Origin of the sequence: Paraburkholderia sp. BL27I4N3 (assembly GCF_003386115.1) — a bacterium.
Taxonomy (GTDB): Bacteria; Pseudomonadota; Gammaproteobacteria; order Burkholderiales; family Burkholderiaceae; genus Paraburkholderia.
In genome coordinates this window covers 7,985,045-8,042,076 of sequence record NZ_QREJ01000001.1, presented here as the reverse complement: position 1 = coordinate 8,042,076, position 57,032 = coordinate 7,985,045, and the positions used below count along the sequence as shown (strand labels likewise).

50 protein-coding genes and 4 pseudogenes (2 of these 54 running past the window's edge) are annotated in these 57,032 nt (G+C 63.5%); 34 read left to right on the top strand and 20 right to left on the bottom strand.

Annotation, left to right across the window (positions count from 1 at the left end):
• Positions 1-189, top strand: the 3' end of a protein-coding gene (aroQ, locus tag B0G71_RS36485; RefSeq protein ID WP_116148066.1) for a type II 3-dehydroquinate dehydratase. Its footprint begins 252 nt before the window's first position; 189 of the gene's 441 nt are visible here — the last part of the coding sequence; its start codon lies beyond the left edge, outside the window; the stop codon is at positions 187-189.
• 60 nt (positions 190-249) lie between these two features.
• Here the strand turns inward: aroQ and B0G71_RS36480 are convergent, their stop codons facing one another.
• On the bottom strand, positions 250-1,338 hold the full coding sequence (locus B0G71_RS36480) for a hypothetical protein (RefSeq protein ID WP_116148065.1): 1,089 nt from the start codon (positions 1,336-1,338) through the stop codon (positions 250-252).
• Between the two features lie 193 nt (positions 1,339-1,531).
• Between B0G71_RS36480 and B0G71_RS36475 the strand changes: the two genes are divergently transcribed.
• The 4 genes from B0G71_RS36475 to B0G71_RS41600 all read left to right on the top strand — a co-directional run bounded on the left by B0G71_RS36475 (position 1,532) and on the right by B0G71_RS41600 (position 4,572).
• Positions 1,532-2,437: a LysR family transcriptional regulator gene (locus B0G71_RS36475; RefSeq protein ID WP_116148063.1), complete on the top strand. Its 906-nt coding sequence runs from the start codon at positions 1,532-1,534 to the stop codon at positions 2,435-2,437.
• 136 nt (positions 2,438-2,573) lie between these two features.
• Positions 2,574-3,245, top strand: coding sequence for an HAD family hydrolase (locus B0G71_RS36470; RefSeq protein WP_116148061.1), 672 nt, complete (start codon positions 2,574-2,576; stop codon positions 3,243-3,245).
• Positions 3,246-3,264: 19 nt separating this feature from the next.
• Positions 3,265-4,404 (top strand): DSD1 family PLP-dependent enzyme, encoded by a 1,140-nt coding sequence (locus B0G71_RS36465; protein ID WP_116149197.1) that lies wholly within the window; start codon positions 3,265-3,267, stop codon positions 4,402-4,404.
• Positions 4,405-4,422: 18 nt separating this feature from the next.
• On the top strand, positions 4,423-4,572 hold the full coding sequence (locus B0G71_RS41600; protein WP_181916888.1) for a hypothetical protein: 150 nt from the start codon (positions 4,423-4,425) through the stop codon (positions 4,570-4,572).
• Between the two features lie 69 nt (positions 4,573-4,641).
• Here the strand turns inward: B0G71_RS41600 and hpaR are convergent, their stop codons facing one another.
• Entirely contained in the window at positions 4,642-5,049 is a 408-nt protein-coding gene (hpaR, locus tag B0G71_RS36460) for a homoprotocatechuate degradation operon regulator HpaR (protein WP_116121883.1), read from the bottom strand.
• 180 nt (positions 5,050-5,229) lie between these two features.
• On the opposite strand from hpaR, the gene B0G71_RS36455 reads away from it, so the two are divergent.
• The 7 genes from B0G71_RS36455 to hpaI all read left to right on the top strand — a co-directional run bounded on the left by B0G71_RS36455 (position 5,230) and on the right by hpaI (position 11,256).
• Positions 5,230-6,003 carry a fumarylacetoacetate hydrolase family protein gene (locus B0G71_RS36455; RefSeq protein WP_116148060.1) on the top strand — a complete coding sequence of 258 codons (774 nt, stop codon included), beginning with the start codon at positions 5,230-5,232 and terminating at the stop codon, positions 6,001-6,003.
• The gene (locus B0G71_RS36450; protein WP_116148058.1) at positions 6,000-6,758 is read left to right on the top strand and encodes a fumarylacetoacetate hydrolase family protein; all 759 of its coding nucleotides are present in this window, start codon (positions 6,000-6,002) and stop codon (positions 6,756-6,758) included. The genes B0G71_RS36455 and B0G71_RS36450 overlap by 4 nt, the downstream gene beginning before the upstream one ends.
• Before the next feature lie 33 nt (positions 6,759-6,791).
• On the top strand, positions 6,792-8,249 hold the full coding sequence (gene hpaE, locus B0G71_RS36445) for a 5-carboxymethyl-2-hydroxymuconate semialdehyde dehydrogenase (RefSeq protein ID WP_116148056.1): 1,458 nt from the start codon (positions 6,792-6,794) through the stop codon (positions 8,247-8,249).
• A 71-nt stretch (positions 8,250-8,320) separates the two neighbouring features.
• Complete coding sequence (gene hpaD, locus B0G71_RS36440) at positions 8,321-9,184, top strand: 3,4-dihydroxyphenylacetate 2,3-dioxygenase (protein WP_116148055.1); 864 nt, start codon at positions 8,321-8,323, stop codon at positions 9,182-9,184.
• Positions 9,185-9,205: 21 nt separating this feature from the next.
• On the top strand, positions 9,206-9,616 hold the full coding sequence (locus B0G71_RS36435; protein WP_116148053.1) for a 5-carboxymethyl-2-hydroxymuconate Delta-isomerase: 411 nt from the start codon (positions 9,206-9,208) through the stop codon (positions 9,614-9,616).
• An 11-nt stretch (positions 9,617-9,627) separates the two neighbouring features.
• Positions 9,628-10,431, top strand: coding sequence for a 2-oxo-hept-4-ene-1,7-dioate hydratase (hpaH, locus tag B0G71_RS36430; protein ID WP_116148051.1), 804 nt, complete (start codon positions 9,628-9,630; stop codon positions 10,429-10,431).
• A gap of 21 nt (positions 10,432-10,452) precedes the next feature.
• The gene (hpaI, locus tag B0G71_RS36425; protein ID WP_116148050.1) at positions 10,453-11,256 is read left to right on the top strand and encodes a 4-hydroxy-2-oxoheptanedioate aldolase; all 804 of its coding nucleotides are present in this window, start codon (positions 10,453-10,455) and stop codon (positions 11,254-11,256) included.
• Positions 11,257-11,326: 70 nt separating this feature from the next.
• Here the strand turns inward: hpaI and B0G71_RS36420 are convergent, their stop codons facing one another.
• Together B0G71_RS36420 and B0G71_RS36415 are read right to left on the bottom strand one after the other, a co-directional pair.
• Complete coding sequence (locus tag B0G71_RS36420; RefSeq protein ID WP_116148048.1) at positions 11,327-13,660, bottom strand: bifunctional diguanylate cyclase/phosphodiesterase; 2,334 nt, start codon at positions 13,658-13,660, stop codon at positions 11,327-11,329.
• Between the two features lie 137 nt (positions 13,661-13,797).
• Positions 13,798-14,943 carry a GGDEF domain-containing protein gene (locus tag B0G71_RS36415; RefSeq protein WP_116149194.1) on the bottom strand — a complete coding sequence of 382 codons (1,146 nt, stop codon included), beginning with the start codon at positions 14,941-14,943 and terminating at the stop codon, positions 13,798-13,800.
• Between the two features lie 557 nt (positions 14,944-15,500).
• Between B0G71_RS36415 and bcsD the strand changes: the two genes are divergently transcribed.
• From bcsD to B0G71_RS36380, 7 genes are all read left to right on the top strand, one after another.
• Positions 15,501-15,956 (top strand): cellulose biosynthesis protein BcsD, encoded by a 456-nt coding sequence (gene bcsD, locus B0G71_RS36410; protein WP_116148046.1) that lies wholly within the window; start codon positions 15,501-15,503, stop codon positions 15,954-15,956.
• Between the two features lie 192 nt (positions 15,957-16,148).
• Positions 16,149-17,093 (top strand): cellulose biosynthesis protein BcsP, encoded by a 945-nt coding sequence (gene bcsP, locus B0G71_RS36405; RefSeq protein WP_116148044.1) that lies wholly within the window; start codon positions 16,149-16,151, stop codon positions 17,091-17,093.
• Positions 17,090-17,878 (top strand): cellulose biosynthesis protein BcsQ, encoded by a 789-nt coding sequence (bcsQ, locus tag B0G71_RS36400; protein ID WP_116121894.1) that lies wholly within the window; start codon positions 17,090-17,092, stop codon positions 17,876-17,878. Before bcsP ends, bcsQ begins: the two co-directional genes overlap by 4 nt.
• On the top strand, positions 17,875-20,079 hold the full coding sequence (gene bcsA, locus B0G71_RS36395) for a UDP-forming cellulose synthase catalytic subunit (protein ID WP_116148042.1): 2,205 nt from the start codon (positions 17,875-17,877) through the stop codon (positions 20,077-20,079). Before bcsQ ends, bcsA begins: the two co-directional genes overlap by 4 nt.
• A gap of 3 nt (positions 20,080-20,082) precedes the next feature.
• Positions 20,083-22,650 carry a cellulose biosynthesis cyclic di-GMP-binding regulatory protein BcsB gene (gene bcsB / locus B0G71_RS36390; RefSeq protein WP_116148040.1) on the top strand — a complete coding sequence of 856 codons (2,568 nt, stop codon included), beginning with the start codon at positions 20,083-20,085 and terminating at the stop codon, positions 22,648-22,650.
• Between the two features lie 10 nt (positions 22,651-22,660).
• Positions 22,661-23,842: a cellulose synthase complex periplasmic endoglucanase BcsZ gene (bcsZ, locus tag B0G71_RS36385; protein ID WP_116148038.1), complete on the top strand. Its 1,182-nt coding sequence runs from the start codon at positions 22,661-22,663 to the stop codon at positions 23,840-23,842.
• Positions 23,833-28,545, top strand: a complete 4,713-nt coding sequence (locus B0G71_RS36380) for a cellulose synthase subunit BcsC-related outer membrane protein (RefSeq protein ID WP_116148036.1) — start codon at positions 23,833-23,835, stop codon at positions 28,543-28,545. Before bcsZ ends, B0G71_RS36380 begins: the two co-directional genes overlap by 10 nt.
• 58 nt (positions 28,546-28,603) lie before the next feature.
• On the opposite strand, the gene B0G71_RS36375 is transcribed toward B0G71_RS36380, so the two are convergent.
• Complete coding sequence (locus B0G71_RS36375; protein WP_116148035.1) at positions 28,604-29,836, bottom strand: DUF2252 domain-containing protein; 1,233 nt, start codon at positions 29,834-29,836, stop codon at positions 28,604-28,606.
• Between the two features lie 328 nt (positions 29,837-30,164).
• Between B0G71_RS36375 and B0G71_RS36370 the strand changes: the two genes are divergently transcribed.
• Both B0G71_RS36370 and B0G71_RS36365 read left to right on the top strand, forming a co-directional pair.
• Positions 30,165-32,828, top strand: a complete 2,664-nt coding sequence (locus tag B0G71_RS36370; protein WP_116148033.1) for a response regulator — start codon at positions 30,165-30,167, stop codon at positions 32,826-32,828.
• Between the two features lie 33 nt (positions 32,829-32,861).
• On the top strand, positions 32,862-33,782 hold the full coding sequence (locus B0G71_RS36365; protein WP_116148031.1) for a DUF72 domain-containing protein: 921 nt from the start codon (positions 32,862-32,864) through the stop codon (positions 33,780-33,782).
• A 183-nt stretch (positions 33,783-33,965) separates the two neighbouring features.
• Here B0G71_RS36365 and B0G71_RS36360 read toward each other — a convergent pair whose 3' ends face one another.
• From B0G71_RS36360 to B0G71_RS36345, 4 genes are all read right to left on the bottom strand, one after another.
• Complete coding sequence (locus tag B0G71_RS36360) at positions 33,966-34,967, bottom strand: NADP-dependent oxidoreductase (RefSeq protein ID WP_116148029.1); 1,002 nt, start codon at positions 34,965-34,967, stop codon at positions 33,966-33,968.
• 47 nt (positions 34,968-35,014) lie between these two features.
• A complete protein-coding gene (locus B0G71_RS36355; protein WP_116148028.1) occupies positions 35,015-35,878 on the bottom strand; it encodes an alpha/beta fold hydrolase in 864 nt (287 codons plus the stop codon).
• Positions 35,879-36,103: 225 nt separating this feature from the next.
• A complete protein-coding gene (locus B0G71_RS36350) occupies positions 36,104-36,892 on the bottom strand; it encodes an SDR family oxidoreductase (RefSeq protein WP_116148026.1) in 789 nt (262 codons plus the stop codon).
• A 54-nt stretch (positions 36,893-36,946) separates the two neighbouring features.
• Complete coding sequence (locus B0G71_RS36345) at positions 36,947-38,029, bottom strand: alkene reductase (RefSeq protein WP_116148025.1); 1,083 nt, start codon at positions 38,027-38,029, stop codon at positions 36,947-36,949.
• Between the two features lie 132 nt (positions 38,030-38,161).
• On the opposite strand from B0G71_RS36345, the gene B0G71_RS36340 reads away from it, so the two are divergent.
• Positions 38,162-38,791 carry a TetR/AcrR family transcriptional regulator gene (locus B0G71_RS36340; RefSeq protein WP_116148023.1) on the top strand — a complete coding sequence of 210 codons (630 nt, stop codon included), beginning with the start codon at positions 38,162-38,164 and terminating at the stop codon, positions 38,789-38,791.
• Positions 38,792-39,196: 405 nt separating this feature from the next.
• Here the strand turns inward: B0G71_RS36340 and B0G71_RS36335 are convergent, their stop codons facing one another.
• Positions 39,197-39,646, bottom strand: coding sequence for an AraC family transcriptional regulator (locus tag B0G71_RS36335; RefSeq protein ID WP_258875736.1), 450 nt, complete (start codon positions 39,644-39,646; stop codon positions 39,197-39,199).
• Positions 39,647-39,820: 174 nt separating this feature from the next.
• Between B0G71_RS36335 and B0G71_RS42275 the strand changes: the two are divergent.
• From B0G71_RS42275 to B0G71_RS42265, 3 genes and pseudogenes are all read left to right on the top strand, one after another.
• Positions 39,821-39,925 (top strand): annotated as a pseudogene (locus B0G71_RS42275) (short-chain dehydrogenase/reductase); the annotation flags it as partial.
• A pseudogene (locus tag B0G71_RS42580) lies at positions 39,886-40,074 on the top strand (hypothetical protein); the annotation flags it as partial. The pseudogenes B0G71_RS42275 and B0G71_RS42580, both read left to right, overlap by 40 nt.
• A 15-nt stretch (positions 40,075-40,089) precedes the next feature.
• Entirely contained in the window at positions 40,090-40,389 is a 300-nt protein-coding gene (locus tag B0G71_RS42265; RefSeq protein ID WP_258875735.1) for a hypothetical protein, read from the top strand.
• Positions 40,390-40,743: 354 nt separating this feature from the next.
• On the opposite strand, the gene B0G71_RS36325 is transcribed toward B0G71_RS42265, so the two are convergent.
• Complete coding sequence (locus tag B0G71_RS36325) at positions 40,744-41,091, bottom strand: hypothetical protein (RefSeq protein ID WP_116138977.1); 348 nt, start codon at positions 41,089-41,091, stop codon at positions 40,744-40,746.
• A gap of 212 nt (positions 41,092-41,303) precedes the next feature.
• On the opposite strand from B0G71_RS36325, the gene istA reads away from it, so the two are divergent.
• The 4 genes from istA to B0G71_RS36305 all read left to right on the top strand — a co-directional run bounded on the left by istA (position 41,304) and on the right by B0G71_RS36305 (position 44,200).
• Positions 41,304-42,806: an IS21 family transposase gene (gene istA / locus B0G71_RS36320; protein WP_116138979.1), complete on the top strand. Its 1,503-nt coding sequence runs from the start codon at positions 41,304-41,306 to the stop codon at positions 42,804-42,806.
• Entirely contained in the window at positions 42,793-43,560 is a 768-nt protein-coding gene (gene istB, locus B0G71_RS36315; protein ID WP_116138981.1) for an IS21-like element helper ATPase IstB, read from the top strand. The genes istA and istB overlap by 14 nt, the downstream gene beginning before the upstream one ends.
• Positions 43,557-43,775 (top strand): hypothetical protein, encoded by a 219-nt coding sequence (locus tag B0G71_RS36310; protein ID WP_116138983.1) that lies wholly within the window; start codon positions 43,557-43,559, stop codon positions 43,773-43,775. The genes istB and B0G71_RS36310 overlap by 4 nt, the downstream gene beginning before the upstream one ends.
• Before the next feature lie 128 nt (positions 43,776-43,903).
• Complete coding sequence (locus B0G71_RS36305) at positions 43,904-44,200, top strand: YciI family protein (RefSeq protein ID WP_116148022.1); 297 nt, start codon at positions 43,904-43,906, stop codon at positions 44,198-44,200.
• Positions 44,201-44,325: 125 nt separating this feature from the next.
• Here B0G71_RS36305 and B0G71_RS36300 read toward each other — a convergent pair whose 3' ends face one another.
• Entirely contained in the window at positions 44,326-44,931 is a 606-nt protein-coding gene (locus B0G71_RS36300; RefSeq protein ID WP_116149190.1) for a TetR/AcrR family transcriptional regulator, read from the bottom strand.
• Positions 44,932-45,061: 130 nt separating this feature from the next.
• Between B0G71_RS36300 and B0G71_RS36295 the strand changes: the two genes are divergently transcribed.
• Both B0G71_RS36295 and B0G71_RS36290 read left to right on the top strand, forming a co-directional pair.
• On the top strand, positions 45,062-45,985 hold the full coding sequence (locus B0G71_RS36295) for an NAD-dependent epimerase/dehydratase family protein (RefSeq protein WP_116148020.1): 924 nt from the start codon (positions 45,062-45,064) through the stop codon (positions 45,983-45,985).
• A 2-nt stretch (positions 45,986-45,987) separates the two neighbouring features.
• Positions 45,988-46,332: a DoxX family protein gene (locus B0G71_RS36290; protein WP_116148019.1), complete on the top strand. Its 345-nt coding sequence runs from the start codon at positions 45,988-45,990 to the stop codon at positions 46,330-46,332.
• A gap of 329 nt (positions 46,333-46,661) precedes the next feature.
• On the opposite strand, the gene B0G71_RS36285 is transcribed toward B0G71_RS36290, so the two are convergent.
• Both B0G71_RS36285 and B0G71_RS36280 read right to left on the bottom strand, forming a co-directional pair.
• Entirely contained in the window at positions 46,662-47,189 is a 528-nt protein-coding gene (locus B0G71_RS36285; protein WP_116148017.1) for a hypothetical protein, read from the bottom strand.
• Between the two features lie 9 nt (positions 47,190-47,198).
• Positions 47,199-49,250 carry an alkyl/aryl-sulfatase gene (locus B0G71_RS36280; protein ID WP_116148016.1) on the bottom strand — a complete coding sequence of 684 codons (2,052 nt, stop codon included), beginning with the start codon at positions 49,248-49,250 and terminating at the stop codon, positions 47,199-47,201.
• Between the two features lie 753 nt (positions 49,251-50,003).
• On the opposite strand from B0G71_RS36280, the gene B0G71_RS36270 reads away from it, so the two are divergent.
• Positions 50,004-50,936, top strand: a complete 933-nt coding sequence (locus B0G71_RS36270) for a LysR family transcriptional regulator (RefSeq protein WP_116148014.1) — start codon at positions 50,004-50,006, stop codon at positions 50,934-50,936.
• A gap of 57 nt (positions 50,937-50,993) precedes the next feature.
• On the opposite strand, the pseudogene B0G71_RS41595 reads toward B0G71_RS36270, so the two are convergent.
• From B0G71_RS41595 to B0G71_RS36255, 3 genes and pseudogenes are all read right to left on the bottom strand, one after another.
• Positions 50,994-51,142: pseudogene (locus B0G71_RS41595) on the bottom strand (NAD-dependent epimerase/dehydratase family protein); the annotation flags it as partial.
• A gap of 90 nt (positions 51,143-51,232) precedes the next feature.
• Positions 51,233-51,904, bottom strand: a complete 672-nt coding sequence (locus tag B0G71_RS36260) for a peroxiredoxin-like family protein (protein ID WP_116148013.1) — start codon at positions 51,902-51,904, stop codon at positions 51,233-51,235.
• A 201-nt stretch (positions 51,905-52,105) separates the two neighbouring features.
• A complete protein-coding gene (locus B0G71_RS36255) occupies positions 52,106-52,672 on the bottom strand; it encodes a carboxymuconolactone decarboxylase family protein (RefSeq protein ID WP_116148011.1) in 567 nt (188 codons plus the stop codon).
• A 621-nt stretch (positions 52,673-53,293) separates the two neighbouring features.
• Between B0G71_RS36255 and B0G71_RS36250 the strand changes: the two genes are divergently transcribed.
• Entirely contained in the window at positions 53,294-53,626 is a 333-nt protein-coding gene (locus tag B0G71_RS36250) for a hypothetical protein (RefSeq protein ID WP_116148010.1), read from the top strand.
• Positions 53,627-54,183: 557 nt separating this feature from the next.
• Positions 54,184-54,450, top strand: a complete 267-nt coding sequence (locus B0G71_RS36245) for a hypothetical protein (RefSeq protein ID WP_116148008.1) — start codon at positions 54,184-54,186, stop codon at positions 54,448-54,450.
• 43 nt (positions 54,451-54,493) lie between these two features.
• Here the strand turns inward: B0G71_RS36245 and B0G71_RS36240 are convergent, their stop codons facing one another.
• The 3 genes and pseudogenes from B0G71_RS36240 to B0G71_RS36230 form a co-directional block, all read right to left on the bottom strand.
• Positions 54,494-55,849, bottom strand: coding sequence for an ATP-binding protein (locus tag B0G71_RS36240; RefSeq protein WP_116148007.1), 1,356 nt, complete (start codon positions 55,847-55,849; stop codon positions 54,494-54,496).
• A complete protein-coding gene (locus B0G71_RS36235) occupies positions 55,846-56,559 on the bottom strand; it encodes a response regulator (RefSeq protein ID WP_116148005.1) in 714 nt (237 codons plus the stop codon). Before B0G71_RS36235 ends, B0G71_RS36240 begins: the two co-directional genes overlap by 4 nt.
• A gap of 21 nt (positions 56,560-56,580) precedes the next feature.
• Positions 56,581-57,032: pseudogene (locus B0G71_RS36230) on the bottom strand (efflux RND transporter permease subunit); it runs 2,626 nt beyond the window's last position.

Here is a 57,032-nt window from a genome sequence, read left to right as displayed (position 1 = left end):
GGCATTCGCGATGCGCTGGCGATCCTGACGGTACCGGTGGTGGAGGTCCACATGTCGAACATCCACGCGCGCGAAGCATTCCGGCACGTGTCCGTGTTCGCGGAAGTCGTCAAAGGGCAGATTTGCGGCTTTGGTGTGGACAGTTATTTGCTGGGGTTGCGGGCGGCTGTATCGGCGGCGGCCACTTAAACAACGGGGCTTTGGCGTCGCCGCGTTCGGGGTGGTTCACCGTACGCGGCGAATGCTCCATCAGCGCCATGCGTCGGTCAGTTCGTTGGCCAGCACCATCTTTTCGCGGATCACTTCGACAAAGCCGGCATCCGCGCCACCCTGTGCCTTGAGGAATTTGAGCGCGGCGGAATGCACGGCACGCATCGCCCTTCCGTCGATGCCGCTCACGCGCACCGCACCGCGCCGCGTCTCATCCACCAGATCGCGTGCGCTGCCGAAGTCGGGCGATAAGCCGCTCTGCGCTTCGAACGCCGCGCGCAATCCCGCCGCATAGTCAGGCGATGTTCCGAGCCGGTCCATGTCGATCAGCAGATCGACGCCGCCCGCCATGCGCAACGCACACAGAATCCACAACGCAACGAACGCCCGATACGCGTTATTGCCTTCGGCCGTGCGCGCATACTGCTCGCAGGCCATTGCATAAGCGTCATCCGAAGCGGGTGCGGCGGGCGGCAAGCTCACGCCGCAAATCTCGATGGCCTGCCTGACTAGCGGGTCTGTCTGATTCAGCCCAAGCACTCGAAACGGCGCGGCCACGAAAAACGGATTGCTCCATTGCCGGCCAAGCAGCCACCCCGAAGCGAACTGCGACGCGGGATTTCGCAGCACACCCACATGCATGGCCTGCGGAAAAGCCTGTTTGAGCCACGGCAATCGGCCGGACGAGCGGCAAAACTTGAAGACCGGCACGCCGCCTTGTTCCGTGGTGCGCTCGCAAAGATTGCGTAAATAGGCCTGCAATGCGGGAAATTCCGCGTCCGGTGCGCTAGCGAAGCGATCGAGGCTGAACCCCCGGCGGTAACCGTCCACACCGCGAGCGCCGTCGCGCAAAAACGGGCGATATTCGTCGAAATACGGCGCGTCGAGCGGCGGGTGTCCCGACGTCAGCGTGGGGCGCGACGCGGACACATCGGCCAGACTCAGATCCGCGAGCACGTTGCTGAGCGGTTCATAAAAGGCGATCACGGTGTCGAGTTCACGCAATCGCGACCAGACCCACGTTCCCGCACTACGCCAGCCTGTATGCAGAAATACAGCCTGTTTCAAGGCGCTGTACCGCGCGGCATCGTTTGACGGGTCATGCGGCGACCCATAGGACAACGGCATGTGGACTTCTCTTCAATGAAAGGTAATCGGCGCAAGCGTCTACTTTAGCGGCTCGCGCCGCCGCCTGCGTGACAGAAGCATCACTTTACCTTGCAAGCGGCACCGCGTTCGCCGGCGCGCGTGTCAACCCGAACTGGAAACGCCAGTGCAAACACTTTAAGCTGCCAGTCTTTCGAACCAAAACGCCGCTCATATGAACGATTCGGCCGATATCCGCTTCCTGTTGACGCTGCGCGAAAGCGGCAGCCTGGTCGCCGCGGCGCGCAAGCTGGGGCTGTCGCCCTCGGCGGTCACGCAGCGTCTTCAGCAACTGGAAAAGAAACTGGGCGCGCAACTGGTGAACCGCACGGCACGCCGCCTGCAGTTCACGGACGAAGGCACGCTGCTGTGCGAACGCGGCGCCGACCTTGTCCAGCAGTTCGACGCGCTGTTCGAAGATCTGCAGATGCGCCGCGGCGGACTCGTCGGCACGCTGAAGATCAACGCGCCGCTGGGGTTCGGACGGCGGCATCTCGCACCCGCGATTGCCGATTTCCAGCAACGGAATCCGGATGTCGACGTCGCGCTCACGCTTTCCGACAAGCCGCTGACCGAGACGATGGATCGCTTCGATATCGTCGTGCACATCGGCGAGCTGCCGGTGTCGAATCTGATCGGCTACACGATTGCGCCGAATGCGCGCTTCGTCTGCGCGGCGCCCGCGCTGATCAAGCGAATCGGCACGCCGGAATCTCCGGATGAATTGAGCAAACTGCCCTGCATCGTGCTGCGCGAGAATAACGAAGATGTCTCGCTGTGGCAGTTCAGCAAAGGCCGCACGCGCCGCAGCGCGAGGGTGTCGGCTCATTTGAGTTGCAACGACGGTGACGTGATTCGCCAATGGGCATGCGAAGGACGCGGCGTGATCCTGCGCTCCGAATGGGACGTGGCCGAAGATATCGCGAAGGGCAAGCTGGTCCGTCTGCTGCCCGGCTGGAAAGCGCCGGATGCCGACGTCATGGCGCTTACGCATCAACGCGCGGGCCTGCCGGCACGCACTCGCCATTTCATGCAGTATCTGCAAAGCAGGTTCAGGCCGCAGCCGCCCTGGCGGCGATGAATGTTGAAACCCGCTCGTGCGCAGTCGCAAAACGAATCATTCAATTTGGCTGAATCTATGAGTTAGCTAATCTGAACGTCGCGCCGCCGGTGAAACTTTATAATCAGTTCACCGTCCGCTGCTGGTCAAATCGATCATGACTCTTGCCTCCGTGCCTGCCGCCTATCCCAAAGCCGTCCTGTTCGATCTGCTGACCGCCCTGCTCGATTCGTGGACCTCATGGAATCGCGCGGCCGGTTCCGAGCAGGCGGGCCGGACATGGCGCGCCGCGTATCTGCGGCTGACCTACGGCTGCGGCTCATACATTGCGTACGAGCAACTGGTGCGCGAAGCCGCCACCCAAGTCGGCCTGCCCGAATCCGCTGCGCTGGCGCTCGAAGCGGACTGGCCGATGCTCACGCCGTGGAGCGGCGCCCTCGACGCACTGCAAACGCTCGCACCGCATTGCAAGCTGGCGGTCGTCACCAACTGCTCCACGCGCCTCGGCACACAGGCGGCGCACCTTTTGCCGGTCCGCTGGGATGCGATCGTCACGGCCGAAGAGGCCGGCGTGTACAAACCGGACCCGCTGCCCTACCGCCTCGCGCTCGACAAACTCGGCGTGCAAGCTCACGAAGCGGCGTTCGTGGCCGGCTCCAGCTACGACATGTTCGGCACCGCCGCCATCGGCATGCGGACGTATTGGCACAACCGCGTCGGCCTGCCGCTCGTAGCCGGCGCGCAGCCGCCCGAGATCCAGTCGGCGACGCTGGACTCGCTCGTTCCGTGGCTCGCTCGCTTCGGCACTAGCCAGCATGACCACGCATAACCCCATTTCCGGTGAAAGCATGAAACTCGACCAGATTGAAACCCCCGCCGCGTTGATCGACATCGCACGGATGCAAAGGAACATCGCGCGAATGCAAGGGCGTATGAACACGCTCGGCGTCGCGTTTCGTCCGCACGTGAAGACCACCAAATGCATCGACGTGGTCCGCGCGCAGATCGCTGCCGGCGCGCGCGGCATCACGGTGTCCACATTGAAGGAAGCCGAGGCGTTCTTCGCCGCCGGTGTCGACGACATTCTTTACGCCGTCAGCATGGCCCCGTCGAAGCTGCCAAGAGCGCTCGCGCTGCGCCGCCAGGGCTGCAATCTGAGGCTCGTGGTCGACAATCCGACGGCCGCCTCGGCCATTGCCGCATTCGGCGATCAGCACGGCGAAACCTTCGAGGTGTGGATCGAAGTGGATACGGACGGGCACCGCTCAGGCATTACGCCGGAACAGGACACGCTGCTCGAAGTCGGCCGGATTCTGCACGACAACGGTGTCAAGGTGGGTGGCGTGATGACCCATGCCGGTTCGAGCTACGAGCTCGATACGCCCGAAGCACTCGCCGCGCTCGCTGAGCAGGAACGCGCCGGCTGCGTGCGCGCCGCGCAGCGGCTGCGCGAAGCCGGCATTGCTTGCCCGGCCGTCAGCGTCGGTTCGACGCCAACGGCCCTCGCTGCCACGCAGTTGGAGGGCGTCACGGAAGTGCGCGCCGGGGTGTACGTGCTGCTCGACCTCGTCATGCACAACGTCGGCGTGTGCGCGCTCGACGACATCGCGCTCAGCGTGCTCGCCACCGTGATCGGTCATCAGGCGGACAAGGGCTGGGCGATTCTCGACGCGGGCTGGATGGCGATGAGCCGGGATCGCGGCACGTCGAAGCAGTCGCACGATTTCGCGTACGGCCAGCCGTGCTTGCTGAACGGCACGCCGCTGCCCGGCTACGTGGTCAGCGGCGCCAATCAGGAGCACGGCATCCTCTCGCCGACAGCGGACAGCGCGCAGGCCCACGACGATGTCACGCAGCGCTTCCCGATCGGGATGAAACTGCGCATTCTGCCGAATCACGCGTGCGCTACCGGCGCGCAGTTTCCCGAGTATCACGCGGTGGCGCCGGACGGCGACAGCGTGGAGTGGCGGCGCTTTCAGGGCTGGTGAAGCAGGAGGCGCCAGCGCATGACACCTCTGTTGCGCAGCGCCGAGGGTGCGATCAAGCTCTACGGCGAGGGCCTCTCGCACAAGGCAGTCGCATATAGCATGACGATTTCGCCCACCACCGTGCTCGACTATCCGCGTTGCTTTTCGCGTACAAGGAGCGAGGTATGAACGACACCGCAGCGAACACCGCGACACCCGACTCGCGCCGCTGAGCCGCTGAGCCGCTGAGCCGCCACCTCACTCCTCCTCTTCCTCCAGCCCCGCCAGCAGATCGTCCACCGCGCGATACACGCGCTCGACGATCTCCGGCCCCACCTTGCGCTCCAACGCGCGGTAATGCGCTTCGAGATCCTTCGAAATCACGCGCACCAATTCCGCGCTGGTGTCCGTCAGCGACACCAACACGCGCCGCTGGTCTTCGGCGAACCGCTCCTTGGTCACCAGTTCCATGCTCTCCATGCGCGCGAGCACGCCGGCCATGCTCGGGCTCGAAATCGTGCAGATATCGGAGATGTGACGTGGTTCCATCGGGCCGTGCTCATTGAGCGCGCGAATCACGCGCCACTGCTGTTCGGTCAACCCATGCGCGGTAATCAGCGGACGAAACCGCTCCATCATTTTTTCTCTGGCGCGCAGCAACAGCATGGGCAGGTTGCGGTGCAAAACTCGGGTCGAGGCGGAAGCGGACATGTTGGAAGATGATTTAAAAGCAGCCGTCGAAGCTTAAGGGAAAACCCGCGATCAGCCGACAGGCTATTGACCATGGATGATATCAAGCGCAATACTACTAACATGTTAGTGTTTTTGCCGAGAGACAGCTAATTTATGTTTGCACTTGCCGATCATCTGCTGCATCCCGAAGGCGAGGCGCTGCCGCGCGACGTGGATGCGCGCGCCGCGGCCGCGCTGCTCGCTCGTGGCACGGCCTGCCGCGCGCCGGTTCGCGGCGCTGTCTATGGAACCTTGCTGAACGACTGCGCCGCGCTCGCCGCGCTGGGCGACGCGGTGCACGCCGCGCCGTATAAAGCGCCGCCGCAAGCGCCGGTGCTTTATCTGAAGCCGCGCAATACGCTCGCCGGACATCGCGCGCGAGTGGTCGTGCCGGACGACGCGTTGGGGGTGGAAGTCGGCGCGTCGCTCGGCGTCGTGATCGGCCGCACTGCAACACGGGTCAGCGTGGCCCAGGCGTTCGACTATATCGCCGGCTACACGCTGGTCGCCGATCTCAGCGTGCCGCATGCGAGCGTGTACCGGCCGTCGGTGCGATTCCGGGCGCGCGACGGCTTCTGCGTCGTCGGACCCGCCGTGGTTGCATCGCATCATGTTGCGACGCCGGATAATCTGGCGATCCGGGTTCAGCTCGGGTCACGGGACGCATTCACGGCGAGCACCGCGTCGTCGGTACGCAACGTCGCGCAATTGCTTGCGGACGTCACCGATTTCATGACGCTCAACGCGGGCGACGTCATCACGCTCGGCGTGCCGCACGGTTCGCCTGTCGCGCATATCGGCGACACCGCCACGCTGTCGATCGGCGCCATGCCGCCGCTCACGGTGTCGTTAGTCGGTCCCGAAGAACACGAAGGGGAACAGCCATGATGCGCGGCCGCGTTGCATATGCAGGCGCGATTCACGAAGCCTATCCCGACGCCAACGGCGTGCGTCTCGCCGATGGCCGCGTGCGTCGCGAAGATGAAGTGGTATGGCTCGCGCCGATCGAAGTCGGCACGATCTTCGCGCTCGGCCTGAACTATGCCGAGCATGCGAAGGAATTGCAGTTCAACAATCAGGAAGAGCCGCTCGTGTTTCTCAAGGGGCCGGGCACGGTGGTCGGCCATCGCGGCGTGACGCGCCGCCCCGCCGACGTCGCCTTCATGCACTACGAGTGCGAACTGGCGGTGGTGATCGGGCAAACCGCGAAGAACGTGAAGCGCGACAACGCCATGCAGCATGTGGCGGGTTACATGATTGCGAACGACTACGCGATCCGCGACTACCTGGAAAACTATTACCGCCCCAACCTGCGGGTCAAGAATCGCGACGGCGGCACGGTGCTGGGCCCATGGTTCGTCGACGCTGCCGACATCGAAGACGTGACGCAACTCGAATTGCGCACCTTCGTGAACGGCACGCGGCAGCAACACGGCAACACGCGCGATCTCGTCACCGGCATTCCGGCGCTGATCGAATACCTGAGCAGCTTCATGACCCTCGCGCCCGGCGACGTGATCCTGACCGGCACGCCCGAAGGCATCGTCAACGTCAATGCGGGCGACGAAGTGGTCTGCGAAATCGACGGCCTGGGCCGTCTCGTCAACACGATTGCATGCGACGCGGACTTCAACCGCGCCTGAGCGACAGCGAGAGAAACAGAAAAGGACACAGCAATGCGAATCGAGCATCTGATCAACGGTAAAGCGAGCGCGGCGAAAGACTACTTTGAAACGGTCAATCCGGCCACGCAAGAGGTACTCGCCGAAGTCGCGCGAGGCGGCGCGGAAGAAGTCGACGCCGCCGTGCGCGCCGCCAAAGACGCGTTTCCCGCATGGGCCGCCAAGCCCGCCGCGGAACGCGCGAAACTGGTGCGCAAGCTCGGCGAACTGATCGCGAAGCACGTGCCGGAAATCTCCGAGACCGAAACGAAAGACACCGGCCAGACAATCTCGCAAACGCGCAAGCAACTCGTGCCGCGTGCCGCCGACAACTTCAGCTATTTCGCCGAGATGTGCACGCGTGTTGACGGCCATACGTACCCGACCGACACGCATCTGAACTACACGCTGTTCCATCCGGTCGGCGTATGCGCGCTAATCTCGCCATGGAACGTGCCGTTCATGACGGCCACATGGAAAGTCGCTCCCTGTCTCGCGTTCGGCAATACCGCGGTATTGAAGATGAGCGAACTCTCCCCGCTCACGGCCTCCATGCTTGGCAAGCTCGCGCTCGAAGCCGGTATTCCCGCCGGCGTGCTGAACGTGGTGCACGGCTTCGGCAAGGACACCGGCGAGCCGCTGGTCGCGCATCCGGACGTGCATGCCGTGTCGTTCACGGGCTCGACGGCGACCGGCAACCGCATCGTGCAAACCGCGGGGCTGAAGAAGTTTTCGATGGAACTCGGCGGCAAGTCGCCATTCGTGATTTTCGACGACGCCGATTTCGAACGCGCGCTCGACGCCGCCGTCTTCATGATCTTCTCGAACAACGGCGAACGCTGCACGGCGGGCTCGCGCATCCTCGTGCAACGAGCAATTTACGCGCGCTTTGCCGAGCGTTTCATCGAGCGTGCGAAGCGTTTGACGGTGGGCGATCCGCTGTCCGACAGCACCATTGTCGGCCCCATGATCAGTCAGGGCCATCTGGCGAAGGTGCGCAGCTATATCGAACTCGGCTCGAAAGAAAGCGCGACGCTCGCGTGCGGCGGCCTCGACATGCCTGAGTTGCCCGAGGCCATGCGCAAAGGCAACTTCGTGCAGCCCACCGTGTTCGTCGATGTCGACAATCGCATGCGCATCGCGCAGGAAGAGATTTTCGGCCCGGTCGCCTGCCTGATTCCGTTCGACGACGAAGCCGACGCGATCAAACTCGCCAACGACATCTCCTACGGCCTGTCGAGTTATATCTGGACCGAGAACACGGGTCGCGCATTGCGCGTCGCCGCCGCCGTCGAAGCCGGCATGTGCTTCGTCAACAGCCAGAACGTGCGCGATCTGCGCCAGCCGTTCGGCGGCACCAAGGCGTCGGGCGTGGGCCGCGAAGGCGGCACGTGGAGCTATGAAGTGTTTCTCGAACCGAAGAATGTTTGCGTCTCGCTGGGCTCGCATCACATTCCGCGCTGGGGCGCTTGAGCCATTAATACGCTTCGTGCGCCAAGGCCTGGTGCCCCGCGCGGAGCAGCCACACCGAACAGGAGACCGCGATGGGCAAACTCGCGCTGGCAGCAAAAGTGACGCACGTCCCGTCGTTATATCTGTCCGAACTCGACGGTCCGCATAAAGGCTGCCGTCAGCCGGCGATCGACGGCCATCATGAAATCGGCCGGCGCTGCCGTGAACTCGGCGTCGATACGATCGTCGTATTCGACGTGCATTGGCTCGTGAACAGCGAATACCACATCAATTGCGCGCCGAAGTTCGAAGGCGTCTATACGAGCAATGAACTGCCGCACTTCATCAAGAACATGCCGTACGCGTATCCGGGCAATGTCGAACTCGGCAATCTGATCGCGGAAGTCGCCAACGAGATGGGCGTGAAAAGCCGCGCGCACAGCGAGACCACGCTCGAACTCGAATACGGCACGCTGGTGCCGATGCGTTATATGAATGGCGATCAGCATTTCAGGACCGTCTCGGTAGCGGGCTGGTGCATGTGGCACGACCTCGACAACAGCGCGCGCTTCGGCCTCGCGGTGCGCAAGGCCATCGAGGAGCGTTATGACGGCACCGTGGCGATTCTGGCGAGCGGCTCGCTCAGCCACCACTTCGCCAACAACGGCACGGCCGAGCAGTTCATGCACAAGGTGTGGAGTCCGTTTCTCGAACAGATGGACCGCAAGGTGGTCGAGTTGTGGGAAGCCGGCGATTGGAAAACCTTCTGCGAAATGCTGCCGCTCTATAACGAAAAATGCTGGGGCGAAGGCGGCATGCACGACACCGCGATGCTGCTCGGCGCGCTTGGCTGGGACCGTTACGACGGCAAGGTGGAAGTTGTCACGCCGTATTTCGGCAGTTCGGGCACTGGCCAGATCAACGCGATCTTCCCGGTTACGCCGCTACCCGCCTGAATACCCGTCAAGGAGTTCACCGTGCCGCATTTGACTCTCGAATACAGCGCCAATCTCGCCGCTGAAGAAAGCATCGGCCAACTTTGCCGGGCCCTCGCGCAGTGCCTCGACGCGCAACGCGAGAACGAACAGCGCATTTATCCGTTGGGCGGAATCCGCGTGCGCGCGTTGCGCTGCGAACAGTACTGCATCGCCGACGGCCGCGCCGACGCCGCGTTCCTGCACGCGAACCTGAAGATCGGCGCGGGCCGCTCCGAAGCGGCAAAAAAGGCCACCGGCGACGCGCTATTCGCGTTGATCAAGCAGCACTTCGCCACGGAATTCGAACGACACGGCCTCGCGTTGTCGCTGGAAATCAATGAATTCAGCGAAGCCGGTACGTGGAAACATAACAACCTGCACGCACGCCTGAAGGCTGAACAGCGGCACTGAGAGAATCCATCATGCTAGATGAACAGACGATCCGCGAGCTCGCGGCACAACTCGACCAAGCCGAGAAAACGCGCACGCAACTGCGCCACTTCTCGGCCGCTTATCCGCAGATGACCGTGCAGGACGGCTATGCGATTCAACGCGAGTGGGTCAAGCTCAAGCTCGCCGAAGGCCACGTGATCAAGGGCCGCAAAATCGGCCTCACCTCGCGGGCGATGCAGCGCTCGTCGCAGATCGACGAACCCGACTACGCGCCGCTGCTTGACAGCATGTTCATCGAAAACGGTCAGGACATTCGTGCGGACCGCTTCATTGCGCCGCGCGTTGAAGTGGAACTGGCGTTCGTGTTGAGCAAGCCGTTGAAGGGTCCGGGGGTCACGCTATTCGATGTGCTGGACGCGACCGCTTACGTGACGCCGGCCGTGGAAATCATCGACGCGCGCATCGAACAGTTCGACCGCGAAACCAAAGCCCCGCGCAAGGTCTACGACACGATCTCCGACTTCGCGGCGAACGCAGGCATCGTGCTGGGCGGCCGGCCCGTGCGTCCGCTGGATGTCGACCTGCGCTGGGTCGGCGCGTTGCTCTACAAGAACGGCACCGTCGAAGAAAGCGGTCTCGCGGCCGCCGTGCTGAATCATCCGGCCACCGGTGTGGCCTGGCTGGCCAACAAAATCGCTGCGTACGATGAAACGCTCAACGCGAACGACGTGATTCTGAGCGGCTCGTTCACCAGTCCGATCACCGCGCGCGCAGGCGACACCTTCCACGTGGACTACGGTCCGCTGGGCGGCATCGGTTTGAATTTCATCTGAACTCATTTGAGCCGACACGACATGTCTCTCCCGCAGAACCCATTCAAGCGCGCGCTCGCCGAAGGCAAACCGCAATTCGGCCTGTGGGCCGCACTCGCCGACGCCTACGTGACCGAGTTGCTGGCCACCGCCGGCTTCGACTGGCTGCTGATCGACAACGAGCATGCGCCCAACGATGTACGCAGCACGCTCGCGCAATTGCAGGCGGTGGCCGCATATGCGTCGCATCCGGTAGTGCGTCCGGTGCGCAGCGACAGCGCGCTGATCAAGCAATTGCTCGACATCGGCGCGCAGACCCTGTTGCTGCCGATGATCGACACCGCCGGGCAGGCCGCCGACGCGGTCGCGGCCACGCGCTATCCGCCGCAAGGCATTCGCGGCGTAGGCAGTGCACTGGCGCGCGCATCGCGTTGGAACCGGATACCGGATTACCTGAACACGGCCGCCGACGAATTGTGCGTGCTGGTGCAAGTGGAAACCGTGCAGGGCATGGCGAATCTGCCCGCGATCGCGACGGTGGACGGCGTCGACGGTGTGTTTTTCGGTCCTTCGGACCTCAGCGCGTCGATGGGGCTGCTCGGCAAACCCGGTCATGCCAGCGTGCGCGAAGCGATTCGCGACGGCATCCAGAGCGTGCTGCGCGCGGGCAAAGCGGCCGGCGTGCTCGCGCCCGATCCCGCGATTGCCGCCGACTACCTCGAAGCAGGCGCGACTTTTGTGGCGGTCGGCACGGACACGGGTTTGCTGAGCCGCGCGGCGGCCGATCTGGCGGCGTCGTATAAAAAGACTGCGACGATGGCGGCATCGCCCAAGGGCGGGTACTGACCCGACCCGTTCAGCGCGAACATGCAGGGCCGCGCCGTGGCAAAAGGACAATGAAAGGGAAGAAGAAGCCCTATTCCCCCGCGGGCCAAGGCAAGCCCGGCGCCGACCAGTCCAGTTCCACCCCGATCACGGACCGCTCGGTGGCGAACTGCAGCGCCAGCGTCACCGCGATACACGGCCTGCCGCTCGCCAGCGAAAGATAAGGATTGCTCGACACCGCCGCGCCCGGCAGCAATACCGCGTTACGAAAATACGGCCGATGATCCCAGCGCGCATCGCGCGGATTCGCCACGGGTTGCAGCGAGGCCCCGTCCGCGCTCCATGCCGGCCCCTGCACCTCATGCCCGATCTGCCTGCCCGCGTCGTCGAGAATGAAACAGCTGACGCAGCGCTCGAACCTCGCCAGTTGAGCGAACGCGTCGTCCATGGCCACACCGGCCAGCAAGGCATCGGCAGCGAGCCGCAAGGCAACCCGGTAGGGCTCCACTTCGGTTTCGAACAACGCATGCTGATGCGCCCGCCCTTGCGCGATCACATCGAAAGCCTCATCGATGCGCCGGTGCACCGACTCCGGCGGCGCGATCTCTCTGGCCGGCCGCCCCAGCAGATAACCCTGCGCGAAATCCACATTCGATTCCACCGCGAGAATCAGTTCTTCCGTGGTCTCCACGCCTTCGACGACCACCAGCATCCCCGCCAGATGCAGCAACGAAACGAGTTTCGGCAGAATCGGCTGCTCGGTGCCGTGACCCGTCGCGCGAATCAGTTCGCCGTCGAGCTTGACGAGGTCCGGGCGGATCCTGAGCAGCCGGTCGAGATTCGACTGGCCGGCGCCGAAATCGTCGACGGCGATCAGGAAACCGTGCTGGCGGTACAGCGCCGCCGCCCGCGACATGTCGTCGACACTGCCGCCGTGCGATTCGAGAATCTCCAGAACCACGCGCTCAGGTTCGAGCCCCACCGCCCGCACGATTTTCGCCAGCTGATCGGCGTAGCCTTCCGCGATGAACGTGGCCGGCAGAATGTTGAGGAAGAGCCACGCGTCGTCCGGCAGCGCCTGGCGCGCGCCGGCCAGATGCACGACGTGACTCGCGCGGTCGAGCGCGCCTTCGTCGCTCGAAGGCCGGGGTGCGAACAGCACCGCGGGCAGCACCAGCGTGCCGTCCTCCTGCTCGCCGCGCAGCAAGGCCTCGAAGCCCACCTGCTTCTGATGCGACAAACTGTAGAGCGGCTGAAAATGCGACGTGAGGTAGTACTCCTCCCAACGGTGCCGCCGCACGGGCGCCCCGCCTTCGTAGGATCCGTCGTCGGCCAGCAGTTGCAGCGCCTCGCGCGGCAGCGCGCGCTCGGCGCATACCCGGTTTCTGCCGGAATGCTTGGCGCGCAGCAAGGCTTCGTCGGCGCGATCGAGCAGCACCATGATGCTTTCGCCACTGCGGTGCTCGGCCACGCCGAAGCTCGCGGTCAGGCGGCCGTCCGGCCGCTCGATGGCGGCGATCGCCTGGCGCAGCCGTTCAGCCACATGAAGCGCGCCCGTAAGACCGTCGCCCAGCAGCAGCGCGAATTCCTCGCCGCCGATGCGGCTCACGCTGTCGTCCGCGGAGACCTCTTCCGTCAGCACCTGGGCGACCTGGTACAGCGCCTGGTCGCCGACTGCATGGCCGAAGCGGTCGTTCAGGGATTTGAAGTTGTCGATGTCGAGAAAGATCGCGCTGATCCGCGTATCCGGCGTGACACTGTCGAGGCGGCGTTCGGCCTGTTTGACGAACGCGCGGCGGTTTTGCAGGCCGGTCAGCGGGTCAGTTGCGGCGAGTTGCGCGAGCTGGCTTTCCAGCAGAAAGTGGCTGCGGCGAAACCGGTAGAAGCCGAAGTGAAACACCGCGGAAGTCGGCACGCCGATCACCACGATCCACATCCACACCACCGTCGCGACGTCATGCGTCAACGGCGCGCCGAACAGCAGCGCGAACGCCGTGGCATAGAAGAGCACGCTGCCGGTGACGAAGTGCGTCGGCGTGAGCCATAGCGGCGCGGCGCAGATCGGTATCACGACCATGGCGGGCAGCGTCCACAGCAACGGTTGCGCCACGCCGACGATGTTCATCGCCATGCCCGCCACCAGCACCTGCGAGTAGGCAACCCCGATCAGGCCGAAACTCCACGTCGACTTGGCGCGCGGAATCGCCAGCACCAGCAAGGCGAGCAGCAGCGCACACGTGAGCCGGTAGGCGAGCGGCGCAGCCGGGCCGTCGACCAGACTGCGCGCCCCGACGAAGCACAGGAACGCGACCACGGTGAATGCCATGGTCACGGTGGACAGCGGACGCTGGTGCTCGAGCGAGCGCCCGTGGAAGCGATCGCGCAATCCGGCGTCGGACTGGTGCTGCGTTGCGGTGGAAAGCATATTGATAGATATCAGCCTGGTTCCGGTCACTCTGCCAATGGATATCGGCAAATGTCTGACAAATATTTATGCCTTCCATACAAATAGGCCGAAGATTTCTCCTGTCGCGCTCTCCCCTTTTCCGCTTTCCGCTCGCTCTACGCCGCCATCACGCGATTGCGGCCGGACGCCTTGGCCGCATACAACGCGCCGTCCGCGCGCGCCATCAGCTGGGCGAGCGATTCATCGCGCCGAAACTGATCCACACCGACGCTGAAGGTGTACCGCAGCCCACGCGGCAACTCATCCGGCGCGGCCGCGGCCAGGCGGCCGCGCAGACGGTCGAGCAGGCTCACTGCTTCGGCGGCGCTGGTGGCCGGGCACAGCACGCCGAATTCCTCGCCGCCCAGCCGGCCGAACACATCGCCGACTCGCAGGTTGCCGGCGACGAAGGTCGCGAAGTGTTTCAGCACCTGGTCGCCCGCAGCGTGGCCGTAGTTATCGTTGACGGCCTTGAACGAGTCGATGTCGATGATCGCCAGCGCCACCGGCGAGCGGCTACGCAGCGACGCGCTCAGCAGCGCGTCGCCGATCGCGAGAAACGCGCGGCGCGACAGCGCGCCGGTCAGGTCGTCGACGTTGGCCAGCCGTTCGAGCCGCTCGGCGAGGCGGTCGTGCGCGAGCATCACCACGCCGATCGAAAGACAGGGCGGCGCAAGAATGCCCAGCGCGAGAAAAATGATGTTGGACGGCGACACTTGCATCAGGCTGCTTTGCGTCATGAGACCGAAGCCGTACATGAGCCCGCGCGACGCATGCCCGGCGCACAGCAGCATTGCTGCCACCGCGAGGAAATAGTAGCTATAGCGCGGCCGGTGCGCGGGACGGCCGCGCAGCATGAGCGCGGCGAGCGCGGCATATAGCGCCGCGTGAAACGCCGACACCAGCGCGACGCGCGCGTTGAAGTCCGGCGCGGCGAAGGTCCAGTACGAGATGCCGAGCAGCACGGCGACAAGGCCGACGTAAGCCGGCCACGGACGCGCGCGGCGCCCTAGAAAGCGACAACAGCCTTCGACTACGAGCTGCAGCGAAGCAGCCAGCAACACGTTGGACGCCACGAAGGTCAGCCAGCGCGACCCATGGCCTTGCAACGCGAAAGCCAGCAACGCGACGATCGCGATCGCGTTGGCCGAGATCCAGTAACCGACGCCGGGGATCGCCGCGCGCCACAACGAACCGAGCACGGCCATCGCCATGGCGCTCGACAACACGGTGACCAGAAGAATACTGAGTGGATTGAGCATTGCAGTGAATGAATCAAACGGCATCGTCGGCATTCGCCACGTACGCCCGTTCTTTTTGCGTGCGCACCTTGATGCAAGTCCGCAAGCTTAGCGGCTCGGACAAAAAAATTGGGCGTGCAAGGGCTCCGAAAGATTCAGAAAGAATTTCCGCCGGAGGACGATCACAACTGCTTCCCAATCGCGAAACGTTGCATTTATCACGAAACCAAAAATGCTAAATCACCTGGCGAGTCGAGCCGTTAATACAGCCATGACGGACACATTCTTACCGGCCCTCCATGATGGCTCAGCGCGCGGGCGATTCAGGCAGCAAAAATTACTTAATCCAGAATGCATCCATCGCAATCGATTGCGCGTATAAACAGACGAATGGAAAGTGGCCAAAAGTTAATGTCTTAAGTAGACTGCTTCGAAGTGTGGTGGACAGACTAGACAGCCCGGTAAAATTAACCTAGGCCGCGTGCAATACGCAATTTCCCGCAAGACTTCTTCTTTTCACCCGGTCGTGGCATCTAATTTTTTTAAGCAGTCAAAGCAACGACCATTTCTCGCAAAACATGGTCCCCATTCTCGATTACCTGCTGGAACGCCAGATCTCGCCGCAGTGGCGCGGCATGCTCACCGCCTTGGCCACCGAGTTCGAAGCGCAGATCGGTCGCGACGAACTGCGTCAGCTGATGCATCGCGTCGGCAGCCGGTTTGCCGCGGCGCATCCGTTGCCCGCCTGCGACTCCACCGCCGAACTCGCACGGACTTTGAATCTGCACTGGCATGAAATGGATTGGGGCTACGTCGAGTTGGCGGACGAACCCGAGTCGCTGCGCATCGTCCACTACTGCGCGCCGTTGCAGGCATTCGGCGGCGCGGCGCTTGCATGGACGCCGGCCTTTCTCGAAGGCGTGTATCAGACCTGGTTGAGCGCGCTGGGCGCGCAAGGTCTGTCGGTCGCGCAAACGAGCGGGTACAGCGAGGACACCGCGATCGAATTTCGTCTGGGCCGTCATCCTGTTTGAACGCCGCACGGTGATGAACATGTGGCCGGATAGATGGGCCTCGTTTGTGAATGGACACCATAGCAATGAGCAGTAGAGGAACGCGCCAGACCGGTGCGCGTGAAGTGGCAGAACAGGCAGGACCGGCGTTTCAGGGCCGCGAACGCAAGTCAGGATCGGGGCAAGGGTAGGCATGAATAAGACGGCGGCACTATGAGCTCATCGAGCGACATCGAGAAACTTTTCGATCATTTTGGCGGCGACGCCAATGCGTACCAGGAAATCGGCCGCGAGAACGAAGCGCGTTCGGCGCGCACCCGTTGGCCGCTATTAGTGACGCTCGATCTGACGCAGCCGACGATTCCCGCCATCGGGCAGCATCGCGAGGCCAAGCCTCGGTCGCAGGCGGTCGAGGCGGCGGTGGCCGTCGATCGTCAGGACACCACGCCAAAAGATGCGGCCTCTGTCACGCGCGCGAAGGCGCCGCTGTTCACGCGTTCGCATCGGCGGGATATTCCGCCGGTCGCTGTGGCCGCGCCGGTGAATGGGCCGAAGGGTGCGTCGCGCTTCGGCGAACTCGAATCGAAAAGCGACGCGACGCCGCCAGCGGCAGTTGGCGCGGTTCGAGTGGAAGCCGTCGCGCCGGTGGCTGCGCAAACCGCGCCAACCGCGCCAACCGCGCCTCAGGCTCCGGTTCAGAGCACGTCGGCTGCAACTCCGTTCGCTTCGGCTGCGAGTGCGGCACGGACAGCGCCGCTTGCTCCCGTGCCTCACGCCGCGCAACCGGTTTCCGTGCCGCCGGCGATCCCGCTGCGACCGCCGGTGATGCAAGCGGTCGCGGCCGCCGCGCCGAACTGGGCACAGACCCCGGCGTCCGCGCGTGCTTATGCGAGCACGAGCGCGCCGCTTGCACCCGCCTCACCCGCCGCTCCGACGCAACCCGCTTCCATCCTCGGCAAGCTCTTCGCGCCGGAACCCGCATTCGCATCCGCGCCGCCGCAACCGGCCAAGGCCAGCGATGCATCCGCGCCATTGCAGTCGGTCTTCGACCGTTTGCGCGGCACCCCCGCTCAAGCCGCAGCACCGGCCGGCGCCACGCGCGCCGCCGCGCCCGCCACCTCCAACTCGTGGCTGATCAACGGCCCTCGTCGCTCATGAAAGTCATCGCGGTGGTGTCCGCCAAAGGCGGGGTCGGCAAGACCACTCTTGCCGCCAATCTGGCATCGGTGCTGGCCTCCGGCGGCCGGCGTGTGATCGCGCTCGACCTCGACCCGCAGAACGCCCTGCGTCTGCACTTCGGCGTGCCGCTCGACAGCATCGACGGTCTGTCGCGCGCCACGCTGACGGGCGACCCGTGGCAATCCGTGATGTTCGACGGCGTCGACGGCGTGACCGTGCTGCCCTACGGCGCGCTGCTCGAAGACGACCGCCGCCGCTTCGAAGCGCACATCGACCAGGATCCGCGCTGGCTCGCGCAGTCGCTGCAGAACCTGCGCCTCGACGCGTCCGACATCGTGATCATCGACACGCCGCCGGGCTCGTCCACGTATGTCCGCACGGCCCTGACGGCGGCCACCTTCACGCTGAACGTGGTGCTCGCCGACGCCGCGTCGTACGCCGCGATTCCGCAGATGGAGCGGCTGATCGCAGCCTACGCGGCGCCGCGCGCTGAGTTCGGGGGCGAGGGCTATGTGGTCAACCAGATCGACCAGTCGCGCCAGCTGACCAAAGACGTGCTCAAGGTGCTGCGCCAGATGCTCGGCACCAAACTGTTCCCCGGCGTGATCCACCTGGACGAAGGCGTGAGCGAAGCGCTCGCGTGCGACACCACGCTGATTCACTACGATCCACTCAGCCAGGCGGCCGCCGATTTCAAGTCGTGCGGCGCATGGCTGCTGGCGGCGCTCGACGCGATCGCCGTCTCGCCGAGGAACGTCGCATGAGCACGTCTCCAGCGCCGGGCCTGGAGCCCGCCGAGTCGTCGCGGCTCGATCGTTTCGTCGACGCGCGCTTCTGGAACAGCCGCATCGTCACCGGACTCGTCACGCTGTTCGCGCTGGTGATGCTGTACTTCGTGTTCACCGTGCCGCTCGCCTTCTACGAACAGTTGACGTTCGCAACCTGCTGCTTCGTGACCGCGCTGATGTTCCGCCGTCTGCAAGGCCGTTACGCGACGATGGTGATGATCATGCTCTCGGTGGTGACGTCGGGCCGCTATATGTTCTGGCGCCTGACCGCGACCACCTACTGGGAGCATCCGCTCGACGCCGGCTGGGGCCTGCTGCTGGTCTCCGCCGAAGTGTATTCGACCATCGTGCTGCTGCTCGGCTACTTCCAGACCGCGTGGCCGCTCAAGCGCACGCCGATGCCGCTGCCCGCGTCGCGCGACCAATGGCCGACCGTCGACGTGTTCATTCCGACCTACAACGAGCCGCTCTCGGTGGTGAAGCCGACCATCTACGCCGCGCTCGCGCTCGACTATCCGGCCGAGAAGATTTCGATCCACGTGCTCGACGACGGCCGCCGCCCCGAGTTCAAGGCGTTCTGCGAAGAGGTCGGCGTCAACTGGACCATCCGCACGCACAACCGCCACGCGAAAGCCGGCAACATCAACGAGGCATTGAAGATCACCAGCGGCGAATACCTCGCGATCTTCGATTGCGATCACATTCCGACCCGCTCGTTCCTGCAGATCGGCCTCGGCTGGTTCCTGCGCGACAAGCTGCTGTCCATGCTGCAAACGCCGCATCACTTCTTCTCCGCCGACCCGTTCGAACGCAACCTCGGCACTTTCCGCAAAGTGCCGAACGAAGGCGAGTTGTTCTATGGCCTCGTGCAGGACGGCAACGATCTGTGGAACGCCACCTTCTTCTGCGGCTCGTGCGCGCTGCTGCGCCGGACCATGGTCGAGGAGATCGGCGGCATCGCGGTCGAGACCGTGACTGAAGACGCGCACACCGCCTTGAAGCTGCACCGTCTCGGCTACACCACCGCGTATCTGGCGATTCCGCAAGCCGCGGGGCTGGCCACGGAATCTCTGTCCGGCCACATCGGCCAGCGGATTCGCTGGGCGCGCGGCATGACGCAGATTTTCCGCATCGACAATCCGCTCACCGGCAAGGGCCTCAAAATTGGCCAGCGCCTGTGCTATCTGAATGCGATGATGCACTTCTTCTACGGCATCCCGCGTCTGGTGTTTCTCACCGCGCCGCTGTCGTATCTGTTTTTCGGCGCGCACGTGATCGAAGCCGCCGCCGGCACGATCGCGATTTATGCGCTGCCGCACATGATGCACGCGAGCATCACCAACTCGCGCATGCAGCGCTCGTTCCGCCATTCGTTCTGGGCGGAAGTCTATGAGTCGGTGCTGGCCTCGTACATCACCGCACCGACGCTGCTCGCGCTCATCAACCCAAAGCTCGGCAAGTTCAACGTGACGGCCAAGGGCGGCCAGATCGAGAAGAACTATTTCGACTGGGCGATCTCGCGGCCCTACCTGTTCCTGCTGTTGCTGAACCTGATCGGCTTCTGCGTGGGCGTCGTGCACATCTACTTCAACTGGCATGTGCGCAGCGTGGTGCAGACCACTATCCTCAACCTCGGATGGACCACGTACAACATGCTGATTCTCGGCGCGAGCGTGGCCGCCGCGAGCGAGCGCAAGCAGATTCGCGCGGTGCACCGCGTGGCGATGCAGATGCCCGTCATGCTGAAGTTTTCGACCGGCCGCACGCTCGCCTGCCAAACCATCGACTACTCGGAAGGCGGCGTGGGCGTGGCGCTGCCCGCCGCGATCCAGGTGCCGATGCACGAGCGCGTGACCGTCTCGCTGTTTCGCGGCGACGAGGAATACGCGTTCCCCGCGACCGTCGGCTTCACCGCCCCAGGACGCGTGGGCCTGCGCTTCTCCACCATGACGCGCGAGCAGGAGTACGAGTTCGTCAAGACCACCTTTGCACGCGCCGACGCCTGGACCGGCTGGGCGGAAGGACGGCAGCAGGACACGCCCCTGCGCGGCCTGTCGCATGTGCTGACGGTGGGCGCGCGCGGTATCGCGGGTCTGTTCGAGCATCTTTATGCCGACCTTCGCAGCTCGATGAAAAGCCGTCCAATGGACGTCAAGAAGCTAAAAACGAAAGACTGATCTATGCGCAACTGGATGGCGAAGGGCAACATCGAACGCTCGAATCACGAGCGCAGCGGGACCGGATTGAACATGCATCGCGTGACGCGCCCCGGCTCGCAACGGCTGATGCGCGGCCTCGCGTGCTGGCTGGCAATGCAGACGGCGCTGGCCGCGCCGCTCGCCTCGGCGGCTGAAGCCGTGGCGGCGGTTGCAGGCGGTGCAAACCCGACGGGCGCCGGGCAGAGTGCGGCGAGCTCCGTTCAGAGCAAGCCGGTTGTGCCGACTGCGACCGGCGCCGGCACTGCGAACGCGGCGGGTCCGGCCGTGCCCTACGATCCGAACGCGCTGGCGCAGCCGCAACTGGCGACACCGACGCCGGCGCTCGCCGCGTCATCGGTCAAAGCGTTGGGCGTCAGGACGCCGACCACCGCCGAGCCCGGCACGCTGGTGCCGGGCGGCCGGCGTCAGACGCTGACCTTCGCCGATCTCGGCGCGCTCGACCCGCTGCAATTGCGCGGCACCGACGGCCAGAACGGCGTGGCGTTTTCCGTGCGCGGCGACGAAGTGGTGACGGGCGCGGTCCTGCATCTGGTGTATAGCTACTCGCCCGCGCTGCTGGCGAATATCTCGCAGCTCAAGGTGCTGGTGAACGGCGAAGTCGCCGCCACCCTGCCCGTGCCGCACGAACAGGCCGGCATGCTGGTAGCGCGCGACGTCTCGATCGATCCGCGCTTCATCACCGAGTTCAACCATCTGAATGTGCAGCTGATCGGCCATTACACGACGAGTTGTGAAGACCCGGCCAACTCGTCGCTGTGGGCCACGGTCAGCAATGCGAGCTCGCTCGATCTGACTTACGCGTCGCTCGCCAGCAAGCCGGATCTGGCCGCGTTGCCGGCGCCGTTCTTCGATCGACGCGACGTGCGCCGTCTCGAGCTGCCGTTCGTGTTCCCGCAAAAGCCGGGCAATGCCACGCTCGAAGCGGGCGGCATCGTGGCGTCGTGGTTCGGCGCGCTCGCCGGTTATCGCGGCGCGGTGTTTCCGGCGCAACTGGATAATGCGCCGCTGTCGGGCAACGCCGTCGTGTTCGCGACTTCCGATCAACGACCGGCCGGCATCAACATTCCGGCTATCTCCGGCCCGACCATCGCGGTGGTCGATCGCGAAGCGCCGGCGCGCGGCAAACTGCTGCTCGTGCTCGGCCGCACCGAGGCCGAACTGAAAACCGCCGCGAAATCGCTCGGCATCGGCCAGAACACCTTGACGGGCCCGAGCGCGACCATCACTCAACTGAACGAGCTCGCGCCGCGCGCGCCGTACGACGCGCCGAACTGGCTGCCCACCAATCGTCCGGTGCGCTTCGGCGAACTCACCGATCCGCGCGATCTGACGGTGTCCGGTTACGACGCCGACGCCGTGCGCGTGAATCTGCGCGTGCCGCCCGATCTGTTCATGTGGCACACCAAGGGCGCGCCGATCGATCTGCGCTACCGCTACACGGTGCGTCCGCTGCGCGACCGCTCGTCGCTGAACGTGAGCGTGAACAACGGCTTCGTGCAGGCGCTGCCGATTCCCGCCGAATCCGCTTCCGTGTTCGAGCTGAGCCATTACTTCGCCACCGTGCTGCCGGACAAGACCGCCGAAGCGCGCCGCACGCTGCACATTCCGCCGCTGCTGCTGACGCCGCGCGCCCAGGTGCGCCTGCACTTCTACTACGACATTCCGAATACCGGCGAATGTCATGGCCGTCTGCTCGACAACGTGGTCGGCGCGATCGATCCGAACTCGACCATCGACCTCTCGTCATTCCCGCACTACATGGCGCTGCCGGATCTGGCCGCGTTCGCCAACAGCGGCTTCCCGTTCACGCGCATGGCGGACCTCTCCGAGACCGCCGCGATCCTGCCGAACGACGCCGATTCGAGCGACTACAGCCTGTTTCTGCTGACCATGGGCCGCATGGGGACCTCGACCGGCTATCCGGTGACGGGCGTCACGGTCGGCACCGCCGACGACGCCGACAAATTTGCCAACAAGGACCTGCTGATTTTCGGCGCGCCGGGCAAGCAGCCGTTGTTGCAGCGCTGGGCCAAGTCGATGCCGTTCTCCAGCGACGGCGACTCGCGCACCTTTCAGCTCACCGACATCGTCTTCAAGCTCGAGGACTGGTGGCACGGCGAACGCGGCGTAGAGCGCACGCCGGCGCGCGCCGATCTGACTCTGGTGAGTTCGAACGGCGACGCGTTGCTGACCGGGTTCGAATCGCCGCTGCAGAAGAACCGTAGCGCGGTGGCGCTGGTGAGCGCGGCCGGCCAGTCGGACGCCGACCTGTCCGCAGCGCTGCTCGACTCGGACGTGTTGCCGCAGATTCAAGGCGCGATGGCCGTGATCCACGGCCGCACCGTCACCATCACCTCGAACGGCGAAGCGTATTACGTCGGCCATCTGTCGCCGCAGGAGTATCTGCGCTGGGCGCTGTCGTCGCATCCGCTGCTGTTGATGCTGGGCGGCGTGCTCGCCGCGCTGATCATCGCGGGCCTGTTCTACCGGACGCTGCGCTCGATCGCCGCGCGTCGCCTGAGGGACTAATAGGACTGATATGCGGGTTCGAATCAACAAGAAAATCGGCGTGGCGCTGACGCTCGGGCTGGCCGCGTCCGCGAGTTTCGCCAGCCTCGTCAAAGTGGCGCAGACCACCGCCGCCCCCGGCGCCTGCGGCGATTGGAGCGGCTATCGCACGTTCGTCGAACGCTTCGTGCAGGCCGACGGCCGCGTGATCGACTATTCCACGCCGGCGCAGCAAACCACTTCCGAAGGCCAGTCGTACGCGCTCTTCTTCGCGCTGGTCGCGAACGACCGCGCGACGTTCGACCGGCTGCTCGGCTGGATTCGCAGCAATCTCTCGGGCAATCAGTTCGACGCGCAGAACATGCGGCTGCCGTCGTGGCAATGGGGCAGAAAAGCGGACGGCTCGTATGGCGTGCTCGATCCGAATTCCGCATCGGACTCCGACCTGTGGATCGCCTACGATCTGCTGCAAGCCGGCCGCCTGTGGCATGAAGCGGCTTACACGCAGTTGGGCGAAGCACTGGCCGCGCAGATTGCGCGTCAGGAAATGACCACGCTGCCGGGCGTTGGACCGATGCTGCTGCCCGGACCGCAAGGCTTCAAAAGCGGCGGCGTGACGCGTCTGAATCCGAGCTATTTGCCGCTGCCGGTGTTGCGCTCACTCGCGCACGAGATGCCGAACGGACCTTGGGGAAAGCTCGCCGACAGCGCCTACAGGTTCATCAAAACGACTGCGCCGCAAGGCTTCGCGCCCGACTGGGCGGCCTGGCAAAACGGCCAGTTCGTGGTCGATCCGAAAAACGGCGACACCGGCAGCTACGACGCGATCCGCGTCTATCTGTGGGCCGGCCTCGCGTCGCCCGCCGATCCGCTCGCCAAACCCTGGCTCGCGGCGCTCGGCGGGATGCGCGCGCGCGTCGCGCAAACCGGCATTCCGCCGGAGAAGGTTTCATCGACCACCGGCGCGGCCAACGGCGAAGGACCGCTCAGCTACTGGGCTGCACTCGCGCCGTACTTCAAGGCGCTCGGCGACGAGCGCGGCCTCGGCCTCGCGCGCACGCATCTCGCAGCGCTCGACACCAACGTGCCGGGCCGCGAACCGGTTTACTACGATCGTGTGCTGGGTCTGTTCGGCACGGGCTTCATCGACGGCCGCTATCGTTTTGACGAAGCCGGACGTCTCGTGCCGGGTTGGAGGAACGCATGCGACTGAGCGCCCTCGCGTTGTCATTGCGCCTCGCGCTCAGCCTCACGGCCGTCTGCTGCGTGGCGACGGCTGCGCCGGATGCGCTGGCGCAGGCGTCGAAAGATCCCTTGAACGTGTTGATCGATCAGGGCAAGTACTGGCAATCGCATCAGCGCGGCGACCTCGCCGAGCAGGCGTGGCTGAAGGTGCTGCGCATCGATCCCAGGCAGCCCGATGCGCTCTTCGGCATGGGCATGGTGCTCGCCGACCGCAAGGACGGCGCCGGCGCGCAGCAATATCTGGCGCGTCTGAAGGCAGCCGCGCCGAACTATCCGAATCTGGATGAGCTCGGCCGCCGTCTTGGCGAATCGAGCCTGCGCGACCAGACCGTGAACGACGCGCGGCGGCTCGCGCAAAGCGGTCAAAGCGCGAGCGCGGTGCAGGAATATCAGCGCGCGCTGAACGGCAAACCGGCCACGCCCGAATTGCAACTCGAGTATTACCAGGCGCTCTCGGCCACGCCGCAAGGTTGGGATCAGGCGCGCCGCGGCCTCGAACAGCTTGCGCGCGACAACCCCGACGACCCGCGTTACGCCCTCGCCTATGCGCAGCATCTGACCTATCGCGACGTGACGCGCCGCGACGGCATCGCGCGTCTGCAGAAACTGGCGGGCGACAGCACGGTCGGCGCCTCGGCGAAAAAAAGCTGGCGTCAGGCGCTGTTGTGGCTCGACGCGCGGCCCTCCGACGCCCCGCTCTATCAGGCCTATCTGCAAACCGCCACCGATGACGCCGCCGTGAAAGCGCGCTTTGATTCGATGGTCCAGCAGGACAGCGCGGCGCGCGCACGTTCACAGGAAAACGCCGCAACCGACGCACGCGGCCGCACCATCGCCGACGGTTTCAGCGCGCTCGATCGCAACGACGTGGCCACGGCGCGCGCGAAGTTTTCCTCCGTACTGGCCACTAGCCCGAACGACACCGACGCGCTCGGCGGCATGGGCATTGCTGCGTTGAAGCAGGAGCATTTCGCCGAAGCCCGCAACTATCTGGAACGCGCGTCGCGCAACGGCAATCCGGCGCGCTGGAAAACCGCGCTCGACAGCGCGAGCTATTGGACCTACACGAGCGACGCGATCGGCGCGCGCAGCAACGGCGAATTCGCGAAGGCGAAGTCGCTGTTCGAACGCGCGATCGCGCTGAATCCGTCCGACGTCACCGCGCAGGTGCTGCTCGGCGAAATGCTGCTCGCGAACGGCGACCCGAGCGGCGCCGAACAGGCCTACCGGATGGCGCTGCGCCGTCAGGCCGACAACCCGGACGCGGTGCGCGGGCTGGTCGGCGCGCTCGCTGCGCAAGGCCGCGGCGACGAGGCATTGCAGTTCGCCAACCAACTCAACACCGAACAGCAGTCGAAGGCGGGCGGCATCAACCGTCTGCGTGGCGAAGCGCAGGCCGCGCAAGCGCGTGCCGCCGAAGCGCGCGGCGATCTGGGCAGCGCGCGCAGTCTGTTCGAAGACGCGCTGCTGAATACGCCCGACGACCCGTGGCTGCGGCTCGACCTCGCGCGCATCTACGTGCGCCAAGGCGCGGTCGCCAACGCGCGCAGCATGATGGACGGCCTGCTCGCCGCGCATCCCGACATGACCGACGCGCTATATGCGAGCGCGTTGCTGTCGGCGGAAACGCAGGACTGGTCGGCGGGTCTCGCGCAACTCGACCGCATTCCGGTCGCCCAGCGCACCGACGCGATGACCACGTTGCAGCACCGCTTATGGGTGCATCAGCAAGCCGACCTCGCCACGCGGATGGCGCGCAGCGGGCAGACGCAGCAGGCGCTCGCCACACTGCACGCGGCCGAGCCGGTCGCGGGAAACAGCCCCGAACTGATCGGCGTGATCGCCGCCGCTTACCAGCAGGCCGGCGATCCCAACCGCGCGCTCGGACTCGTGCGCGCCGCCATGAACGCGGCGCCAGGCAACACCGATTTGTTGCTGCAATACGCGGGCATTCTGTCAGCCACGCAACAGGAAGCCGAACTCGGCATGGTGATGCGCCGGCTCGCGTCGATGCAGTTGACGCCGCAGCAACGCACCGACTTCGGCAACCTGAATCTCGGCATCGTCATCAAGCAATGCGACGCGGTGCGCCAGCGAGGCGACCTCGCGAGCGCTTACGACGTGATCGCGCCGTGGCTCGCGGCCATGCCCGACAATCCCGACTTGCAGGCCGCGCTCGGCCGCCTCTATTCGACGGCCGGCGACGATCGCAATGCGCTCGCCAGCTATCGCGTCGCGCTGCAACGCAAGCCCGACGATCTGAACCTGCTGCAAGCGACCATCTCCGCCGCGACCGGTGCGAAGCAGTTCAGTTACGCCGAAACACTCGCGAAACAGGCCTTGAACGCGGCGCCGGGAGACCCCGGCTTGCTCGCCACCGTCGGCCGCATGTATCGCGCGGAAGGCAAGCTGTCGCTCGCGTCGACTTATCTGCAACGCTCGCTGGTCGCCGCCAACACGCCGCTGATGGCCAACGCGCCGCGCAGTCCGGCGAGCAACGTGCCGCGCGGCTGGGAAGCGGCGATGCGCCGGATTGGCGCGACGCCGCTCCCGGGCACCAATCCTTTCGAAGGCAAAACCGCCACGGTCACGCCAACCGGCGCCGACAACGCCGCGCTCGCCGGTGGCTACAACGCCGCGCGCTCAGCGCTTCCGTATTCGCAGTCTTCCTTGCCGACACAAACCGTGCCGAACTATCCGCCGCCTACGCAACCCGCGCCTTACGTCGCACCTTATACGGCGCCCGCGCAGCCTTATGCGCCGAACGGTGCGCCTGCCGCCTTGCCGTATAACGCGCCGCGTCCCGCGCTCAATACCGGCGGGTATGGGCAGGAGACTTACGGGTCAAGCCAGTCGGGCGCGCCGTTGCAGCCTTATCCGGGCCAAGGACAGCCGCCAATGCAGCAGCAGGCGCAGATGCCGCCGATGCAGCAGGCCCCGCAGCAGTACAACCCGGCCTATCAACAGCAGGCGCCTTATCCGCAGCAGCCGCAATACGGTACGCCGGATGGCTACGCGGCCACGCCCTGGCCGATGTCGCCGGCCGCGCGCGCAGCGCAGGCCAATGCCGGTTCGATGCAAACGCAACCGTATGGCGCGCAGGGCGCGAGTCCGAAGCGTTCGACCGGCAAGAAGCAGAGTGCGTCGAAGAATAGCCGCAATGCACCCGCCTATTCGCAGCAGCCTTATGGGCAGCAGCAAGGTTATCCGCAGCAGCAACAGCCGTACTACGGGCAGCAGGCGTATCCGCAACAACAGCCGCAGCAGGGCTACGCGCAACAGCCGTATCAACCTCAACCGCCGCAGCAGCAGGCTTACGCGAATCAGGGCTACTACGCGCAGCAGCAGCCATACATTCCGCAGCCTCCCACCGGTTACGCGCAACCGTACTACCCGGCGCAACCCGGCGCGAACGGCAATGGCAACACCTACGCGCAGCCGAATGTGGCGAACGCGCAAACACTCGGCGTCGCGGAAGAACTCGCGCAGGTCAATCGCGAACAGTCGAGCAGCATCTCGGGCGGCATCGTGTTCCGTAACCGCGCCGGCGAGGACGGCCTGTCCAATCTCACCGATATCGAAGCGCCGATCCAGGGGCGTATCCGGGCGGGCAACGGCCACGTGGTCGTCACGGCGACGCCTGTCACGCTCGACGCCGGCAGTCCCGCCGACAATGTCTCGACGCTCGCGCGCTTCGGCGCCGGGCTGTCGAACGGCACGTCGGTCTCGGCTGCCAATGTCGGCAGCCAGACGGCTAGCGGCGTGGGCTTGTCGGTCGGCTACGAGGGCCGCAGCCTCAGCGGCGACATCGGCGTGACGCCGATCGGGTTCCGCGAGACCAACATCGTGGGCGGTGCGAAGTACAACGGCGGCATCACCGACAAGGTGTCGTATTCGCTGGCCGTCGCGCGCCGCGCGGTGACCGACAGTCTGCTGTCCTATGCCGGCGCGCGGGATTCCGGCTCCGGTCTCGAATGGGGCGGCGTCACTTCGACCGGCGGCCTCGGCAGCCTCGCATGGGACGACGGGACGAGCGGCCTGTATGTGAATGCGGCGTTCCAGTATTACGACGGCAATAACGTACTGAGCAATACTGCGGTCAAGGGCGGCGGCGGCATCTATACGCGTCTGCTGAAAGACGCCGATCAGACACTCACGATCGGCGTGAATACGACGCTAATGCGATACGACAAGAACCAGTCGTATTTCACCTATGGCCAGGGCGGCTATTTCAGCCCGCAACAGTACGTGATCCTGAACTTGCCGGTCGAGTGGACCGGGCGCAATGGCGCGTTCACGTACGACGTGAAGGGCTCGATCGGCGTGCAGCATTATCGTCAGGATGCGTCGAACTATTTCCCGCTCAACGACGGTTCCAATCGCCAGAACGCGGCGATCAGTAATGCAGCAACTGTCGGCACCAGCGTGCAGAGCGGCGCACAGTATCCGGGCCAAAGCAAGACCGGCGTGTCGTATTCGCTCAGCGCAGTCGGCGAATATCAACTCGCGCCGCAACTGGCGTTCGGGGCGACCGCTTCGCTCGGCAATGCTTATGAATATCGCGAGTATCTCGCGGCGGTTTATGTGCGGTATAGCTTCAGCAAGCAGACCGGTTTGCAGCCGTTCCCGCCTACGCCGCTTGTTTCGCCGTATCTGTCGTTGTCGAATTGATGCGGGTGTGAATGCCGGCGGCGGCTTTTATCAGGCCGCCGCCGTGCGCAAAACAACATCAGCTACCCCCACGCTCCGTCGCATACCGCCGGCAATGCTCCAGATACCCCGCAGCATGGCTGCTCACCAGTTCCACAATACCCGTCCACAGCCAACCTGGCGCGTCCAGCGTCTTCGAACGGTTTCTGCGTAGCTCGGTGAGCCACGCCTTGCGTTCCGCGCTATCCATTTGCCGCGCGTGCGCCTTGCCGACCACCATCGCCAGAAAGCGCGCGGCCTTCATTGCTTCGTCGCGGGTCAGTTGCTCGATGGTCAGCTTCATGTCCTGCGGCAACAATTCACGAATCACGACAGCGCGATCCGCGAGACGCGCCGCGCGCATCCGCTCGCCCAGCGATGGCGACAAATGCCGCGCGCCCTCCACCACCCGCTCCGCGTTATCGCGCGGCATGCGCGCGCCGGGATAGCGCGGCGCGGCCGCTTGCGCGGCTTCCTTGATATCCATCAGGCACAGGTCGTCACCCTCCACCGCCGCGCCGTCGATGTCGAGCAGCACCGCATAACGCAATCTGCCGAGCGAACTGCAGCCCTTCACCCAGTAAGCGGCGTCGAGAACTTCCACGTCGGCTTCATCGCCGGCGCCGCGGATCACCGTGGCGAGGCGCGCCAACGAGCCTTTCTCGAACAACGCCTCGATCTCGCGACGCTCGCTTTTGGCGAGCGGCCAGAAACGCGGACCGAGCGGAATGGTCGGATCGAGATCCTCGATACGCTCCTCCGCGAGATGCCGCCACGAACGGCGCACCGCTTCCCTCATCACCACCCGCACCGCTTCGGGTTTTTCCGCGTGAATGTCGGCGTCGCCCGCCGTTTCGTCGAAGGCGCGCTCGTAACCGTCCGCGAGCGCTTCCATCATGCGCACGGTGGTGACGCCGGGCAGATCCGAGCCACGCGCGGCGGTCGCCAGCGAGAGGCCGAGGCGGATCAGGTCATGTGCCGGATTGCCGATCACGGTCTGGTCGAGATCGCGAATCTGGATTTCAACGCGCCCTTGTGCATCGGCGACGGGTCCGAGATTGCCGGTATGGCAATCTCCGCATATCCAGATGGCCGGGCCTTCCGGCAAGGCGTGGCCTTCTATGCCTTCGAGCCATTCGTAGAACTTGCTGGTGTTGCCGCGTACGTAGGCGTGCGCCGAGCGTGCCATTCTGGCGTTGCGGCGCGTGATCAACAGCGCCTGGCGCGCATCCGGTTTGGGCAACTTGTTTCGTGTGATGTTTTTCTTCGCCATGATGGGGTCCGCGTTTATCGACGTTCGAATTCTGCGTGGCGTTGAACGCCACGGTGCGCCAATCGGCGCGCGCGAACGCCTCGCTGCAGCAGGATTCGCGCCTATCTTCTGAATGCGAACTGTAAGCACCGAGCCACCACACAACGCATGCGCGATGAATCCCCGGCCCGGTGTTGTGGCTTACAATTGTCGCAGCCAGGTGCCCGCCATGCACCGGCACGCGGTACACGGCAGAAGCTTCATCCCACCTCCTGCTGCGGGTGCAAACGCATCACGCGAGCCGGCAGAGTGGGACACTTTCATCGACGTGACCTCTGTGGAGCGCAGCATGCCATTTCCGGCACAAGACCACGGCTGCTCCGGCTGGCGCGGGGAGATGGCGCAGCGCATCAGCGCATTCGACTGGGCAGCCACCGGGCTCGGCGTCATCGAAAACTGGCCGCGCAGTCTCACGGCGACCGTCCAGTTGCTGCTCGCCTCGCCCGTGCCGCTCGTGTTGCTGTGGGGCAAGCCCGGCTACATGATCTACAACGACGCGTATGCGATCTTCGCGGGCGGACGACATCCCTATCTGCTCGGCTGCCCGGTCGAACACGGCTGGCCGGAAGTCGCCGATTTCAACCGCCATGTCATGGCCACGTGTCTCGCGGGCGGCACGCTGTCGTATCGCGACAAGGAACTAATACTGCTGCGCGACGGCAAGCCCGAGGACGTGTGGCTCGATCTCTACTACAGCCCGGTCGCCGACGACAGCGGCGCGCCGGCTGGCGTGCTGGCAGTGGTCGTCGAGACCACCGCGCGCGTGCTCACCGAGCGCTGGCGGCAACGTGCCGAAAGCGAACTGCACGAAACCAACGAACGGCTGCAACTCGCGCTCAATACCGGCACGGTGCTCGGCACCTGGATGCTGGATCTGCGCACGGGCAAGGTCAGCGGCGACGAACGTTTCGCGCGCACCTTTTCCTTTCAGCAGGAAGAAGCCGCGAAAGGAGTCGAGCGCCGCGCCGCCGTCCACATGCTTCATCCGGACGATCAGGCGCTCAACGATGAACTGACCGCCGAGGCGATCCGCACGCGGCAGCCGTTTCGCGCTGAGTTTCGAATCCGGCGGCCCGACGGCGACTATCTCTGGGTGCAGGCGAACGGCCAGTGCGAATTCGACGAGCACGGCGAACCGACACGCTTTCCCGGCGTGCTGATCGACATCCACGAACGCAAGATCGCCGAACAGTCGCTGCGCCAGTTGACCGAGACGCTCGAACAGCGCGTGGCCGACGAGGTCGCGGCGCGCGCGCTGGCCGAAGAGCAGTTGCGCCAGGCGCAGAAGATGGAAGCGATCGGCAGCCTCACGGGCGGCGTCGCGCACGACTTCAATAACGTGCTGCAGGTGATCAACGGCAACCTGCAAATGCTCGCGGCCGACGCCGGCGACCATCCGGCGACCTTGCGCCGCCTATCCGCCGCGACGGACGCCGTCAAACGCGGCGCGAAACTGGCCGCGTATCTGCTCGCCTTCGCGCGACGTCAGCCGCTCTCGCCGACCGTGCTGAACCCTCGCCGGCTGCTGAGCGGCATGAGCGAGATGCTGCACCGCGCGCTCGGCGAAACGGTGCGGATCGACACGGTCCTGAGCGACGATTTGTGGAACGTGCAGGCCGATCGCAACCAACTGGAAAACGCGCTGCTCAATCTCGCGATCAATGCGCGCGACGCGATGCGGGCCGACGGCACGCTCACCGTGCGCGCGGCCAACCGCGTGCTCGACACCGCCTTCTGCCGCGGCAAGCCGGAGCTCTCGCCGGGCGAATACGTGGTGTTTTCCGTCACCGATACGGGCACCGGCATGCCGCCCGAGGTCCTGCAGCGCGTGTTCGAACCGTTCTTCACCACCAAGCCCGACGGCCACGGCACCGGCCTCGGTCTGAGCATGGTGTTCGGCTTCGTCAGGCAAAGCGGCGGCCATACCTTGATCGATAGCGAACTGGGACGCGGCACCACCGTCTCGCTGTTTTTCCCGCGCTGCTGCGAAGCCGAAACCTCGGAAACCGTCGACGAGACCACGGCGCCCACCGGTAGCGGCGAAACGATTCTGGTCGTGGAAGACGACGCCGACGTACGACTGACCGCCATCGAAATGCTCGCGCAACTCGGCTACAAGGTGCTGACCGCGTCGAGCGGCGACGCGGCAATCGAGTTCATCGACAGCGACGTGCCGATCGATCTGCTGTTTACGGACGTGGTGATGCCAGGCAAGATCAAGAGCGTGGAGCTCGCGCAGCGAGCCGCGGCGCGCTCGCCCGCGGTGCCCGCCCTCTTCACCTCCGGCTATACACGCGACGAGATCGTCCATCACGGCAAACTCGACGCCGGTATCACGCTGCTCTCGAAACCGTACCGGCGCGACGACCTCGCCCGCAAGGTGCGCAGCGTTTTGCGCGCCGGCGCTGCCGTGGCGGCCGGTGTGGCGTTGCCCGTGTCCGTGGCCGAAGGACAGATCGCCGCCTGCGTGCCGCCTGCTGCTTACGACCCCGCCAGGGAATCCGGCCACGAAAGCCAAGCTCCCTCGGTTGAAGCTATCCGCCAGAGAAAGTCGCCGTTGGGGACGGCGCGCTCGACTCGCACGCCGGCTCGTGTGCTGCTCGTCGAAGACGATATCGACTCACGCGAAGCATTCAGCGATCTGCTGACTGCGTTGGGCCTCGATTGCACTGCGGTCGCGAGTGCGGAAGAAGCGCTGCCGCTCGTGCCCGAGCAACACTTCGACATCCTCTTCACCGATCTCACGTTGCCCGGCATGTCCGGCGACAGTCTTGCACGCGTCATGCTGCGCCAGCAGCCGGGTATTCGCGTGCTGCTGGTGTCGGGCTACGGCAAGAACGCGCAGATCGGCGACGCGATTCCAGGCGCACGGCTGCTCGGCAAACCGCTCGATATCGCGGAACTGCGGCGCGAACTCGCGGACTGGATCGACCACACCGAAGCAGCGTCCTAGCCGGCGCGCGCCACGCATTCAACCGACTTCACGATGGACATTCGCTGCGGCACCGCAGGCTGGACCGACAAGACACTGATTGCGTGCAAGCGCTTTTATCCGCGCGGCAGCAGCAGCGCTGAAGCACGTCTGCGTTTTTATGCTTCGCAGTTCCCGCTGGTCGAAGTGGATTCGGCCTACTACGCGATGCCTTCGGCGAGCAATGCGCAATTGTGGTTCGAGCGCACACCTGAAGGCTTCACGTTCAACTTCAAGGCCTTTCGTCTGTTCACCGGGCATCAGACTTCGCCCGATGCGTTGCCGCGAGACATTGCGATGGCGCTGCCGGAAGGCATCACCGGTCCGCGCAAGAAGAACGTGTACTACCGCGACATGCCGGACGATATCCGCGATGAACTGTGGCGGCGCTATCTGGAAGCGCTCGAACCGCTGCGCGTGAGCGGGCGGCTCGGCGCCGTGCTGTTTCAGTTCGCGCCGTGGATCACGCGCGCGCCGGACGGCCTCGCGCTGGTGGAGGAATGCCGGGCGCGGATGGCGGGCTACATGATGGCGGCTGAGTTTCGCAATCAGTCGTGGTTCGATGAAGAGCATGCAGCCTGGTCGCTCGAATTCCTGCGCGAGCGCGGCATTGTGCATGTGATCGTCGACGCGCCGCCGGACGTGACCAACCGCGTGCATACGGTGTGGGACGTGACGAATCCCGAACTCGCGATGGTGCGTCTGCACGGACGCAATACGCAGACTTGGAGCGCGACCGGCACTGCGAGCGCGGCGGATCGGTTTGATTATGACTATGACGAAGCGGAGTTGACGGAACTCGCCGTGCCGATTCGTGCGATCGCGACGCGGGCCGGACGCACGCATGTGATTTTCAATAACTGCTTCGAGGATCAGGGGCAGCGTAATGCGAGGGTGTTGATGGGGATCCTCGGTTCCGACGCCATCGCGCCGTGACGTTGCAAGTCAGCGATCGGCCAATAAGCGGCATTCGCTCACTTTCTTGCTAAGACATTCGGGAGTCGGCTCCGCTCCCTGGGAGGCCATCCGGTTCTCTCTTGAGTCTGGACCTGGTCGCGGCTCCGCCTCTTCAAAAGCTCGGGCAAGAACCTGCACAGTCAGCCGTCAACCGTTGGCAGCTCACTTGATTCTCACAACGACCTTGCCCCTGGCGCGTCCCTGGGCCAGATATTCAAGCGCTTCCTTCGCCTGGTCAAACGGAAACACCTTGTCAATTACTGGACGAACCTGTTCCGACTTGAGGAGTTCGCCAATTTCGGCGAGCTGGTTTCCATCGGGACGTACGAAGAGAAATGAATACGCCACATCCCGCGTTTTCGCAAGCCGCATGATCTTGCGGCTCATTAGCCCGAATATCAACCTCAGGATAAAGTTCAGCCTGCGAGCACGGGCGAACGCCGCGTCCAGCGGCCCGATGAGAGACACAATCTTGCTCCCCGGTTTGAGGATGCCTATGGATTTTTCAATCGCATCACCTCTGATAGTGCCAAGCACTACGTCGTAGTCGCGCAGCACTTTTTCGAATTCCTGCTTTTTGTAGTCGACGATCTCGTCGGCGCCCAGACTGGTTACCAGTTGGACGTTGCCCGTACTGGTGGTCGTTCCGACCCTGGCGCCGAAGTGCTTTGCCAACTGGATCGCAAACGTGCCGATACCGCCGGATCCGGCAGGAATGAACACCTTCTGGCCGGCTCGGATATTAGCGCGCTCCTTCAACGCCTGCCAGGAGGTAAGCCCGACCATCGGAACGGCGGCAGCCTGCACGAAGTCCAGCTTGACCGGTTTCGACGCCGCAACGCGCTCCGGCACCGCCGCGAATTCGGCGATCGAGCCCCTACCAAGATCGAAGAGGCTGGCAAAGACGGCATCACCCGGTTTGAAACGCGTCACACTGCTGCCGACCTCGGTCACCACACCAGAAATATCGCTGCCGAGCGTAGCCGGCAATTCGAATTTGAGGACGGGCTTGAACGTCCCTGCCGGAATCATGTTGTCGATTGGATTCAACCCCGCCGCGTGGACCTGGACCAGCAGTTCATCAGGCTTTAGCGTGGGGAGAGGCACTTCGGCAAACCCGATCTCGGGCGACTTGCCATAGCGTTTGAAGGTGAGTGCTTTCATGGTGTTCTAAATTCAATGTTGGGTACCTGTCGCCGACCGCGAAGGATTCATCGCGCCAGAAACTCCAGTGCTTTGATCACGAAGTCGGTGTGATACTGAAAGATGCCACCGTGCCCGGCGTCCTGGTATATAACGAGCTGCGCGTGGGGAATGCGGCGGGCCATGTCAGAGCTCAATGCGGTGGGCACCATGATGTCGTTGTCTCCATTGGCGATCAGGACAGGCATGCGCAGGCGGGTAAGGTCTTGCGCCGCCTGCTGGCCCCACGCCTTGATCGCCTTGAGTTGGCGAAGCAACGCGCGGGGTGTCGGCCCCCTGTCGCGCCCGGCCTTGCGTTCCTTGAGCCTCTTCAGAAAAGCGCTTGCTGCCTGTCGGCCGTTGGTGGTGGCGGTGAAGAACAGATAGGTCTTGGGATCGCGCATCGTCACCAGACCCTTGAGCATCAGCGGCCAGGACGTAGCCCCCACGCGATCGATTCCCTGGCCGCCCGCGGGTCCTGTGCCTGTGAGGATGAGTCTGCGCACCAGATCCGGCGCCTTGAGCGCCACGTCCTGCGCCACGAAGCCGCCGAGCGAAAAGCCGAGCAGATCAACCTGATCGAAACCCATCGCGCGGATCAACGCGATGGTGTCGTGCGCCATCTCGTCCACGCTCACGGGCGCAATGCCACCGGAAGAACCGATTCCCCGGTAGTCGATCGCAATGACGCGATGCTTGCGGGCCAGGCCATCGACGATGCGCGGGTCGAAATTATCCAGCACGGCGCCCCAATGGTTGAGCAGCATCAGCGGGATGCCCCCGTGCGGGCCTAGTTCGCGGTAAGCGAAAGTGGTTCCCCCCACCCTGACCTCGTTGTTCTGTGCGTGGGCATAGGATGTTGCCGATTGGCTATCTGGGTTGAAACTGATCATCATCGATTCCTTGAGGGGCGGCCTTCACGCGTTGACGTCCACGATAGTGCGGCCACCCACCTAGCCCTGGAGCACCGCATCTGCAAGGCCAGGCACTTCGGCCACGGCGACCACCCGGGTGCGTGTGCGAGCTTTCCGGGGTCCACGTCGGCGGCCAGACGTGCTCACGCTTCTAGCCGCACGATAAGGCATTGGTGGCTTGGGGTATGACAGAAGCCGCAGGGGTCACGCTTCTGACCGATAGCGATCGGCCGCGTGCGCCTGCCGAATGTCCGACAGGAGCCCTTGACGCGCGCCATCCAGCGCGTCCCAGCGCCCGGCCACGTGCAGCGGCGGGATGGTGACGAGTTCCCGGCGATCAAAGCCGACCAGTGCCGCATCAACCAGTTCGCCGACCTCCATCACCTCGGGAAGCGTATTGACGTCGATGCCGGCGCGCCCCCAGATCTCCGTGCGGGTCGCCGCCGGGAGCACCGCCTGCACGTAGACGCCGCTGGGCGACAACTCGAGGTTCAATCCCTGCGACAGGAACAACACAAAGGCCTTGGTGGCGCCGTAAATCGACATGCCGAACTCGGGCGCGAGACCCACCACCGAGCCGATGTTGACGATCGCGCCGGTACCCGACTGCACGAAGCGCGGAGCGACCGCGGCAGCGAGCCGTGTCAGCGCCGTGGTGTTGAGCGTGATCAGGCGTTCGATGCCCTCAGCAGTCTGCTGCACGAAGCTACCGGCCTGGCCCACGCCGGCGTTGTTAATCAGGATGCCTATGCGAGCGTCGTCGCGCAGGCGAGTCTCGACCGCGGCGAGATCCTCAGGCCGGGTCAGGTCGGCCTGCAGCACGTCGACGGCCACATCGCTTTCCTCACGCAGGCGTGCGGCGAGAGCATCGAGGCGCGCCTTGTCGCGTGCAACCAGCACGAGGTTGTGGCCGCGGCCGGCGAAGCGCTCGGCGTACGTGGCGCCGATACCAGAGGAGGCGCCCGTGATGAGAACTGTGGGAAGCGTGGTCATGAGTTAATTCCTTTGCAAGAGAGGTTCGGATGGTGGACGCAAGCTGCGCTCGCCTCAGGCGATGATGGACGGGTAGTCGGTGTAGCCCGCAGCGCCGCCACCATAGAGCGTGGCGAAGTCGGGCTGCGCCAGCGGTGCGCCGGTCTTCAGGCGTTCGACCAGATCGGGGTTGCTGATGAATGCACGGCCGAAGGCGAACAGGTCTGCTTTACCCTCGTTGAGCCTGGCAGTAGCGAGTTCCAGGTCGTAGCCGTTGTTGGCCAGGTAGGTTTGCCTGAACCGACGGCGCAGCGCGTCGTAGTCGAACGGTGCGACATCGCGCGGGCCGCCGGTCGCGCCCTCGACCACGTGCAGGTAGACGATTCCCAGCGCGCTGAGTTGCCCGGCGATGTAGTCGTACTGCGGCTGGGGATCGCTGCTCGAGATACCGTTTGCCGGCGACACAGGCGAGATGCGCACGCCGGCGCGATCGGCACCAATTTCTTCCACCACTGCAGCAACGACTTCCAGCAACAGACGCGCACGGTTCTCGATTGAGCCGCCGTAGGCGTCAGTGCGCCGGTTGGCCCCGTCCTTGATGAACTGCTCCAGCAGATAGCCGTTGGCACCGTGGATTTCTACGCCGTCGAAGCCGGCCGCGATAGCGTTGGCCGCAGCCAGGCGGAAATCATTCACGATGCCCGGCAACTCGACAAGCGCCAGCGCACGGGGCTGGGACACGTCGACAAATCCGTTGTTGACGAAGGTTTTCGTCTCCGCGCGAATGGCCGAAGGGCCGACCGGCGCAGCGCCCCCAGGCTGGACATCGACGTGCGAAACACGACCGACGTGCCAGAGCTGCGCGAAGATGCGTCCACCCGTGGCATGCACAGCCTGGGTGACCTTGCGCCAGCCGGCGATCTGCTCGGACGTGTACAGGCCAGGAGTGTCCTGATAGCCCTGAGCCTGAGCTGACACCTGGGTGGCCTCCGTGATGATGAGGCCGGCCGAGGCGCGCTGGGCGTAGTAGGTCGCGGCCAGTTCGCTGGGTACCAGCCCCGCGCCTGCGCGATTGCGGGTCAGCGGAGCCATGACAAAGCGGTTGGCGAGTGTCAGGCGGCCAAGGGCGTAGGGCTCGAAAAGCGTCTTGTCGGTCATGTTGCGTCGGCTTCCAGGATTGGGAATGGACGCAATAATGACGATCATAATCTAATGTGTCAAGGTTTTGATGATGACCGACATCAATGTATAATGGAACCTTCGCAGATATGCACTCACAGTGGTCAGGAAATGAAGATCACCAAGGCACAGGCGCAGGCCAACCGGGACCACGTCGTCGAGACGGCGTCGAAACTGTTTCGGGAGCGCGGCTATGATGGGGTTGGCGTTGCCGATCTGATGGGCGCCGCCGGCTTCACCCACGGCGGCTTTTACAAACAGTTCCGCTCCAAGGCCGACCTGGTGGCGGAATCGGCGGCCTGCGGCATCGCGCAGACCGTGGCGCTGAGCGCTGGCGTGGAGGCGCCTGAGTTTGTGCGGTACTACCTTTCTCGCGAGCACCGCGACACCCGCGCGACCGGTTGCACGATGGCCGCACTGGGCGGGGATGCCGCGCGTCAACCGGAAGCAGTCCGTGCCACGTTCGCGGCTGGTATTGAGAGCCTGCTGGCTGCGCTGAGCCCCGAGGGCACTGCGTCGGGCGATGCGGATGCGGGCCAGGCGCGAGCCCGGTCCCTCGACATACTGGCGCACGCCGTCGGTGCCATTGTCATGTCGCGCGCCTGCCCGGACGATTCGCCACTGGCCGACGAAATCCTGGCGGTTTGCCGCGACGCGATTCTGGCGTCAATGAGCCCGTCGGCGACCGCGGGCGAACCCGCGCGCAATGACGGTAGCGACACGTCGGCAACGACGGAGTGACTCTGTTACCGGCGAGTTCCGGTCACAGCGGAGCACTCCGCGGTTTCCTCCATCGGATTTATTCGTCGCCCGCCGGCACGCACGGAGACATTCACACTCCTGTAGCGACGGCAGGTATCAAATAACGTCTCGCGCCGGCCGCATCTGTCGCCGTTCCGCCCAGAAGGGGCTTTAAGCTCGACGTGTGGATCGCCAACAGTTCTGCTTTGGGCGGATACACAGTGGCGAAGTCGGATCAGGGGGCGAAGGCTCCTTCCGGCTCTGATAGCGGCAATCGACCCTCTCACGCTGTCCGTTTCGCGCTGCGGATTGAACCCGTCGATGCAGCACGGGTAGCTGGTCAGGTGTGACGGTGGCGGGAGACAGAAGCCACTGCCAAACCCTGAGTACTGGTTGCGAAGCGATTCATGAGTCGGTTTTCCTGAGCGCCAAACGCGCCACCTGTGGCGTCTTCCCCGTCCACGCCTGAAATGCCCGCGCAAACGAGTTGGGATCGTCAAAACCCAGCAGAAATGAGATCTCTGCGCCGGACATCGACGAATTCGTCAGGTAGTGTTTTGCGAGCGACTCGCGCAGGACGTCCAGCGTCTCCTGGAAACTGGTACCTTCAGTCTTCAACTTGCGCTGCAGGGTCCGAGTGCTGACACCGAGTTTGCGGCAGACGACATCCATCGTCAGTTCACCAGCCGGCAACGCCTCGAGTAGCACGCCGCGCAGGCGTTCCGCCATGCTGGCAGTGCGGTCCAGTTCCGCCAGTCGCATACGCAGAGCGGGCTTGAAATATGACCACATCTTGTGGTTCTCGGTCAGGAAGGGACGTTCAACGTCTTCCGCAGCAAAAACAAGCGTGGCCAATGCGGTGCAGTCGACCGGTACGCCGAAATACGCCTCGCATGCACGGAGGTCCGACTCCGATCCCGGCGGCACGGGCCAACCTGCCCGCAACGGTCGCAAGTGGCTGCGCGTAGCGAGCCGTGCGAGCTGCACGAAGATAGACAGCTGGACGTACTGGTTAATAATGCAGGTTACATGGTCACAGGCATCGCGGAAGAAACGCCAATCGAATTGGGGAGGCAACAGTTTGAGACCAACTTCTGGGGCACGGTCAAGGTGACAAATGCCTTGCTACCAAAGTTCCGGGCCCAGAAGCAGGGGCAGATTATCACTGTCAGTTCCATCGTAGGTCTGATCGCCCCCCCCCCCCGAACCTGTCGTATTACACTGCTTCCAAGCACGCGGTTCAGGGTTTCTTCAAGTCGTTACGTTTCGAACTGAATCAGTTCAACATAAAAGTTAGCATGGTGGAGCCGGTCTGGTTCAAAACCAACCTTAGCCAGAATGCTGTCTCCGCGGGCAGCGGCAGTATCACGGACTACAACACATACCGGAAGCAGATGACAGCCGCGACGCAAAAAGGCATAGACGAAGCGGAAGCACCAGATACGGTTATCAATACCATTACTCGGCTGATTAACGCCGGTGAACCGAAATTCAGTAATCCTGTCGGAAAAATGACAGGCACGATTCCTTTCCTTCAAAACTACGCACCAAAAATGTTCGAAGGTTCAATACTGAAGAGGGTAACAGCCGCGAAATGAAGCTACCAGCGCTCATCAATCCTTCAGTTACGCGACACACTACCCGACGAAAGAAAATCAGTTGGAAAAACCGCAGTCGTCGTGAATTTGGGAATGACAGTCAATTTGTGTGAACGGCTGTGAGAATCCGACACTAAACGGCGGCGTCAATCAGAGATGCGGAATGGTCATGCTCTGCTAAACGGTTTGGGAATGGTTTGCGCGGAGAGCGAGAGGCGCTACCCGGTGCGTCGGAAGGAGCCCGTAGGGCGAGTGCAGACGCACCCGACGCGGTTCATTTCAGGAAGTGGTGACGCTCAGGTCAAGATGCGGTAGAAGAAGGAATACCGCCGAAGAAACAGGCCCGACACCGGCTCAAACCGCCAAGTTCACTCCGATGTCGAGCCCCACACGCGCATGGGCACGGGTGCCGGCCCAGTATGGCACGGTCCACCAGTCCCGTCGATAGCGTTTCGGCATTGACGGGGATTGCCGATGCCGGCCACCGGCCGCCTGTTTGTGTGCGCCCGCTGCCGGGCGCAGGTCATCGTTTGCCGCCGTTGCGACCGCGGCCAGATCTATTGCGACGGCGACTGTTCGGAGGTCGCACGTCAGGCCAGCATGCGCGTGGCCGGCCAGCGCTATCAGCGCAGTCGTCACGGCCGCTTCGCGCATGCCGAACGGATGCGCCGCTATCGCAGCCGCCGGAATAAAGTGACGCATCAGGGTTCCTCTGCGCCTGCCGCCGATGCTCTACTGGCACCGACTTCGACGACGTCGGCGGCAACAGCGGCGGTATCCGCCACCGCCCCAGCTGTGCCTGAGCAGTGCCATTTCTGCCACTGCGTCTGCCCGGGCTTCGTGCGCCTGGGGCCACTACGCCGTCGGGTCTTCCGTGATGTTCGTACTACTACCTACTGCACAGGAAGTGACCCATGACCATTGGAGTTGAACTTGAGGCGCAGATCCTGCGCTACTACCACGTCGAGAAGTGGCGCTGCGGCACCATCGCACGGCAGTTGCACGTGCACCGTGGCACGGTCCAGCGCGTGCTGGCGCAGGCCGGTCTGCCCCGCATCGGCGGGATGCTCAGACCTTCGCAGATCGATGCCTACCTGCCGTTTATCCATGACACGCTCAAGAGGTTTCCGTCGCTCACGGCCAGCCGGCTGTATGCGATGGTCACCGAGCGCGGCTACCGTGGCAACCCTCATCATTTCCGGCACCTGATCGCGGTACACCGTCCGCGTCCTGCACCAGAGGCTTATCTGCGGCTGCGCACCTTGCCTGGAGAGCAGGGCCAGGTTGACTGGGCCCATTTCGATCACCTGCAGATCGGGCGCGCGCGCCGGCCACTCATGGCCTTCGTCATGGTGCTGTCATGGTCTCGGCAGATCTATCTGCGCTTCTTCCTCGATGCCCGCATGGACAGCTTCCTGGCGGGCCACGCCGGCGCGTTCGCGGCGTGGTCCGGATTGCCACGAATCCTCCTCTACGACAATCTCAGGAGCGCTGTGCTCGAGCGTCAGGGTGATGCGATCCGCTTCAACCCCACGCTTCTCGCGTTCGCCGCTCATCATCGCTTCGAGCCGCGTCCCGTGGCAGTGGCCAGAGGAAACGAGAAGGGACGCGTCGAAAGAGCTATCAGGTATGTACGCGAGAATTTCTTTGCCGCGCGCAAGTTCACCGATCTCGACGATCTGAACATCCAGGCCGCGCAATGGTGCGCGGGCATGGCGGCGGATCGTCCCTGCCGGGAAGAACCCACGATCACGGTGCGCGAAGCCTTCGCCCGCGAGCAGCCCAGCCTGCTTGCGTTGCCGGAGAATCCGTACCCCTGCGAACTGCAACTGGCCGTGAAGGTCGGCAAGCAGCCGTATGTGCGCTTCGATCTGAACGACTACACGATCCCGCATACCCACGTGCGGCGCGTACTTACGGTCCGGGCTGATCCCCGGCAGGTGCGCATTCTCGACGGCGCCGATCTGCTTGCAACTCATGTGCGCAGTTACGATCGCGGCGCGCAAATCGAGATTCCCGCACACATCGACGCCCTCGTTGCACGCAAACGCGAAGCCCGTCACCATCGCGGCCTCGACCATCTCGCCCGCGCAGCGCCGGCCAGTCACACACTCATGCTGCGCGCGGCTGAACGCGGCGCCAATCTGGGTAATATCACCGCCCACCTGCTGCGGCTGCTCGACCGTTATGGTGCAGCCGAACTGCAGGCAGCGATCGAGGAAACGCTCGCCAGCGATGCCGCGCCTCACCAGAATCCGGTGCGTCTGGCGCTGGAGCGTCGGCGCGAGTCGCGTCAGGTACCGCCGCCAGTGACGGTGAACCTGCCCGAGCACGTGCGTAGCAAGGACACGCTGGTGACCCCGCACCGGCTCGACATCTACGACCAGATAACGGGAGGTACTGATGAGCTCGCCTGAGAACCTGCAGGAACGCGCGAACGCCCTGCGCCTGTACGGGCTGCTGGCGCATTGGCCGGAACTCACTGACGCCGGCTGGGTTGCGCCGCTGTTGCAGTGGGAAGAAGACGAGCGTGCCCGCCGTTCGCTTGAGCGACGCATCCGGGACGCCCATCTGGGCAGCTTCAAACCGCTGTGCGACTTTGACTGGACCTGGCCCACGCGCTGCGACCGGGCCGCCGTCGAAGAACTGATGTCGCTCGAGTTCGTCAGAGACACCGCCAACGTCGTACTGATCGGCCCGAACGGCGTGGGCAAGTCGACCCTGGCGCTGAACCTCGCCTACCAGGCGCTCGTCAACGGGCACACGGCGCTGTTCACAACTGCTGGCCAGATGCTCGGCGAGCTCGCCGCGCTTGACAGTGACTCAGCGTTACGCCGGCGGCTGCACCGGTACGCCACGCCTGACGTGCTCGTAATTGACGAGGTCGGATACCTGTCCTACTCGAATCGCCACGCCGACCTGCTGTTCGAGCTGATCAGCCGCCGGTATGGCGCAGCGAGCACCGTGGTCACCACAAACCGGCCGTTCGCAGAATGGTCGGAGGTGTTTCCGAACGCCGCCTGCGTCGTCTCGCTGGTTGACCGGCTGGTGCATCGCGCCGAAGTCGTCGCGATCGAAGGCGAGTCCTACCGGGTGAAGGAGGCGCGTGAACGGGCGGAGCAGCGCGCAAAGAAACGCAGCGCAGCACGTATGGAGAAGAAGAAATCATGAAGCGCCTTCACCTGCCTTCGGGCATCACTCACGGGCTGGACTTCCTGATCCCAGACAACTGGTCCGCAGATCAGGCGCTCGCCGTCGTGGAACTCATCGACGATCTACGCGAGCGTATCGCCGCGCACTATCAGATTCCGCTCAATGACCTGCTGCACGAACAACGCGCGCCTCCCGACAATCCTCACCCTCGTGACATCGACGATCCATTCTGATGACCATCACCCAACAACAGCGGCCCATAACCGCCTCTGTTGTTGACGCTTCTACTCAACTTTGCGCCGCCATCTAATGGCGCTTTTACACCGCCGCTAACAATTTGCTAAATGAGAGGAATTTAACGATGAAATATTATCTTTGCAAATTCATTCCGCCGCGTGCGGATTTCCTCGCGACGATGTCTGCCGGTGAAAAGGAATGGATGAGGCAGCATGGAGTCTTTCTGAACGAGCTCCTCGATAAAGAGCTGATCGTCGCTCATGGGCCCGTGATTGATGACGCTGGTGGCTACGGCGTATCGTTCTACCAGATCGCCGATGATCAAGATATTTCCGCGCTGACATCGGAAGACCCGATCGTGAAGAACGGGGTTGGTCATTACGAACACTACACCATGCTTCATTTGACAACGCGTGGTTGAAAGCCCCAGCGGTTAGCAGGGCGCATCAACTGTCGCCGTTTGACAACCTCTCATGGCGAATTCACCCGCTCGATCCAACGCAACCCCTCAGTTCGCCGTGTAAACAGACAAAGAAATCAGTACCTTCAACGAAGCGCAGCCGCCACTGCCTCGTCAATCTGCAGCGCAAAGCGCGCGTCGACATCGGGCACCCTGTAGCCAATTGACAGTTCCAGATACGCGTCGCCCAGCACCAACTGAACGAACGTTGCTGCCCGCAATGCAGCAGTCGGCTCATCAAATCTCTTCCGCAGAATTCTCGCAGCGAACGCACGCACGACCTTTGCACCATTTTCGTAGAACACCTGACCGAGTTCCGGAAGACGCTCGGCCTCAGCGACGATCGCCCGGTAAAGCCGCAGGTAATCCGGCGCAATAAGACTTCGTGCGAGCAGCCATCCCAATTCGTGCAACTCCACTTCAGGCGATCCATCGGATGGCTCGTGCAGAGCGCCCGCAAGAAGTCCGCCGATCTCAGCGCACATCGAGCTCACCAGACCCACGAAGAGTGCCTCCTTCGACTTGAAGTGGCGGTAGACCGTCTGTTTGCCGACGCCAGCGGTCGCCGCGACGTCGTCCATCGTGGCGAGACCAAAACCCTGGCTTAAAAAAACGGCTTTCGCGCCGTCGAGGATCGCGGACCGCTTCCGGCGTTGCAGCGGGCTCAGGTCAGGGGATGAGAAAGCGTTCATACGGCATAGATAGCAGATCATCGAACGGTTGACAAGACTGGGCAGTCTCGTTTACCTTTGCCAAAACGAGACCGACAAGTCTCGTTCATCTGATTTATCGATTTCACAGGCGATCATCAAGGAGAGCGCTTTGGAACTGTTCATTACGGGTGGTACGGGCTACATCGGGCAAGCGGTCGCGCGCAAGGCAATCAGCCTCGGCCATCAGGTGACTGCGCTGGTGCGCCAGGACAGGTCATCGGCCGCCGGCGCGCTGGCGCGTCTCGGTGTGAAACTGCATGCGGGCGACCTGCGTGAGCCGCAGTCTTTCGCGGCGGCTGCCGGTGCCGCCGATGGCGTGGTGCACGCCGCGTCGACCAACGATGCTTCCGCCGCGTCTGTTGATGAGGCTGCGGCGGTAGCGATGCTTTCGCATTTGCGTCCGGGCGCGGCATTTGTCTATACGTCGGGCACCTGGGTCTACGGCAATACGGAGGGAGGGCCCGCGACTGAAGCATCGGCGCTGAACCCGACACCGCTCATCGCCTGGCGGCCCGCAGTGGAGCAACAGGTGCTGGCACTGGCAGCGAGCCGCTCGCTTGTCGCAGCGATTTTCAGACCGGCGATGGTGCACGGCTACGGCGGCGGCGTCTTCGGCATGCTTGCGGGCATGGCCCGTAAGACCGGCAGTGTGAGGATCGTTGGCGATGGTCGCAATCACTGGCCCGCCGTTCACGTCGATGATCTCGCCACGGCTTACCTCAGCGCGGTCGAGCAGGCGGCAAGCGGGGACGTGCGAGTCGCCGGACAGATCTTCAACGTGGTCACGGAAGATGCCGTTGCTGTTGCCGAGATGGGTGAAGCGATCCGGGCGTCGGTCGGCGCCGATCGCGTCGAACTCTGGCCGCTCGACGATGCGCGCCAATCGCTTGGACCGTTCGCTGACGCACTGGCGCTCGACCAGGCGATCAGCGGCCAGCACGCCCGGCGAGTACTGGCGTGGGAACCCCACGGCCCCGGCCTGATTGCGGACCTCTCTGCACAAGCGCACTTTCAGCAAAGCAACGGAGCATGACGATGGCGTGGAACAGCGTATCTTTCGAATCGATTCTCGCGACGATCGCGGCGGTTTTATTCGCGATTGCCGGGGTGATCAATCTCTCACGACGCGGCGCGGCAAAACGGGACTTCGCGCGCTGGGGTTACCCGGCGTGGTTTCAGTTGCTCTGCGGCGCGCTCGAACTGCTGAGTGCGGCACTTCTTCCCTGGCAGCAAACCAGAGTCCTGGGCCTGACGCTGGCGGGAGCGATCATGATCGGCGCGCTCTTTACGTTGCTACGAAACCGGGAGCCGTTCGGGCATCTCGCCCCGGCGCTGGTCTTCTCGGCTCTGATTGTGGCCACCTTGGCGGCCCGCGGTTGAGGCTTTGGCGTCACCACGTGAACGACCCCGAGACGCTAACATGCCGCGCCGGCAATCCGCTGCAGGTACTTGAAATACACACGCGGATTGCGGCATTGGAGCAATATCAGTTGACCATGCGTTTGGATAGGTCCGGCTTTTGCAGCGACGGCCAGGCGCTCCCTTTTCACGTGCTGTGTGCCCTGACAATCGCGACGATGTGAAGGATGATGAAAAAGAAGATCGTCGGCGGAAGCGCTTTCATGAATTCTTGCTTGAACCTCCCCGTCAGCGTACCCATGATGCGCTCCTCGCCAGCCGCCCTGACCTACCCGCACTCTCAACACACGTCAGCAATCATCGGTGACGGCTGGCTCCGCAATCGCGAGCATCTGCGTTAGCGGTCCGGTGGAACTGGCAGGCGCGTCGATCATGAACAGCGATTCGCGCAAAGCCAGCTCAATATCGAAGCGTTGCTCCAGCCACGCTCGCAGTCCGGCCTCGGACATGATGACGATGTTGCTGCGTTTCGCTTCATCGGTGGTCGTCACGTCAGGCATTTCGGGGACAACGTCCGGGTCGAAGCCGTTCGTGGTCGCATGAAAGAAACCCCACGTGTCATTTTCAATGAGCAGCACATAGAAGTCCGGGAGCGCCAGAAGCGCGTCTTCACTGTGAGCCGCTTCGATGCGTGCCTGAAGCAGGTTCAACGCTTCGACGGCGGACATGCGCATGCGCGCCGCGGAGAGCGCGCCCCCCGTGGTGTCGATCGGCTCGACAATCCCCGAGTCAATCGCCTTGCGGGTCGCTACCGCGACGGTCAGCGCAAGAGGATGACCAACGCCGAAATCAATCTTGAAGTTGCAGATCGCGCACATGGTTTCACCTCAAGGCGTGACGATGTTGAACCAGAAATCGAAGTTGTCGAGCCAGGACACGAACTCGCCAAGCTTCTGGCTATTGCCGTCGATTTTGGCGCTGCCCGCCATCACCAGCTTCTGCATATTGGTTTGTCCCATCATGATGCTGTTGAGGTCCGCGCGCGTCATGGTGACCGTTGCGTCCGCTGATTTCGAGGTTCTGTCTTTCGAATAGTGCAACGCGCTGTTCTCGACGCCCAGCACGCAGTTTTCCTTCGTATCGGTCAGTACGAGATTGAACGACGCCGTCTTCCCGTTCGCTCGCTCACCATTCAGCCGGATACCAAGGTAGTCGAGGAACATGTCGAGTGGCATGGCCTGAATGGTATCCGGGCTCTGTGGCGCGGGCGCCTGTCCCTTCCTGACGCCGTTGCGCAATTCCATGGCTCCCGTCAGATAGAAGTTGCGCCAGGGCGCAGACTCCGACTGGTAGCCAAGCTGTTCATAAGCGTCCGCCAGCAGCTGTTTGGCAGCGGTGTTTTGCGGTTCCGCGAACACCACGTGGTTGACGACTTCCGCCACCCATCGGTATTCGCCCTGATTAAACGAATCGTGCGCCCTTCGCAGAACGGCAGCCGCTCCACCCATGTACTCGACATACCGCTTACCGCTGTCGGTCGGCTGCAAGCGGTGCAGATTTGCGGGCACGCCGTCAAAGAATCCAAGGCGCAGGTTGTACTGCGCGACGGCGTCGTGATAGACCGTGCCGTAGTAGCTCCGGCAATACCAATGCTTCGCAAGGCTGTCCGGTAGACGGACTGCCTCGCCAATCTCGAGCGGCGTCTGGCCCGTGTTGGCCATGCGCATGACCTGGTCATGCAGATAGCGATACATGGCGCGTTGCGCACGCAGGAAAGCATTGATCCGGTCGTTGCCCCAGGTAGGCCAATAATGTGAGGCAAAGAGGACCTGCATATCGTCGCCATGCAGATCGAGCGCAGTTTGCAGATACTTGGACCAGAGCAGCCCATCACGAACCTTTGCGCCTCGTAACGTGTACAGATTGTGCAGCGTGTGAGTGGCATCTTCCGCCGCGCAGAACGCCTTGAACTTCGGCAGATAAAACATGAACTCTGAAGGCGCCTCCGATTCCGGCGCCATCAGAACCTCAATGTCCACGCCGTCGAGCGTCAGTTTCTGGCCGGTCTTTTCTGCAAACATGGAGGGCACGGCCAGCGTGATAGTACCGACCGAAGTCGTCTTACCCAGACCACCATCGACAATCCCCGTCGGGCTGCGCGGTAGCAGTGAGCCATACATGTAGCTGGCGCGACGCCCCATCGCATTGCCGGCGATGATGTTCTCGCCGACGGCAGCCTCAGTGAAACCAACCGGCGCCACGATCTGCACCTTGCCCGATTTCAGATCGTCGTCACTGACGAGGCCTCGCACACCGCCATAGTGATCGACATGGCTGTGCGTGTAGATGACGTGAGTGATCGGCTTGTCGCCAAGATGCGGAATGACGAGCTGCTTCCACACCGTCGAAGCTACTTCGGTCGTAATGAAAGGATCGACGACGATATAGCCGTGATCTCCCCGAATAATGCTCATCACGGAAAGGTCGTAGCCGCGCACCTGCCAGATGCCATCGACCACCGTGTAAAGCCCGTGATTCATGTTCAGCTTGGCGTTGCGCCAGAGGCTCGGATTGACCGTTGATGGAGCGTTGTTTTCCGCGCCGCCGTGTACAAACGCGAACTGCTGAAGGTCCCAAGCCGGAAATTCGCCTTGCCCCTTGATGATGACCGGCTCGGGGAGCGTGGCGATGAGACCGCGCTTTGCGTCTTCAAAATCCTGGGCGTCAGCGAAAGAAAGAAAATCGGCGTATTGCTTGTTCAATGCAATGGTCGAGGGCGACGCGGGCTTTGAGGCCGCACTGGTTGAGTTTGTCGACCCGGCTTGCGCAAGCGTTTCGCCAACTGCCCCGGAAAATCCAGTTGCTACGCCGACAACCGCCACGTTTTTCAGGAACGCCCTGCGTGCTCCAGGCTTTGCCGCATCATCCGATTGGGACATGCCCACCTCCGGTAATTAGGAAGAGCGGACGCTCAATGGCCTTTGAGAGTGGCCTGCCCGCCCTCTTACTGATCCAGAAAACTCGATGGATTAATTAACTGCCAGCTACGTATTCAGTAGTCTGCAGCGTCGCTGGCCTGAAGCAAGCTTTTGGGCTATGTCCGCGTGAATCGGCAATCAATGAACGTTATGCGATTGTCACAGGCTTCCAAGTCGTATTGACCGACTGATCCAATGCCCGCAACTGATAACGTATAAATGACCGGCTAACGATATGGCGTTTAAAACGCGGTTCAAACATCCACAGTTTCTAAACATAGGACAATTTTTTGATATGTCTCACATTTTTTGCGTCAACTTGGTCGCGTGGTAATTCGCAATATCGGAAGTTATCTGGAATTGGCGCCCTACGATACGAGGCCACCGGATCAACTGGGTCGCCTTCCGCCTCACCGAACGCCGGGCTCGGAACTCAAGCAAGTACGAACAGTTGTTCAAACGTGCGCGCCCGGCGCAGCGGGTCTTGCGAGAGCAGCTTGCCGTGCTTCTTAGCGAGACAACCAGGATCGCCTGCGGCGGAGCCGTTTCGTTTAATTCTGCGAACCGTTTCCGTGGATGGCGATTGCGATGCGGATTACAGAGCCTGCTCGACACCCGCAATCACATCGACCTGGTTCTGACGCGATAGACTTCCGCCTGAAAACATCTCAGCCACAACACGGACTTCACGGTCCTTCAAGGAGAAGCAGCGGCATGGACCGGATGGCGGCAATGGAAACCTATGTGAGTGTGGTGGAGGCGGGTTCGTTCTCGGCGGCCGCAAAGCGGCTCAAACTCGGGCAACCGGCCGTGTCGAAGTCGATCGCGCAACTCGAAGAGCGACTCGGCGTGCGACTCCTGTTGCGCTCGACACGCGGACTGACGCCCACCGATGCAGGTCAGCGCTTCTACGAGCACGCGCGGCGCGCAATCGAAGAAGTGGACCTTGCAGAACATGTTGCGCGCGACGCGTCTACGGGGCTCTCCGGCGTGCTTCGCGTCAGTGCCGCCGTGACCTTCGCGCGCCTGCACATCCTCCCTGCGCTCAAGACTTTTCTGGACCGGCACCCGAACCTCCAGATCGATATCGTGCTGGACGATCGCACCATCGATCTGCTCGAAAAAGGCGTGGACGTTGCGCTGCGCATGGGATCGCTCGACGATTCGACGATGACTGCGCGCCGCATTGCGCAAAGCCGCAGGCGGGTGGTCGGAACGCCTGCGTATTTCGCCGAAGCGGGCGTGCCGAAAACGCCTGCGGACCTCAGCCAGCATCAGGTGATCGTGTATTCGTTGCGAGGCGGCGGCGAGTCGTGGGCGTTCAGCCAGCATGGCAAGGAAGTGGCGGTGGTCGTGTCCGGCCGCGTGAGCGTGAGCGCCGCCGAAGGCATGCGTACAACGCTGCTTGGTGGACTGGGCCTGGCGATCGCGTCGGAATGGATGTTCTCGCCGGAACTTGCCGATGGCACGGTTCAGGCGGTACTGACCGACTGGGAATTGCCCTCTATCGACCTGTGGGCGGTCTTCCCGGCCGGACGCCTGGTGAGTGCAAAGGCGCGAGCGTTCGTCGCCTTCGTGGAAGAGGTACTCAGTGCCGCCGGCAGCACCAACGGCGGCACGCTCTCAGAAAGCGAGCCTGCCGATTGACGCGCCTCCGTCGACGTAGAGCGTCTGACCGGTCATGAAAGCGGCGCGTCGGACACCAGCCAGATCGACGCGGACCAGTTCGCCGGGAAAATTGCTTGCTTCGCGCGCGAGGCCCACTACGTGATGGCCGTCGGCAATCAGCCGTTCTGTCAATGCGAGACCGGTCCCCTGGTCGCGCCGGTGACAAGAAATGTACGCTGTGTCATCAAATATCCTTTACGAACGGCGGGAATTGAAAAGCCGCGACGGGTTCTCCGGCGCGGCGTGACGGATCTCCAAGCGTCGAGCGGTCAGGCTCAGGCGTTGGCTGCCGCTTTTTCCAGCACCGGAAACATGTCCGACGGATCCGGGCGACGCGTGTAATCCGGGTTGACCTCCGAATACAGCACGATGCCATCCTGTCCGATGACGTAGCGCGCGGGCATTGGCAAAGTCCAGCTCGGGTCGTTATTGAACGCAGGCAAGTCGTTTTTGAGGTTCCGGTACAACTCGACGAGATAGTCGGGCAACGCGAAGCGCAATCCGAAGTCGGCGCCCGTCTGGCCGTTTGCGTCGCTCAGCACCGGAAAACCGAGTTCGTTGGTGCGCACCGACTTGCGGCTATTGACCGGCGTTTGCGGCGAGATCGCCACGACGTTCGCGCCGTAGGCCTGAATCGCCGGCAGCACTTCGTTGATCGCCTGCAATTCGATATTGCAGTACGGACACCAGACGCCGCGATAGAACGTCACCACCAGCGGGCCCTTCACCAGCAACGCAGCGGAAGACACGTCGTTGCCATCCTGATCTTTCAGATTGAAATGCGGCGCGCGGTCGCCGGCCTTGATCGCGCGGCCCGCCTGCCCGCTCGCAATCAGCGCTGCGGTGGCGCGTTCCATCACCGGATGAATCTCGGGCGGTGCGTTGAACGGCGGCTTGCCTGCCTTGAAGTCGGCCCGGAATGCGTCGAGTTTGTCTTGCAGTGACATGAGTGTTCTCCATCAAAAGGAATCGTGGAATTGAGGACGAACGAGCCAGTGGATTCAGGCTGCGTTCTGCGCTGCTGCAATGCGGGCCACTTCGGCCGCAGTGATGCCTTCGAGCGCCAGCCCGTCGAACGTGAATATGTCGGTTTCTCGGTCAGCGTCCATATGGGATTAGCCGCGAGGGCTCCCGAAGTCGGCTGGGGCTTAGGCTGCGACAGCGACCGGTTTGGTCCACTCGTTGCCTGCCATGAAACCGTCGAGTTCGGTGTGGACGATGTGGTTGGTGTAGTTGCTCATCACCTTGGTCGCAACGCCCAGAATCACTTCGAGGACGTTCTGACGGGTGTAGCCGGCGGCGAGAAACGCGTCGACATCGGCGTCCGGGACGAAGCCCCGCTCGCGCACCACGAGCGTCGTGAAATGATGCAGCGCTTCGAGCTTTGCATCCGGTAAAGGCGTGCCGGCGCGCAGCGCGGCGATCACGCCAGCGTCCATCTTGATCATCTTCGCCAGCGTGCTGTGACCGGCCATGCAGTAGTGGCAGTTATTCTCGAAGTTCGAGGTCAGGTAGACGACTTGCTGTTCGTGCGGCGTAAGCGTGCTTTTCGAGAACAGGTCCCACAGCGCCGAGTAACCGGCCAGCAACGCGGGCGATTCCGCCATAAGCGCCTGCAGGTTGGGAACGAAGCCAAAGGCGCGCTTCGTATCTTCGAGGCTGGTCTTCGAGGCGGCCGGTGCGTTATCGGTCGTGTAGGTTTGGAAGTTGCTCATCGTTTTGCTCCTGTGGGTTGACGGTGAGCAAATCATGAAGGTCGGCGCCCGCTCGAAGAAGGCAGGAGCCGTCGATAACAGTCATTCCTGGCAGGCATAAAGCGAGGCGGAGCGTTGAACTGCACGCGGCCGATAACGTGGGGCGGCACCGGCCGTCGCAATCTGGATGCGACAACGCACATCGCGGGGGGCTCCAGGTCGCAGGTAAGTGATGTCGGTGTATAGATTGATTGTTTCGACGATCAGGGGCCGCGCAGTGCGAGAACTCTAATGACCATCCTGGAGCAATCCGCTATGAACCTATCCGACGACAGCCTTACGAAATCAGGTCCACTAGAATTTCTTCCATTGCCTTTGCGCTAACGCAGTCATGTCGCCATAGCCGCGAGTTATCGCGCTCTGGTGACATTCAACCGCGCACGGGACGCGACCACCCGGCGTTTCCCGTTGCGGGCGGGCGTTGAAGTCGAACGGCCGGCAACCCGACGACGAATCTGCCTGGTGCCGAAAAAATGCGCCCGCTACGAAGCAAAGTACGCGGCACGTTAAGTGCTCAATTCGTGATCAAGCAGGCGGCGATCGTCTGCGTCTTTATTCCGGTCTAACCAAGGAGGACCAATCATGAATAAGGCAACCAGCACCTTAATCGCGGCCGTCGCCGCACTCGCCCTGTCGGGCGGCGCTTTCGCACAAACGGCCGGAGGCTCCAGCGGCGCAGGTACATCAGGCAGCACCGCTAGCCCGGCGAACCAGACGAACCAGATGAATGGCGCAGCAGGTGGCTACGGCACGCCAAGCGGCACCAACTCCGCTAGCGGCATGGCCACCCGGCAGGCGCCGAACTCCGGCCTGCCGAGCGGGAACAGCACTTCGACCTCCGGCACCAGCGCTCCTAAGACGAACAACACACTGGCCACCCCAAGCGTCGTGTCGCCGGCCGCCGGCCAACAGTAGTGGTCATGTCGGTTCGCTTGAGGACCAGCCGTCGGCGACGACTCCACAAAGGATGTCGCCGAATGAGATCCATAAGCGTCGGCAGCGCTGTTCGAAAGCAATTGTCCGGCGCGTTAATTCAGACACCGTGTCCGCGCTTACGGAGGACGTCCAACCAGAGCTGTCGCCGCATGACCTTGTGCTGTTGAATACTCCCCGCCGACTGGCGAGTACCCGCGCTAACTTCCAATCCGATGAACCCGAGGGCGCAACCGCCGCAGAGCGCATTGTCATGCGTCCGACAATCTGCGCGTGCAATCCGGCCATCGGCATCGCGCTTTTTATCCTGTTGCCGCCAATGCGGCTTATATTGATGTCAGGCGTGTTCCCGCATCAACAGGATTACGGTTCAGCGCGATCGCCGCACTCGTGCCGGCCATCGCGGCGCAACATAAGTGGTCGCGGCATGAAATGCGCGGCACGCGCGCGCCCTGGTATGATGCCCATCGCACGCCTTTGGTGGAGTCCGCTTCACTGTTGCTCCTCACGCAGCCTGTCTTTTCGTCACGAGAACCATCATGCCCGTCCAACCCGACAAAGTCCCCGCTGCCAGCGCCCCATCGGACAAGGCCCCGCGCAAGGTCATGCCGATCGCCGCGCGCAATCTTCTGATGGTGGCCGTGGGCGTCGCGGTCTTCGCGATCGTGGCGACCGTCGTGCTTTACGGTCCGATTACGTACGGCGACGAAATCCCGAACTTCGGCATCATCCTCATGCTCACCGTGCCGGTGATCGCGGGCGTGGCGTTCCGGGTCGGGCTGGATGCGTGGTTCGACCGGAAGTGAACGACGGCCGCTTCAAGCGCACGCCGTTTGAAATCTGCCGCGTCTAGCGTATCGAGGCGCCAAGCGGCAGCACCACCCACACCTCCAGCCCGCCACCTTCGCGCGCATGAAACTCCAGACTGCCGCTGTGCAGACGCGCGATTCGCTCGACGATCGCCAGTCCCAACCCGGTGCCGCCGCTGTGCGTCCGCGCATTGCGGCCGCGCTGGAACGGCGCCTTCAGTTGCTCCAACTCCTGCGCTGAAAGACCTTTGCCGCGGTCGCCGACTGCAACGTACACCGCCTCGCACGTGGCCCAGCTTCGCACTGCCAGTCCGCTTCCGCCGTACACGATCGCGTTCTGCATCAGGTTCATCAGCAGCCGCATCATGCTGATCGGGCGGTACGGCACAGCGGGCAGCGACGCAAGGGATAGCTCGAACTCGTGCCCCAGCCCCGCGAAATCCCCCGCCAGCCGTTCGATCAGCGCATTGAGATCGCCAGGCTCCGGCTGCTCGCGCTCGCCGCTGCCCGCGTAGTCCATGAACTGCTGCAAGATCGTTTCGATCTGATCCAGATACGATTCAGCGGCGACCACGAAGCTGCTGTCGCTGCCACTGGGCATGGCCATGGCCATCGAGAGACGCAGCTTGGTCAAGGGCGTGCGGATGTCGTGCGAGATGCCCGCGAGCATCAGCGCGCGCGTCGCCTCGGCTTGCTGCAACGCCTGCGTCATCTGGTTGAACGCGCCGCTCACCGTGGCGATTTCGGTGGGGCCGTCGGTCGGCAATGGCGCGGGCGTTTCACCGGCGCTTACGCGGCGCGCCGCGCGCGTCAACTCCTGGAGCGGCCGATTGAGGTGGCGCTGGATCAGGTAGCCGGTCAGCGCCGCCAGCGCGCCGAGTCCGAGCGTCAGCACGATGGCGGCGTCGAGTCCGTTGCCCTGCGCGTCTTCGGGAACGGGCAGCGCAATCCAGTACGGCGCTTGCGGTGCATCGGCCGGCGCATGCATGCGGATCCACAGTCGCTGGCCGCCCAGCGTTTGCCAGCGCGCCGGCATGTCGGCGGGCAGATGCGCGCGCAAGCTCTCGAGAAACACGTTGCGCTGATAGGTGCGGTACGCGCGCATGAGATTCGGCGGCGGCGCGGTGGCGGCTTCGTCCGGCGCCTGGGCGCGGGCGTCGAGGCGCGCGGTCAAGCCTTGACGCGCCGCGGGCGGCGTGGCCGCGAGCAGATTGTCGAGCGTCGTCACATAAGTGGCGAATACCGCCGCCGCACGCTCGACGCGCGGCCGCTGCACATAGTGCAGCAACACGCCGAGCGCGCACACCTGGCTCAGCATCACGAGCGCGATCAGCAGCGCGATATTGCGCGCCAGCAGCGTTCTGGGCAGCAAGCTTTGCAGCAGCGAGCGTGTCATGAGTCGACGTCCGCGACCAGCATGTAGCCGACACCCCACACGGTCTTGATGAAGCGCGGCTTGGACGGATCGTCCTCGACGATCTGCCGCAGCCGCAGCACCTGCACGTCGATGCTGCGATCGAGCGCATCGTGCTCGCGGCCGCGCGCGCGCGCCAGCAGATTGTCGCGGCTCACCGGCCGGTTCGGCGATGACGCCAGCGCGACCAGCAGCAGCATCTGCGCGGAGTGAATCTCCAGCAACTCTCCCGCGCGCGACAGCTGCTGCTTGACGATATCGAGCGAGAAGTCGCCGAAGCTCACGCTTTGCGACGTCACGGTAACCTCGCCCGCGGCGATCTTCTGGCGCCGTAGCAGCGCGTTGATACGCGCCACCAGTTCACGCGGCAGGAACGGCTTGGCGAGGTAGTCGTCGGCGCCGGTTTCCAGGCCGACCACCCGGTCGAGCGGATCGCCCTTCGCGGTCAGCATCAGGATCGGCAAGGTCTGCCCCTGCTCGCGCAAACGGGCGCAAATAGCGAGGCCATCCTCTTCGCCGATCATCAGATCGAGCACCAGCAGATCGAAGGGCTCGCGCTCCAGGTAACGGTCGAGGCGTTTGCCGTCTTCGGCGACGCGCACGTCGAAGCCGTGGCCGCGCAGAAAGCGCTGCAGCATATTGCGCAATTCGACTTCATCGTCGAGCACGATGATTTTGGCGGGGCGATCCATGCGAAGGCTCCTCGATTCAGGCTAGGCGTCGGGCGGCGCTTCTTTCCGTGCCGCATGCCGTTCGACCAGACCCTGCAACAGCACATAAAACGACGGAATGAACAGCACGGCAATGCAGGTGGAAGCGAGCATCCCAGAAAATACCGCAATCCCGAGCGAGCGGCGCGCGCTCGCACTCGCGCCGGTGGCGATCACGAGCGGCACCACGCCGAGAATAAATGCGAACGAGGTCATCATGATCGGCCGGAACCGCAGGCGCGCGGCTTCGATCGCCGCCTCCGTTATGGCGACGCCCTGCGCGCGCAGATGCCGCGCGAATTCGACGATCAGAATCGCGTTCTTCGCCGACAGCGCGATCAGCAGCACGAGACCGATCTGCGTGTACAGATTGTTGGCGGTGCCGAGCGCGGCGAGCGTGCCCGCCGTGCCGAGCAGGGCCAGCGGCACCGCCAGAACCACGGCGATGGGCAACA

Bases quoted from the DNA above. Each gene is read 5' to 3' on its own strand.
- B0G71_RS36375 (WP_116148035.1), bottom strand. From the start codon at position 29,836: ATGGCGAAGAAAAACATCACACGAAACAAGTTGCCCAAACCGGATGCG.
- bcsQ (WP_116121894.1), top strand. From the start codon at position 17,090: ATGAAAGTCATCGCGGTGGTGTCCGCCAAAGGCGGGGTCGGCAAGACC.
- B0G71_RS36415 (WP_116149194.1), bottom strand. From the start codon at position 14,943: ATGCTCAATCCACTCAGTATTCTTCTGGTCACCGTGTTGTCGAGCGCC.
- B0G71_RS36285 (WP_116148017.1), bottom strand. From the start codon at position 47,189: ATGTGCGCGATCTGCAACTTCAAGATTGATTTCGGCGTTGGTCATCCT.
- B0G71_RS41600 (WP_181916888.1), top strand. From the start codon at position 4,423: ATGACACCTCTGTTGCGCAGCGCCGAGGGTGCGATCAAGCTCTACGGC.
- hpaR (WP_116121883.1), bottom strand. From the start codon at position 5,049: ATGCTGTTGCTGCGCGCCAGAGAAAAAATGATGGAGCGGTTTCGTCCG.
- B0G71_RS36465 (WP_116149197.1), top strand. From the start codon at position 3,265: ATGAAACTCGACCAGATTGAAACCCCCGCCGCGTTGATCGACATCGCA.
- hpaE (WP_116148056.1), top strand. From the start codon at position 6,792: ATGCGAATCGAGCATCTGATCAACGGTAAAGCGAGCGCGGCGAAAGAC.
- B0G71_RS36470 (WP_116148061.1), top strand. From the start codon at position 2,574: ATGACTCTTGCCTCCGTGCCTGCCGCCTATCCCAAAGCCGTCCTGTTC.
- B0G71_RS36305 (WP_116148022.1), top strand. From the start codon at position 43,904: ATGAAATATTATCTTTGCAAATTCATTCCGCCGCGTGCGGATTTCCTC.
- B0G71_RS36280 (WP_116148016.1), bottom strand. From the start codon at position 49,250: ATGTCCCAATCGGATGATGCGGCAAAGCCTGGAGCACGCAGGGCGTTC.
- B0G71_RS36450 (WP_116148058.1), top strand. From the start codon at position 6,000: ATGATGCGCGGCCGCGTTGCATATGCAGGCGCGATTCACGAAGCCTAT.
- B0G71_RS36355 (WP_116148028.1), bottom strand. From the start codon at position 35,878: ATGATCAGTTTCAACCCAGATAGCCAATCGGCAACATCCTATGCCCAC.
- B0G71_RS36255 (WP_116148011.1), bottom strand. From the start codon at position 52,672: ATGAGCAACTTCCAAACCTACACGACCGATAACGCACCGGCCGCCTCG.
- B0G71_RS36250 (WP_116148010.1), top strand. From the start codon at position 53,294: ATGAATAAGGCAACCAGCACCTTAATCGCGGCCGTCGCCGCACTCGCC.
- B0G71_RS36235 (WP_116148005.1), bottom strand. From the start codon at position 56,559: ATGGATCGCCCCGCCAAAATCATCGTGCTCGACGATGAAGTCGAATTG.
- B0G71_RS36290 (WP_116148019.1), top strand. From the start codon at position 45,988: ATGGCGTGGAACAGCGTATCTTTCGAATCGATTCTCGCGACGATCGCG.
- B0G71_RS36350 (WP_116148026.1), bottom strand. From the start codon at position 36,892: ATGACCACGCTTCCCACAGTTCTCATCACGGGCGCCTCCTCTGGTATC.
- bcsZ (WP_116148038.1), top strand. From the start codon at position 22,661: ATGCGGGTTCGAATCAACAAGAAAATCGGCGTGGCGCTGACGCTCGGG.
- hpaD (WP_116148055.1), top strand. From the start codon at position 8,321: ATGGGCAAACTCGCGCTGGCAGCAAAAGTGACGCACGTCCCGTCGTTA.
- B0G71_RS36270 (WP_116148014.1), top strand. From the start codon at position 50,004: ATGGACCGGATGGCGGCAATGGAAACCTATGTGAGTGTGGTGGAGGCG.
- B0G71_RS36360 (WP_116148029.1), bottom strand. From the start codon at position 34,967: ATGAAAGCACTCACCTTCAAACGCTATGGCAAGTCGCCCGAGATCGGG.
- bcsD (WP_116148046.1), top strand. From the start codon at position 15,501: ATGGTCCCCATTCTCGATTACCTGCTGGAACGCCAGATCTCGCCGCAG.
- B0G71_RS36345 (WP_116148025.1), bottom strand. From the start codon at position 38,029: ATGACCGACAAGACGCTTTTCGAGCCCTACGCCCTTGGCCGCCTGACA.
- B0G71_RS36365 (WP_116148031.1), top strand. From the start codon at position 32,862: ATGGACATTCGCTGCGGCACCGCAGGCTGGACCGACAAGACACTGATT.
- hpaI (WP_116148050.1), top strand. From the start codon at position 10,453: ATGTCTCTCCCGCAGAACCCATTCAAGCGCGCGCTCGCCGAAGGCAAA.
- B0G71_RS36325 (WP_116138977.1), bottom strand. From the start codon at position 41,091: ATGCGTCACTTTATTCCGGCGGCTGCGATAGCGGCGCATCCGTTCGGC.
- istA (WP_116138979.1), top strand. From the start codon at position 41,304: ATGACCATTGGAGTTGAACTTGAGGCGCAGATCCTGCGCTACTACCAC.
- B0G71_RS36370 (WP_116148033.1), top strand. From the start codon at position 30,165: ATGCCATTTCCGGCACAAGACCACGGCTGCTCCGGCTGGCGCGGGGAG.
- bcsP (WP_116148044.1), top strand. From the start codon at position 16,149: ATGAGCTCATCGAGCGACATCGAGAAACTTTTCGATCATTTTGGCGGC.
- istB (WP_116138981.1), top strand. From the start codon at position 42,793: ATGAGCTCGCCTGAGAACCTGCAGGAACGCGCGAACGCCCTGCGCCTG.
- B0G71_RS36310 (WP_116138983.1), top strand. From the start codon at position 43,557: ATGAAGCGCCTTCACCTGCCTTCGGGCATCACTCACGGGCTGGACTTC.
- B0G71_RS36260 (WP_116148013.1), bottom strand. From the start codon at position 51,904: ATGTCACTGCAAGACAAACTCGACGCATTCCGGGCCGACTTCAAGGCA.
- B0G71_RS36380 (WP_116148036.1), top strand. From the start codon at position 23,833: ATGCGACTGAGCGCCCTCGCGTTGTCATTGCGCCTCGCGCTCAGCCTC.
- B0G71_RS36475 (WP_116148063.1), top strand. From the start codon at position 1,532: ATGAACGATTCGGCCGATATCCGCTTCCTGTTGACGCTGCGCGAAAGC.
- B0G71_RS42265 (WP_258875735.1), top strand. From the start codon at position 40,090: ATGGTGGAGCCGGTCTGGTTCAAAACCAACCTTAGCCAGAATGCTGTC.
- B0G71_RS36340 (WP_116148023.1), top strand. From the start codon at position 38,162: ATGAAGATCACCAAGGCACAGGCGCAGGCCAACCGGGACCACGTCGTC.
- hpaH (WP_116148051.1), top strand. From the start codon at position 9,628: ATGCTAGATGAACAGACGATCCGCGAGCTCGCGGCACAACTCGACCAA.
- bcsA (WP_116148042.1), top strand. From the start codon at position 17,875: ATGAGCACGTCTCCAGCGCCGGGCCTGGAGCCCGCCGAGTCGTCGCGG.
- B0G71_RS36240 (WP_116148007.1), bottom strand. From the start codon at position 55,849: ATGACACGCTCGCTGCTGCAAAGCTTGCTGCCCAGAACGCTGCTGGCG.
- B0G71_RS36480 (WP_116148065.1), bottom strand. From the start codon at position 1,338: ATGCCGTTGTCCTATGGGTCGCCGCATGACCCGTCAAACGATGCCGCG.
- B0G71_RS36245 (WP_116148008.1), top strand. From the start codon at position 54,184: ATGCCCGTCCAACCCGACAAAGTCCCCGCTGCCAGCGCCCCATCGGAC.
- B0G71_RS36300 (WP_116149190.1), bottom strand. From the start codon at position 44,931: ATGAACGCTTTCTCATCCCCTGACCTGAGCCCGCTGCAACGCCGGAAG.
- B0G71_RS36420 (WP_116148048.1), bottom strand. From the start codon at position 13,660: ATGCTTTCCACCGCAACGCAGCACCAGTCCGACGCCGGATTGCGCGAT.
- B0G71_RS36455 (WP_116148060.1), top strand. From the start codon at position 5,230: ATGTTTGCACTTGCCGATCATCTGCTGCATCCCGAAGGCGAGGCGCTG.
- bcsB (WP_116148040.1), top strand. From the start codon at position 20,083: ATGCGCAACTGGATGGCGAAGGGCAACATCGAACGCTCGAATCACGAG.